This is a genomic window from Dietzia sp. NPDC055343, assembly GCF_053645265.1.
Genome location: NZ_JBSHMJ010000003.1, coordinates 56,741 through 114,411, shown reverse-complemented (window position 1 = coordinate 114,411; position 57,671 = coordinate 56,741). Strand labels below are relative to the sequence as shown.

General features: G+C 70.4%; 44 protein-coding genes (2 of these 44 running past the window's edge). 21 read left to right on the top strand and 23 right to left on the bottom strand.

Annotated features, from left to right (window positions below):
* Positions 1–944, bottom strand: partial view of a glutamate synthase subunit beta gene (locus ACWIE7_RS02485; RefSeq protein WP_454057362.1) — the 5' portion only. The gene continues 529 nt to the left of window position 1, outside the view; only the first 944 of its 1,473 coding nucleotides appear in the window; the start codon lies at positions 942–944; its stop codon lies beyond the left edge, outside the window.
* The gene (gltB, locus tag ACWIE7_RS02480; RefSeq protein ID WP_452099776.1) at positions 937–5,538 is read right to left on the bottom strand and encodes a glutamate synthase large subunit; all 4,602 of its coding nucleotides are present in this window, start codon (positions 5,536–5,538) and stop codon (positions 937–939) included. Before gltB ends, ACWIE7_RS02485 begins: the two co-directional genes overlap by 8 nt.
* A gap of 511 nt (positions 5,539–6,049) precedes the next feature.
* Here gltB and ACWIE7_RS02475 point away from each other — a divergent pair.
* A complete protein-coding gene (locus tag ACWIE7_RS02475) occupies positions 6,050–7,135 on the top strand; it encodes a YihY/virulence factor BrkB family protein (protein ID WP_454068518.1) in 1,086 nt (361 codons plus the stop codon).
* Between the two features lie 45 nt (positions 7,136–7,180).
* On the opposite strand, the gene ACWIE7_RS02470 is transcribed toward ACWIE7_RS02475, so the two are convergent.
* Together ACWIE7_RS02470 and ACWIE7_RS02465 are read right to left on the bottom strand one after the other, a co-directional pair.
* Positions 7,181–7,792 carry a hypothetical protein gene (locus ACWIE7_RS02470; protein WP_454057364.1) on the bottom strand — a complete coding sequence of 204 codons (612 nt, stop codon included), beginning with the start codon at positions 7,790–7,792 and terminating at the stop codon, positions 7,181–7,183.
* Positions 7,793–7,833: 41 nt separating this feature from the next.
* On the bottom strand, positions 7,834–8,361 hold the full coding sequence (locus tag ACWIE7_RS02465; protein WP_454068517.1) for a hypothetical protein: 528 nt from the start codon (positions 8,359–8,361) through the stop codon (positions 7,834–7,836).
* 187 nt (positions 8,362–8,548) lie between these two features.
* Here ACWIE7_RS02465 and ACWIE7_RS02460 point away from each other — a divergent pair, with 187 nt between their 5' ends.
* Positions 8,549–9,712 (top strand): DUF4185 domain-containing protein, encoded by a 1,164-nt coding sequence (locus ACWIE7_RS02460; protein ID WP_454068516.1) that lies wholly within the window; start codon positions 8,549–8,551, stop codon positions 9,710–9,712.
* A 33-nt stretch (positions 9,713–9,745) separates the two neighbouring features.
* Here ACWIE7_RS02460 and ACWIE7_RS02455 read toward each other — a convergent pair whose 3' ends face one another.
* Entirely contained in the window at positions 9,746–11,305 is a 1,560-nt protein-coding gene (locus ACWIE7_RS02455; protein WP_454057366.1) for an AAA family ATPase, read from the bottom strand.
* Between the two features lie 217 nt (positions 11,306–11,522).
* Between ACWIE7_RS02455 and ACWIE7_RS02450 the strand changes: the two genes are divergently transcribed.
* From ACWIE7_RS02450 to ACWIE7_RS02440, 3 genes are all read left to right on the top strand, one after another.
* Positions 11,523–12,137: a hypothetical protein gene (locus ACWIE7_RS02450; protein ID WP_452099770.1), complete on the top strand. Its 615-nt coding sequence runs from the start codon at positions 11,523–11,525 to the stop codon at positions 12,135–12,137.
* A 138-nt stretch (positions 12,138–12,275) separates the two neighbouring features.
* Positions 12,276–13,397 carry a glycerate kinase gene (locus tag ACWIE7_RS02445; protein WP_452099769.1) on the top strand — a complete coding sequence of 374 codons (1,122 nt, stop codon included), beginning with the start codon at positions 12,276–12,278 and terminating at the stop codon, positions 13,395–13,397.
* Positions 13,398–13,494: 97 nt separating this feature from the next.
* On the top strand, positions 13,495–15,060 hold the full coding sequence (locus tag ACWIE7_RS02440; RefSeq protein ID WP_452099768.1) for a glutamate synthase-related protein: 1,566 nt from the start codon (positions 13,495–13,497) through the stop codon (positions 15,058–15,060).
* A gap of 111 nt (positions 15,061–15,171) precedes the next feature.
* On the opposite strand, the gene ACWIE7_RS02435 is transcribed toward ACWIE7_RS02440, so the two are convergent.
* The 3 genes from ACWIE7_RS02435 to exaC form a co-directional block, all read right to left on the bottom strand.
* Entirely contained in the window at positions 15,172–15,804 is a 633-nt protein-coding gene (locus ACWIE7_RS02435; RefSeq protein WP_452099767.1) for an HD domain-containing protein, read from the bottom strand.
* Positions 15,805–15,888: 84 nt separating this feature from the next.
* A complete protein-coding gene (locus tag ACWIE7_RS02430; protein ID WP_454068515.1) occupies positions 15,889–16,434 on the bottom strand; it encodes a DUF779 domain-containing protein in 546 nt (181 codons plus the stop codon).
* A gap of 30 nt (positions 16,435–16,464) precedes the next feature.
* Positions 16,465–17,988, bottom strand: a complete 1,524-nt coding sequence (gene exaC, locus ACWIE7_RS02425) for an acetaldehyde dehydrogenase ExaC (RefSeq protein WP_452099765.1) — start codon at positions 17,986–17,988, stop codon at positions 16,465–16,467.
* A 221-nt stretch (positions 17,989–18,209) separates the two neighbouring features.
* Between exaC and mftM the strand changes: the two genes are divergently transcribed.
* Positions 18,210–19,130, top strand: coding sequence for a mycofactocin oligosaccharide methyltransferase MftM (gene mftM, locus ACWIE7_RS02420; protein ID WP_454068514.1), 921 nt, complete (start codon positions 18,210–18,212; stop codon positions 19,128–19,130).
* Here the strand turns inward: mftM and ACWIE7_RS02415 are convergent.
* From ACWIE7_RS02415 to ACWIE7_RS02385, 7 genes are all read right to left on the bottom strand, one after another.
* A complete protein-coding gene (locus ACWIE7_RS02415; RefSeq protein WP_454057367.1) occupies positions 19,080–19,724 on the bottom strand; it encodes a MadR family response regulator transcription factor in 645 nt (214 codons plus the stop codon). The genes mftM and ACWIE7_RS02415 overlap by 51 nt on opposite strands.
* On the bottom strand, positions 19,721–21,145 hold the full coding sequence (locus tag ACWIE7_RS02410; RefSeq protein ID WP_454068513.1) for a sensor histidine kinase: 1,425 nt from the start codon (positions 21,143–21,145) through the stop codon (positions 19,721–19,723). Before ACWIE7_RS02410 ends, ACWIE7_RS02415 begins: the two co-directional genes overlap by 4 nt.
* A complete protein-coding gene (locus ACWIE7_RS02405) occupies positions 21,142–22,305 on the bottom strand; it encodes an iron-containing alcohol dehydrogenase (RefSeq protein WP_454068512.1) in 1,164 nt (387 codons plus the stop codon). Before ACWIE7_RS02405 ends, ACWIE7_RS02410 begins: the two co-directional genes overlap by 4 nt.
* A gap of 26 nt (positions 22,306–22,331) precedes the next feature.
* On the bottom strand, positions 22,332–23,852 hold the full coding sequence (locus tag ACWIE7_RS02400; RefSeq protein WP_452099825.1) for a VWA domain-containing protein: 1,521 nt from the start codon (positions 23,850–23,852) through the stop codon (positions 22,332–22,334).
* Positions 23,852–24,919 carry a MadB family AAA-type ATPase gene (locus ACWIE7_RS02395; protein WP_454068511.1) on the bottom strand — a complete coding sequence of 356 codons (1,068 nt, stop codon included), beginning with the start codon at positions 24,917–24,919 and terminating at the stop codon, positions 23,852–23,854. Before ACWIE7_RS02395 ends, ACWIE7_RS02400 begins: the two co-directional genes overlap by 1 nt.
* Positions 24,920–25,046: 127 nt before the next feature.
* Positions 25,047–26,318 carry an NDMA-dependent methanol dehydrogenase gene (gene mdo / locus ACWIE7_RS02390; RefSeq protein ID WP_452099759.1) on the bottom strand — a complete coding sequence of 424 codons (1,272 nt, stop codon included), beginning with the start codon at positions 26,316–26,318 and terminating at the stop codon, positions 25,047–25,049.
* Between the two features lie 216 nt (positions 26,319–26,534).
* Positions 26,535–27,716 (bottom strand): GAF domain-containing protein, encoded by a 1,182-nt coding sequence (locus ACWIE7_RS02385; RefSeq protein ID WP_452099758.1) that lies wholly within the window; start codon positions 27,714–27,716, stop codon positions 26,535–26,537.
* Between the two features lie 137 nt (positions 27,717–27,853).
* Here ACWIE7_RS02385 and ACWIE7_RS02380 point away from each other — a divergent pair, with 137 nt between their 5' ends.
* Positions 27,854–29,641 (top strand): AMP-dependent synthetase/ligase, encoded by a 1,788-nt coding sequence (locus ACWIE7_RS02380; protein WP_452099757.1) that lies wholly within the window; start codon positions 27,854–27,856, stop codon positions 29,639–29,641.
* Between the two features lie 63 nt (positions 29,642–29,704).
* Here ACWIE7_RS02380 and ACWIE7_RS02375 read toward each other — a convergent pair whose 3' ends face one another.
* Positions 29,705–31,513 (bottom strand): AMP-dependent synthetase/ligase, encoded by a 1,809-nt coding sequence (locus ACWIE7_RS02375; protein ID WP_454057369.1) that lies wholly within the window; start codon positions 31,511–31,513, stop codon positions 29,705–29,707.
* 174 nt (positions 31,514–31,687) lie between these two features.
* On the opposite strand from ACWIE7_RS02375, the gene cysK reads away from it, so the two are divergent.
* The 4 genes from cysK to fdhD all read left to right on the top strand — a co-directional run bounded on the left by cysK (position 31,688) and on the right by fdhD (position 35,491).
* Entirely contained in the window at positions 31,688–32,623 is a 936-nt protein-coding gene (gene cysK, locus ACWIE7_RS02370) for a cysteine synthase A (protein WP_230930894.1), read from the top strand.
* Positions 32,623–33,231: a serine O-acetyltransferase EpsC gene (gene epsC / locus ACWIE7_RS02365; protein ID WP_452099755.1), complete on the top strand. Its 609-nt coding sequence runs from the start codon at positions 32,623–32,625 to the stop codon at positions 33,229–33,231. Before cysK ends, epsC begins: the two co-directional genes overlap by 1 nt.
* Before the next feature lie 168 nt (positions 33,232–33,399).
* Positions 33,400–34,722 carry a glycosyltransferase 87 family protein gene (locus ACWIE7_RS02360; RefSeq protein ID WP_454068510.1) on the top strand — a complete coding sequence of 441 codons (1,323 nt, stop codon included), beginning with the start codon at positions 33,400–33,402 and terminating at the stop codon, positions 34,720–34,722.
* A complete protein-coding gene (gene fdhD / locus ACWIE7_RS02355) occupies positions 34,670–35,491 on the top strand; it encodes a formate dehydrogenase accessory sulfurtransferase FdhD (RefSeq protein WP_454068509.1) in 822 nt (273 codons plus the stop codon). Before ACWIE7_RS02360 ends, fdhD begins: the two co-directional genes overlap by 53 nt.
* Before the next feature lie 98 nt (positions 35,492–35,589).
* Here the strand turns inward: fdhD and ACWIE7_RS02350 are convergent, their stop codons facing one another.
* Complete coding sequence (locus ACWIE7_RS02350; RefSeq protein WP_452099749.1) at positions 35,590–37,167, bottom strand: MFS transporter; 1,578 nt, start codon at positions 37,165–37,167, stop codon at positions 35,590–35,592.
* A gap of 85 nt (positions 37,168–37,252) precedes the next feature.
* On the opposite strand from ACWIE7_RS02350, the gene ACWIE7_RS02345 reads away from it, so the two are divergent.
* The 10 genes from ACWIE7_RS02345 to ACWIE7_RS02300 all read left to right on the top strand — a co-directional run bounded on the left by ACWIE7_RS02345 (position 37,253) and on the right by ACWIE7_RS02300 (position 50,972).
* A complete protein-coding gene (locus ACWIE7_RS02345) occupies positions 37,253–37,864 on the top strand; it encodes a TetR/AcrR family transcriptional regulator (RefSeq protein WP_454057370.1) in 612 nt (203 codons plus the stop codon).
* On the top strand, positions 37,861–39,615 hold the full coding sequence (locus ACWIE7_RS02340) for an NTP transferase domain-containing protein (RefSeq protein ID WP_454068508.1): 1,755 nt from the start codon (positions 37,861–37,863) through the stop codon (positions 39,613–39,615). The genes ACWIE7_RS02345 and ACWIE7_RS02340 overlap by 4 nt, the downstream gene beginning before the upstream one ends.
* Before the next feature lie 48 nt (positions 39,616–39,663).
* Positions 39,664–40,128 (top strand): RrF2 family transcriptional regulator, encoded by a 465-nt coding sequence (locus ACWIE7_RS02335; RefSeq protein WP_452099746.1) that lies wholly within the window; start codon positions 39,664–39,666, stop codon positions 40,126–40,128.
* 156 nt (positions 40,129–40,284) lie between these two features.
* Positions 40,285–41,547 (top strand): globin domain-containing protein, encoded by a 1,263-nt coding sequence (locus ACWIE7_RS02330; RefSeq protein WP_454068507.1) that lies wholly within the window; start codon positions 40,285–40,287, stop codon positions 41,545–41,547.
* A gap of 178 nt (positions 41,548–41,725) precedes the next feature.
* Positions 41,726–43,003, top strand: coding sequence for an MFS transporter (locus ACWIE7_RS02325; RefSeq protein WP_454057373.1), 1,278 nt, complete (start codon positions 41,726–41,728; stop codon positions 43,001–43,003).
* The gene (locus ACWIE7_RS02320) at positions 43,000–46,743 is read left to right on the top strand and encodes a nitrate reductase subunit alpha (protein WP_454068506.1); all 3,744 of its coding nucleotides are present in this window, start codon (positions 43,000–43,002) and stop codon (positions 46,741–46,743) included. Before ACWIE7_RS02325 ends, ACWIE7_RS02320 begins: the two co-directional genes overlap by 4 nt.
* Positions 46,743–48,398 carry a nitrate reductase subunit beta gene (narH, locus tag ACWIE7_RS02315; protein ID WP_452099742.1) on the top strand — a complete coding sequence of 552 codons (1,656 nt, stop codon included), beginning with the start codon at positions 46,743–46,745 and terminating at the stop codon, positions 48,396–48,398. Before ACWIE7_RS02320 ends, narH begins: the two co-directional genes overlap by 1 nt.
* A gap of 3 nt (positions 48,399–48,401) precedes the next feature.
* A complete protein-coding gene (gene narJ, locus ACWIE7_RS02310; RefSeq protein ID WP_452099741.1) occupies positions 48,402–49,124 on the top strand; it encodes a nitrate reductase molybdenum cofactor assembly chaperone in 723 nt (240 codons plus the stop codon).
* Positions 49,121–49,942, top strand: a complete 822-nt coding sequence (gene narI, locus ACWIE7_RS02305; protein ID WP_230930907.1) for a respiratory nitrate reductase subunit gamma — start codon at positions 49,121–49,123, stop codon at positions 49,940–49,942. The genes narJ and narI overlap by 4 nt, the downstream gene beginning before the upstream one ends.
* Positions 49,926–50,972 carry a tellurite resistance/C4-dicarboxylate transporter family protein gene (locus tag ACWIE7_RS02300; RefSeq protein WP_454068505.1) on the top strand — a complete coding sequence of 349 codons (1,047 nt, stop codon included), beginning with the start codon at positions 49,926–49,928 and terminating at the stop codon, positions 50,970–50,972. The genes narI and ACWIE7_RS02300 overlap by 17 nt, the downstream gene beginning before the upstream one ends.
* A gap of 31 nt (positions 50,973–51,003) precedes the next feature.
* Here ACWIE7_RS02300 and ACWIE7_RS02295 read toward each other — a convergent pair whose 3' ends face one another.
* The 6 genes from ACWIE7_RS02295 to moaA form a co-directional block, all read right to left on the bottom strand.
* Positions 51,004–51,744, bottom strand: coding sequence for a hypothetical protein (locus ACWIE7_RS02295; RefSeq protein WP_454068504.1), 741 nt, complete (start codon positions 51,742–51,744; stop codon positions 51,004–51,006).
* Between the two features lie 127 nt (positions 51,745–51,871).
* On the bottom strand, positions 51,872–52,777 hold the full coding sequence (locus ACWIE7_RS02290) for a VOC family protein (protein ID WP_452099738.1): 906 nt from the start codon (positions 52,775–52,777) through the stop codon (positions 51,872–51,874).
* A gap of 208 nt (positions 52,778–52,985) precedes the next feature.
* Entirely contained in the window at positions 52,986–55,679 is a 2,694-nt protein-coding gene (locus ACWIE7_RS02285; protein WP_454068503.1) for a multicopper oxidase domain-containing protein, read from the bottom strand.
* Positions 55,680–55,712: 33 nt separating this feature from the next.
* Positions 55,713–56,519: a molybdate ABC transporter substrate-binding protein gene (locus ACWIE7_RS02280; protein ID WP_452099736.1), complete on the bottom strand. Its 807-nt coding sequence runs from the start codon at positions 56,517–56,519 to the stop codon at positions 55,713–55,715.
* A gap of 3 nt (positions 56,520–56,522) precedes the next feature.
* Positions 56,523–56,786: a MoaD/ThiS family protein gene (locus ACWIE7_RS02275; protein WP_344992743.1), complete on the bottom strand. Its 264-nt coding sequence runs from the start codon at positions 56,784–56,786 to the stop codon at positions 56,523–56,525.
* A 31-nt stretch (positions 56,787–56,817) separates the two neighbouring features.
* Positions 56,818–57,671 carry the 3' portion of a GTP 3',8-cyclase MoaA gene (gene moaA / locus ACWIE7_RS02270; RefSeq protein ID WP_454068502.1) on the bottom strand. 193 nt of this gene lie beyond the right edge of the window, so 854 of the gene's 1,047 nt are visible here — the last part of the coding sequence; its start codon lies beyond the right edge, outside the window; the stop codon is at positions 56,818–56,820.

The following is a 57,671-nucleotide window of genomic DNA, read 5'->3' as shown; positions in this document are numbered from 1 at the left end:
GACCTCGCGCCCTGCCGGGTCGCGGTGCCGAGGCAGTCCGCGCCGGTGTCGCCGCCGCCGATGATGATCACGTGCTTGTCACGCGCGTGGACCTCCGGCAGCCCGTCCGCGTCCACCACGGGATCCCCCGCGGCGGCCTTGTTGGCCAGCGGCAGGAAGTCCATCGCCTGGTGGATCCCGTCGAGCTCACGGCCGGGCACCGGCAGGTCGCGGCGCAGGGTGGCGCCGCCGCACAGCACGATCGCGTCGAACTGCGCGCGCAACTGGGTGGCGGTGATGTCCTTGCCGACGTTGACGCCGGGGCGGAAGACCGTGCCCTCCGCCTCCATCTGCGCCAGGCGGCGGTCGAGGACCGCCTTCTCCATCTTGAACTCCGGGATCCCGTACCGCATGAGCCCGCCGATGCGGTCGTCCCGCTCGAAGACCGTGACGGCGTGCCCGGCACGGGTGAGCTGCTGGGCGGCGGCCAGCCCGGCCGGGCCGGAGCCCACCACGGCGACGGTCTGCCCGGTACGGAACGACGGCACGACCGGGTCCATGCCGCCCTCGGCCCACGCGGCCTCGGCGATCTCGACCTCGATCTGCTTGATGGTGACCGGCTCCTGGTTGATGCCCAGGACACACGACCCCTCGCACGGCGCCGGGCACAGGCGCCCGGTGAACTCGGGGAAGTTGTTGGTCGCGTGGAGCCTGTCCACCGCCGCGTCCCAGCGTCCGCGGTGCACCAGGTCGTTCCACTCCGGGATGATGTTGCCCAGCGGGCAGCCCTGGTGGCAGAACGGGATGCCGCAACTCATACACCGGGAGGCCTGCGTCCTCAGGTGGTCCTCGGGCAGGGTCGTGGACTCGTAGACCTCCTTCCAGTCCATGATCCGGAGGTCGACCGGCCGGCGCTTCGGCAGCTCGCGCTCGGTGTGCTTGAGAAAGCCCTTCGGGTCAGCCATTTGCGGCCTCCATGATCGCCTCGTCCACGTTGCGTCCGTCCTTCTCCGCCTGCTCGATGGCCAGCAGCACGCGCTTGTAGTCGCGCGGCATGACCTTGGCGAAGTGATTCACGTTCTGGGCCCAGCCGCCCAGGATGTCCCGGCCCCGGGCCGAGTCGGTCTCGGCGACGTGCCGCTCCACGATGTCGTGGAGGAACTGCACGTCGTCGGCGTCGAGCTCCTCGATGTCGACGAGCTCACCGTTGAGGTTCTCGGCCAGTGCGCCGTCGGGGTCGTAGAAGTAGGCCACGCCGCCCGACATGCCGGCGGCGACGTTGCGGCCGGTGGAGCCGAGCACGACGACCTTTCCGCCGGTCATGTACTCGCAGGCGTGGTCGCCCACGCCCTCGACGACCGCGGTGACGCCGGAGTTGCGCACGCAGAACCGCTCGCCCACGATCCCGCGCAGGAACACCTCGCCGGCGGTGGCGCCGTAGCAGATCACGTTGCCGGCGATGATGTTGTTCTCGGCCACGAAGTCGGGGGCGGCGTCGTGCGCCGGGCGGACCACGATCCGGCCGCCGGACAGGCCCTTGCCGACGTAGTCGTTGGCGTCGCCGAGGACCCGGAGCGTGACGCCGGAGGCCAGGAACGCTCCCAGCGAGTTGCCGGCCGAGCCGGTGAAGGTGAGGTCGACAGAGCCGTCGGGGAGCCCGGCGGCGCCGTGCGCCCTGGAGATCTCGTGGCTGAGCATCGTGCCCACCGAGCGGTTGACGTTGGCGATCGGGTAGGCGCCGGTGACGGGCCCGCGCGAGGGGTCGACGACCACGTCGCGGCAGTCGTCGATCAGCGTCCGGTCGAGCACCTTCCCCAGCTTGTGGTCCTGCTTCTTCGTGCAGCGCAGGTCCTGGTGCATGAACGGCGAATCGGCCTGGGCGAAGATCGGTTCCAGATCGAGTCCCGCGATGCGCTTGTTGTGGGCGAACGCCCGGGACTTGTCGAGGCACTCCGAGTGGCCGATCGCCTCGTCGAGGGAGCGGAAGCCCAGCTCGGCGAGGTATTCGCGGACCTCCTCGGCGATGAACTCCATGAAGTTCACGACGTACTCGGCCTTGCCGTTGAACCGCTCGCGCAGCACCGGGTTCTGAGTGGCCACGCCGACGGGGCATGTGTCCAGATGGCAGACGCGCATCATGACGCAGCCGGCCACCACGAGCGGGGCGGTGGCGAAGCCGAACTCCTCCCCGCCGAGCAGGGCCGCGATGATCACGTCGCGCCCGGTCTTGAGCTGCCCGTCGACCTGCACGACGATGCGATCACGCAGGCCGTTGACCAGCAGGGTCTGCTGGGTCTCGGCCAGGCCGAGCTCCCACGGCCCACCGGCGTGCTTCAGGGAGGTCAGTGGGGAGGCCCCGGTGCCGCCGTCGTGACCGGAGATGAGCACCACGTCGGCGTGTGTCTTGGACACGCCCGTGGCCACGGTGCCGACGCCCTGCTCGGCGACCAGCTTCACGTGGACCCGCGCCTGCGGGTTCGCGTTCTTCAGGTCGTAGATGAGCTGCGCCAGGTCCTCGATCGAGTAGATGTCGTGGTGCGGCGGCGGGGAGATGAGCCCGACGCCCGGCGTCGAGCCGCGGACCTCGGCGACCCACGGGTACACCTTGTTCGGCGGGAGCTGACCGCCCTCGCCGGGCTTGGCGCCCTGGGCCATCTTGATCTGGATGTCGGTGCAGTTGGCGAGGTAGTGGCTGGTCACGCCGAACCGGCCGGAGGCGACCTGTTTGATGGCCGAGCGTCGCCAGTCGCCGTTCGCGTCCGGGGTGAAGCGGTCGGTCGACTCGCCGCCCTCGCCGGAATTGGACCGCGCGTGGAGCCGGTTCATGGCGATCGCGAGGGTCTCGTGCGCCTCGGCGGAGATCGAGCCGTAGCTCATCGCACCGGTCGAGAACCGCTTGACGATCTCCGAGACCGGCTCGACCCGGTCGATCGGTATGGGCGGGCGGTCACTGCTGAGTTCGAACAGGCCGCGCAGGGTGGCCAGTCGCTCGGACTGGTCGTCGACCAGACGGGTGTACTCCTTGAAGATCTCGTAGCGGCCGGACCGCGTGGAGTGCTGGAGCTTGAACACCGTGTCCGGGTTGAACAGGTGGTACTCGCCCTCGCGGCGCCACTGGTACTCGCCACCGATCTCGAGCTCCCTGTGCGCGGCCTCCTCGGGCCGCGGCAGGAAGGCGAAGCGGTGACGGCGGGCCACGTCCTCGGCGATCTCGTCCAGGTCGATGCCGTCGATGGGGCTGATCGAGCCGGTGAAGTACTCGTCGCACAGTTCCTGCGACAGACCGGTGACGTCGAACAGTTGGGCGCCGGTGTACGAGGCCAGGGTGGAGATGCCCATCTTGGACATCACCTTGAGCACGCCCTTGGCGGCCGCCTTGCGGTAGTTGGCGTAGGCCACCTCGGTCTCGACGCCGGTCAGGTCGCCGGTCTTGACGAGCTCGTCGATCGACTCGAACGCCATGTACGGGTTGATCGCCTCGGCGCCGTAACCGAAGAGCACGGCCATGTGGTGGACCTCGCGGGCATCGCCGGACTCGATCACCAGGCCGACGCGGGTCCGGGTCTTCTCCCGCACCAGGTGGTGGTGGACGGCCGAGGTCAGCAGCAGCGACGGGATCGGCGCGTTGCGCTCGTCCGACTCGCGATCCGACAGCACGATGATCGACGCGCCGTCTTCGATGGCGCGGGAGACCTCGCGGCGGATCCGGCCGAGCGCGATGCGCAGGCCGCGACCGCCGTGGGCGACGTTGTACAGGCCCCGGACGACGACCGACTGCAGGCCGGGACGGACCCGACCGGCCGCCATGAGCGTGGTGAGGTCGGTGTTGCTGAGGATCGGGTTGTCCAGTCGGACTTGCCGGCACGAGTCCGGCCCCGGGTTGATGAGGTCGCCCTCCGGGCCCAGGGTCACGCCGTAGCTGGTGACCAACTCCTCCCGGATGGCGTCGAGCGGCGGGTTGGTGACCTGGGCGAATCGCTGGGCGAAGAAGTCGAACAGCATCCGCGACCGCTGGGACAGCACCGGCAGCGGGGTGTCGGTACCCATGGATCCGATCGCCTCGGCACCCGTGGCGGCCATCGGAGAGACGAGTATCCGCAGCTCCTCCTCGGTGTAGCCGAAGACCCGCTGGCGCAGCACCACGCGCTCGTGGCTCATGATCTCGTGTCGGACCTCGGGCAGGTCCTCGAGGCGGGTGATGCCCTCGTCGAGCCAGGTGCGGTACGGGTGCTCGGCGGCGAGGGAGGTCTTGATCTCCTCGTCGTCGATGATCCGGCCCTGCTCGGTGTCGACCAGGAACATCCGGCCCGGCCGCAGGCGGGTCTTGGTGACGACCTTGTCCTGCGGGATGTCGAGCACGCCCACCTCGGAGGCCATCACGACGAGGCCGTCGTCGGTCACCCAGATGCGCGAGGGGCGCAGACCGTTGCGGTCGAGCACGGCGCCGATCACGGTGCCGTCGGTGAACGTGATCGAGGCCGGTCCGTCCCAGGCCTCCATGAGCGAGGCGTGGTACTCGTAGAACGCCCGCTTGGCGGGGTCCATGGTCGCGTGCCGCTCCCAGGCCTCGGGGACCATCATGAGCACGGCGTGCGGCAGCGGCCGACCGGCCAGGGTCAGCAACTCGAGCGCCTCGTCGAAGCGGGCGGTGTCCGATCCGCCGGGGGTGCAGATCGGCAGCGCCGCCGACAGGTCCTCGATGTGCTCGCTCGACATGAGCGACTCGCGGGCCCGCATCCAGTTCTCGTTGCCGCGCGCGGTGTTGATCTCGCCGTTGTGCGCGACGTAGCGGAACGGGTGGGCCAGCGGCCACGCCGGGAACGTGTTGGTCGAGAACCGGGAGTGCACGATGCCCAGCGCCGACTCGACGCGCTCGTCCCGGAGGTCGACGTAGAAGTCCGGGAGCTGCTTCTCGGTGAGCATGCCCTTGTAGACCATGGTCCGCGGGCTCAGTGAGGGGAAGTAGACCGTCTCGGAGCCGATGTCTCCGCGGCCGGGACCCTTGCTGCCCAGTTCGTGCTCGCACCGCTTCCGGACGACGAAGCACTTGCGCTCGAGTTCGAGCCCGGTGAGCAGCCGTCCGTCCGGGCCGGCCGCCTTGACGAAGATCTGGTGGATCGTGGGCTGCGCGTCGCGGGCGATCGCGCCGACCGAGGAGTCGTCGACCGGGACCTCGCGCCAACCGATCACGCTGACGCCCTGTTCGGCGCCTATCCGCTCGACCATCCGCATGGCGTCCATGGCCAGCATCCGGGACTGCGGGAGAAAACAAAGGCCGGTTGCATACGCACCGGCCTCGGGAAGTTCTCTGTTCTGCTCCTCACGCAACACCTCGCGGAGGAACCTGTCAGGTATCTGGATCAACAAGCCCGTGCCGTCGCCGGTGTTCACCTCGGCGCCCACGGCGCCGCGGTGCTCGAGGTTCACCAGCGCGGCGATCGCCTTCTCGACGATGTCCCGGGACTGACGTCCGTACATGTCCACCACGAACGCGACACCACAGGCATCGTGCTCGTACTCCGGGCGGTACAGGCCTTGTGGGCCGGGATTCGTCTTCATCACTTCGCCTTCGCTTGTCGACGGGTCGACCCCGTGACTGTCGGAGCACCCGCACACAGAGAACCGAGGCTCTCCGGCTGGAAAATAATATGGGCAGAGGGGGCTACCCACACAAGTCGTGCAAGTCAAACCACTGTCCTTGACGTGGGAAACGATTCCACCTTGTGAGATTTCTCTCAGGGCTGGCACGTACTCCGGGGCCCGACGACCGTCCCCGGCGACCCGGGTCAGCGAAGAATGCCGCGGCGGTCCCGCCCGGGACCCCCACGGACCCGGCCCACGGCGAGGCGGCGAAAAGGAACGGAGGACTTCACCCTCTCAGCCTACTGTTATCCAGATCACAGTTCCAGACCTGTTCGCCGCCGACCGGGGCCGGTGCACGTCAACCGGGCATCGCCGTCGTCGTCGTCCTGCCAGAGTGGGGAGGATCGGGGCCGCCACCCACCGCGGCGCGGAGCCCGATCCCCACGATCAGCAGGCGGTGCCCCGGCACCGGGGAGGCGGGACGACGGTGACCGACGCCAGGGCGGCCGAACTCATCGCAGGCGACGAGACACTGCATCGCCGCGGCATCGGGTATCTGCGGGAGAGGGAGGGGGCGTCCGAGGTCCCGGGCACGCTTGCGCGCCGCGGCGCCGTGTACGCGCTCAGACGCGCCCTGCCGAAATTCAACTCGGACAACTGCATGGACATGGCCTCCGGGCTGACCTACCACGCGGTGCTGTCGCTGCTTCCGACGATGATCGTGCTGGTCTCCCTGCTCGGCGTGTTCGGCCGCGGCGACGAGACGGTCCAGGCGGTGATGCAACTGCTCAACGATTCGGTTCCGCAGGCGACCGTCGAGTTTCTCCGCGGCCCCGTGGAAAGCCTCGTGCGCACGAGGGCCGCCGGCTTAGCGCTGGTGGTCGGCCTGCTCGGCGCGCTCTGGACCGCCTCGAGTTACGTCGGCGCGTTCGGCCGCGCCCTCAACCGCATCTACGGCGTCGGGGAAGGGCGCCCGTTCTGGTGGCGACGACCGGCGTTCGTGCTGCTCACCGCGTTTCTCGTGGCGCTGCTGGCGTGCGCGGCCCTCATCCTCACCCTCACCGGCGGGCTGGCCGAGAGCGTCTTCAGATTCGTCGGGCTGGGTGATCTCGCGCTCACGGTGTGGTCATTCCTCAAGTGGCCGGCGCTGGTGGCCATCGTGGTGCTGGTGATCGGGATCCTCTACCAACTCACCCCGAACGTCCGCCGGCCGCGATTCCGCTACCTGTCCCCCGGCACGATCGTCGCCCTGGTCGTGACCATCGCCGGCGGCTGGGGCTTCACCTTCTACGCATCCCACTTCAGCAACTACAACGCCACCTACGGCTCGCTGGCCGGCGCCATCATCTTCCTGTTCCTGATCTGGATCTCGAACAACGCGCTGCTGTTGGGTGCCGAGATCGATTCCGAGCTCATCCGCGCGCGCCTGCTGCTCGCCGGCGTCGAGGCCGAGGAGGTGATCCCGCTGCCGCTGCGCGACGGGACCTCGGTCATCAAGGCCCACCGCAGGACCGCGGCCCTCGTCACCGACGGGGCCGAGCTGCGTCACGAGGCCGCCGGGCTGGGCGCCTGAGGGGGTCTCCGAACGCCCGCGGGACAGCCCGGCCGGCTGCGCCGATCAGGGCACGGTGACCACGCCGCCGCAGCCGCCGTACGGGTTGCTGCCCGAGCCGGTCGGGATCAGCAGGTCGAGCGAGAAGGTGGGCAGGAACAACCCGTCCTCCGTGGCCGACATCGTCCATTCGATGGTGCCGGGGCCGGTGTCGACGATGGCACCCCACACGTCGTCGCCGTTGAACTCGACCCAGTGGATGTCGTCCTCACCGTGCCCCTCGACCAGGGTCCCGTCCGCGCCGGTGTCGGTGTTGACCCAGTGGACCTCGACGTTCTCGGTGGTGGTGCTGCCCTCGGACGACTTGTTGGTGTCGACCAGGAAGGCGGTCTCGCCCGGGTTCTCGCCCGGAACGGCCCGGGTCTGGTTGTGATCGGCGAACCCGACAGAGCCCATCGCGGAGCACTGACCGGGCAGGGAACCGGCGGCCGCACCGAGGCCCACCTTCTCCGCGACACCGACGGAGGTGCCGCCGACGGAACCGATACTCAGGGAGCCCGAGTCGGTCGGCGCACCGCCGTCCTGCGCGGCGGCGACGGGGGCACCGAGCGCCAGGGCGAGGCCGAGGGAGGCGGTACAGGCCGCAGCGGTCATGGGACGAGGAAGCAAGGTGGTCATACCGACACCCTCGCTCAGAAAGCGAAGGGACACAAGGCTTTTCAGCCCAGACGGGGCGCCCGCCGGGACGGCAGGGAGCGGGCTGCGGTGGCCTCGCGGATCCCGGGGACCGAGGCCGGGATGACGACGGGGCCGCCGACCCGGGGGTCGAGCACCATGGCCGTGGGCGTCTCCTCGGAGCCACGGTTGATGCTGCGACACAGCTCGTAGGCGTCCTCGTCGCGCCAGATGTTCACCCAGTGGACCTCGAGGCCCTCACGGGCGGCCCGGCGGCGCAGCGCCGACGAGTAGGCGCAGCCCGGACGCCAGAGAACCACCACGGCCTTCTCGGAGTCGGAGTCGGCCCGGCTACGGACCGCATCCAGCGGCACGTGCCCGGCCACCCGGAGCGGGGAATTCCACAGCGCCACCGCGGCGATGGCCGCGAAGACCGCGATCGCCAGCGGGACGCCGTGCCCGAACCCCACGACGGTCAGGGCGAGCGCGCACCCGAGGGCCAGCACGGCGGCGGAGCCGAACCAGTGGCCGGGGACGAGTTCCCTCCCGGCCCGCGCGAATGGGTGGGTCACGAGCAAGACCATACGCCTCCGCAATCGACATGTGTGGACTGCACTGAAAATTTCTGTGACCCGACAACGACCGCCCGCCTCCGGCCTCGGAGGTCTCCGCTCCACACCTGCAGCCCCGCCGACCACCCCCGCCGAACCTCGGCCGGAGTCGGTCCCCGTCACGCGCTACCGCGGTAGCGTCTGCTTTATGACGGAGACGCCGCAGGCCCCCGCCGCGCCCTCGACCGCGACCCGCAAGGTCCGTGATCTGAGCGGTCCCGGGATCACCACCCGGTTCGGCATGGAGGGCACAGACCTGGGAATCGTCGCCCGGACCCCCTCCGGGCGACTGCTCGCCGTGTTCGGGGACACCTTCGCCGGTGCGGGGATGGGCGCCCCGCACGTCGGCAAACCGCATCCGGGGATCGCGCAGTGCGTGCCCACGACCGACGACCGGCCCGGGCCCGGCAACCCGGACTGGCGCTCCCCCGTCGGGCTGTTCTCCGACACCGCCGATCCGGCCGCCGGCATCGAGTGGGCGGACGCCGCCGGCCCGGGTCCGCGCGACTACGCGTCGCAGCTCCTCGGCTACGTGCACGGCCGCGGCTGTTCGACCGTCCTGCCGAGCGACGTGCTGACCATCGGCGACACCATGTACCTGCACGTCATGGTCAACGAGGGGCTCGGCACGGTCACCCGCACGCAGATCCACCGCTCCACCGATGACGGCCGCACGTGGGAGCCGACGGGCGCCGAGTTCTCGCCCCGGCTCGAGGGCGGCCACCGCCAGTTGTGGACGTGGGAGCGAGGCGGCGACGGCTGGGTGTACGTCATGTCGACCGGCTTCCAGCGCGACAAGGGCGCCATCCTGATGCGCGTGCGCGAGGAGCACCTCGACGACCCGAGCACCGGGCACTGGCAGACCTACGGTTTCAAGGACGGCCGTTGGGACTGGGGCAACCCCACGACCATCGTGCTGCCGGGCCGCATCGGCGAGATGTATCTGCGGCGCTGCGAGGACTTCTGGACCCTCACGTACTTCAACGCGGAGCACTACCGGATCGACTGCCTGACGTTCTCGCAGATCGGGTCGGACCTGCTGGACCGCTCGGTGACGGCCCACGCCACGCTGCTGCCGGGCAGCGCGTGGGGCGACGAGTCCGACGGCACCGACCCGGCCTCCGGCCCCGCCCGCGTGGCCCAGTTGTACTGCGGCTGCCCGATCCCGGGCTCCACGCCGGAGCAGTGGCACGTCGTGGTGAGCCAGTGGAACACCCACGATTCGGCGGCCGGGCCGGCCGGCTGGCCGTACCGGTCCATGCAGTTCGTGACATCCATCCCCCGCCCGCCCGGTCACATGCCGGCCCCCTGACGACATCGGCGGCAGATCATCTGACCCGGCGGGTCATACCCAGGGCAGCGGGCCCAACTCGCGCTCGGCCCACCGCCGGACCGCGTCGCCGTCGCGGCCGTCCAGCGCGGTGGTGTCCAGCTCGACCGCCTCGGGCCACGGCGCCCTGTCCGCCAGCTGGGCGTCGAGCACCTCGACCGTCGCCTCGGACGGGTCCGTTCCCGCCCGGGCCCGGTCGGTGACCCGCCGCGCCAGCTCGTCGCGGGGTGCGGTGCACGAGATCTCCACGAGCTCGGCATGGGCGTCGGCGGCCACCGTCTCGGCCTCGGCCCGCCGCCGCGGCTCGAGCCACGTGGCATCCAGCACCACGCTGCGTCCCAGCGCGAGGTGGCCGGCCGCGCGGTCGAGCATCTCGGCGTAGACGGCCGCGATCGCCTCCGGCGAATAGCGGCCCTCCCCGCCCTCGCGCCGCGCCACGTCCGATCGCATCGGGTCCGAGCGCACGAGGTCCGAGCGCACCAGCTCGGCGCCCAGCGCGGCCGCCAGGGGCGCGGCGACCGTCGACTTACCGGAGCCGGAGACCCCGCCCACCAGCACCAGCCGCACGCGCGCCCGCAGCAGGCCGTCGACGGCCCGGGCGGCCAACTCCACCGCGAGGCGGGCGTCAGCGCCGCCGGAGTCCGTCTGCGCGGCGCGGATCGCGGCGACCTTGGCGCGCACGAGCGCGCGATACGCCATGTAGTGGTGCACGAGTGACGCCGGCGCGTCGTCGCCGGAGGCCTCGCGATAGGCCTCGAGGACGACGACGGCGAGGTCGGTCGCCCCCGACCGGTCGAGATCCATGGCCAGGAACCCGATGTCCAACACGGCGTCCCCGAAACGGAGCCGGTCGTCGAACTCGAGGCAGTCGATGATCCGCGGTCCGTCGCCGGTCAGGTAGACGTCCGCGGCCAGTAGATCCCCGTGGCCGTCCACGACCCGGCCCTCCTCGATCCGTGCTCGCAGCAGCGGACCGCGGCCACGCAGGTAGGCGCCGGCGAGGTCCGCGATGTCGTCAACGATCCCCGGCGCGTCCTCGCCCACGCTCAGTCCGCGCAGGTGCTCGAGCGACTCCGTCCAGAGACCACCCACCACGCCCGGGTCGCCCGCCGCGTCGATCTCCGGCGTGCGGTGGCTGTCCGCGTGCAGACGCGCGACCTGCCGGGCCACCTCGCCCAGGCCACCCACGATGTCCGTATCGCCGACCCGGGACGCGCCGGCCTCCCGCTCCCGCACCAGCCAGGCGAGGCTCTCCCGCTCCGGGAGTCGGCGCATCTCCACGACGTGGTCGATGATCTCGTCGTCGTTGTCGTCGTCCTGCCCATCGGGCGAGCGGGGCCGGCGCACCTGCAACACACCGAGATACACGTCCGGGGCGAGCCGACGGCCCAGTTCCACCTCCCGTCGGCTCTGCTCCGCGCGCGCCCGCACGGTGCGGTTGTCGAGGAAGCCCAGATCGATCGGTTTGCGTACTTTGTGAGCCTTGTCACCACAGAGGAAGATGAGCGCCCCGTGGGTCTCCACCACGACGGGAGGCCCCCACGACTGGCGGTCCGGACGATCGGAGGTGTCCATGGACCCACCCTAGGCAGGCGCGACGCCTCCCGCCGCCGGTCCGGGCACACGCTGCGGTGCACCACATCACCGAACTGTTACCTGAAGCGCCACTGAACAAATCGGGGGCTGACATGCCCAGATGTCACTTGTAGTGTCGCCGACGCACCCCAGCCACACGGCCGGGATGCCCGCGATGAGACACATCGTGGTCAATGCAGATCGGAGACGTTCAGCAGTGACGAACACCCACCGCAAGACCACCAACCGGACCACCGCGAAGATCGCCGCCGTCGGCGCGTTCGGCATCGGTGCCGCCATCGCATTCCCGGGCCTCGCCGCCGCGCAGGACGCCACCACGCCCGAGGGCCCCACCGCCAGCCTCGAGAACCTCGCCGGCGAGGAGGGCAGCCTGTCCGACCTCACGGGTGAGGACGGCAGCCTTGAGGGCGCCCTCGGCACGGACCTGGCGCTCGACGCGGGCAGCCTGGCCCTCAATGTCAATCTCGACGCCGAGACCCCGAACCCGGGTTCGGTCGAGCTCGGCAGCCTCGGCGTCTCCCCGAACACCGGCAGTGACCTGGTCGACGGTGGCACCGGCTCGGGCTCCGCGGACGAGGACGCCACCGACGACGCCGAGGAGACCGGCTCGCTCGACACCGGCTCGCTGCCGGGCAGCAGCGAGGAGAATGAGGACGTGGCCGCCGCGGCCGAGACCGACACGGACACCGGCTCCGCCGCGTCCTCCGAGGACGACACCACGGCCACCGACGACGAGGCGGAGGAGACCGGTTCGATCGACACCGGCTCGCTCGCCGGCCTGAGCTCCGGCGCCGACGAGGTCGCGGTCTAAGACGACCACCGGCCGGTTCGGCCGACCTCATACCCGCACCTCCCCCGGTGCAGCACGGCCCGGGATCGCGACCACCGCTTTCGGTCACGATCCCGGGCCGTCGTGTGTTCGCCGACACTCATGGGGGATGATGCAGGGGTGACGATCGTCGTGGCCTGCGGGGCCTTCAAGGGCTCACTCACCGCTATCGAGGCCTGCCATCACGCGGCCGAGGGCGCCCGCCGTGCGCACCCCGACACGGACGTGGTCGAACGCCCGGTCGCCGACGGCGGCGGGGGGAGCCTCGAGGTGATGGTCGCCGGTGGGGCACGCCCGGTGCCGGTCACCGCCTCCGGCCCCACCGGCGAACCGGTCGAGACCTCGTTCGCCGCCATCGACCCGGATACCGCGTTCGTGGAGATGGCCGACGCATGCGGGCTGCTCCGACTGCCCGGAGGCGTCCCCCGGCCACTCGAGGCGTCCAGCCGCGGCGTCGGAGAGGTCATGCTGGAGGCCCTGCGCTCCGGCCGTGGCAACATCCACCTGGGCATCGGTGGCAGCGCCTCCACCGACGGCGGCACCGGCATGCTGTCCGCCCTCGGCGTGCGGTTCCTCGACTCAGACGGAAACGAGCTCCCCGACGGCGGCGGCGCGCTCCGGCGGCTTGCGACCGTCGACCTGGACGGCCTCGACCCCGCGGTGCGGGCCGCCCGCGTCCTCGTGGCCTGCGACGTCGACAATCCCCTGCTCGGCCCACTGGGCGCCGCCCGCGTCTACGCGCCACAGAAGGGCGCCTCCCCAGAGGAGGTCGACAGCCTGGAGGCCGGGCTCGCCCGGCTGGTCGAGGTCCTGCGGAACCAGGGCCTGGACGTCGACCCGGACGCCCCCGGCTCCGGCGCCGCAGGCGGGGTGGGGTTCATCGCCCGCGAGCTGCTCGGGGCATCACTCGACCCCGGATTCGAGGTACTCGGCACCCTGACCGGGTTGGAGGACGTGGTCTCGGCCGCGGACCTGGTGGTCACCGGCGAGGGACGACTGGATGACCAGACCATGCACGGCAAGACCCCGCTGGGCGTGGCCTCGCTCTGCCGCACTCACGGCGTCCCCGTGGTGGCCGTGTGTGGCCGCCTGGACCTGGAGGCGGACCGTGTGGCCGCCGCCGGGTTCGTCACCGCCGCCGCGCTCACCGAGAAGGAGCCGGACATCAAGCGCTCCATAGCCAACGCCGGTCCGCTGCTCGATGCCGTCTCCGCCGAGGTCGTCTCCCGCGTCCTACCCTGACGCTCGGCGAGCCGGTCCCGCGAGCCGCCGGACAGGGCCCCTCCGAGTGGGCCAGAATGAGGACTCGTCGTTCCCGGACCCCCTCCAGGAGGCTCCCTTGCGCAAGTGGCTCCTCGGCGCACCGCTGGCCGCGCTGGCCGCGGTCGCGGCCGCAGACCTGCGGCAGACGCGGTATCCGATCCTGCGGACCTTCCCGATCCTGGGCCACGCCCGCATGGCGCTGACCTCGATCGGACCGGAGTTGCGGCAGTACATCGTCGCGGGCAACGACGAGGAGCGCCCGTTCACCCGCAACCAGCGGGACTGGGTCTACGAGTCCGCCGAGGGCCGGGCCACCACGTTCGGATTCGGCACGGACAACGACGTCGAGTTCCTCGAGGGATACCCCCTGGTCAAGCAGCGGACCTTCAGCGACGTCTCGCTGTCCGCCCATATCCACTCCGGCGAGTTCCTGCCCACCCCGCCCGCCAAGATCCTCGGCGGGGCCCGCGGCCGCGCCCGCGCCTTCCGTCCCGACTCCTTCGTGACCATCTCCGGCATGAGCTACGGCGCCCTCTCCGCGCCCGCGGTGGAGGCGCTCAACCGCGGAGCAGCCCTCGCCGGAGCCCTGCACAACACCGGGGAGGGCGGGCTGAGCCCGTACCACCAGAACGGCGCCGACCTCATCTATCAGATCGGCACCGCCTACTTCGGCTGCCGGGACGCCGACGGGCGCTTCGACATCGACAAGCTCGTCGCGGTCACCGAGAAGAATCCCATCCGGGCGATCGAGATCAAGCTCAGCCAGGGCGCCAAGCCGGGTCTCGGCGGGCTGCTGCCGGCGGCGAAGATCACCGAGGAAGTCTCGCAGCTGCGCGGGATCCCCATGGGCGAGGACTGCGCCAGCCCGTCCCGCCACACCGCCTTCCACGACGTGGACTCACTCCTCGATCTGGTGGAGGACATCGCCGACCGCACCGGGCTGCCGGTGGGCATCAAGTCCGCCGTGGGCGACACAGGGTTCTGGGAGGATCTGGCCGATGCGATGATCCCTCGCGAGCGTGGCGTCGACTTCATCACGATCGACGGCGGCGAGGGCGGGACCGGTGCCGGCCCGCTCGTGTTCTCCGACGCCGTGTCACTGCCGTTCCGGCTCGGCTTCCCCCGCGTCTACTCGATCTTCGCCGAGGCCGGGCTCACCGACGACGTGGTGTTCATGGGCTCGGGCAAGCTCGGCATTCCCGAGAATGCCGTGGTCGCGTTCGCGCTCGGCGTCGACATGATCAACGTGGCCCGGGAGCCGATGCTCTCGGTGGGGTGCATCCAGGCCCAGCAGTGTCACACCGGCGGCTGTCCGACCGGCGTGGCCACCCAGAACCCGTGGCTCATCCGGGGCGTCGATCCCACCTCGATGGCCGAGCGCTGCGCCAACTACATCCGTTCCCTGCGCCGTGAGCTGATCAAGGTCTCCGGCGCGGTCGGTGTCCCGCACCCGGCACTGATCGGCCCGACCGATGTGGAACTGGCCCGAGGCACCCGCGATTCGACCTCGCTGGCCGAGATCTACGGCTACGAGGCGGGCTGGGGCCTGCCCGGCGAGGCCGACGTGGAGGCCATCACCGAGATCATGGTCGCCAACGGCGTGGCCGAATACACCGACGCAGCCCGGCCGCCCGGGGTCTGACCGGCGGCCGGGATCCGGCAGCCATTCGTCGCGAAGAGTCTTTCGCACGCGTTTCCCGAGAAGCGAGTGTACGAAACCCTCTTCTCGACGGCAGCCATGCGCGGGCTGGGATCAGTCCTCGCCGAGACCCGCCCGCAGCAGCCCGAGCTCGCGATTGAGGTTGGCGTGCGCCTGGCGCTCCCACGCGTCGCGTCCCGCCCGGGTCAGGTACACCGACCTGCGTTCGAGCAGGCCCTCCAGCGCGGCGATCCGCCCCGCGACGAACCGGTCCCCCGGCACGTGCGCGTACTCGTGCCGCACGTCGTGGGTGTAGGCGTCGTAGGTCTCCGGGTCCGACCCCAGCACCACCAGGTCGGCATCCGACAGGACCGAGCCGTTGGGATCCCCGGCCTCCACGCGGTGCCCGCCCATCAGTCGGACGAGCCGCGCGACCTCCTCGACGGGCGCGGCCGGATCAAGCTTCCGCTCGACCCACACCGCCGACTTCTCGTTGTTCTCCGACTCCGTGGGATCGAACTCCGCTGTGTGGCACCACGCGGCCAGGCGGACCGCGGTCCCGTCGAAGGATTCACCGTCCGCCTCGAGGGCGTCGATCGCCCGGAGCACAGCACGCAGGTGCGTCTCGTTGTGGTAGCGCCGCTGCGGGTCGTTCCAGCGTCGCAGCAGGTCGGAGCGCAGGTCGGCGGTGAGGAACTCGACATCGACGTCGAGCGGGTCGGCAGCGTTCACTCGGTCGGTATCCATGAATGGACTCTACCGCCGGAAGCCGACCGGCCTGGGCGGATCGGCCCGGGCCGGTGCGCTCCCGGCGGCCACGGCACGGCGCTCTCAGTCCTCCAGCTCGCCGCCCAGCTTCGGCGGGAACTCCTCCAGCAGTGCCAGCTCCCGCTCATCGAACGTGCGCGCCCGCGACAGGAACCGCTTGCCGGTCGGGTTCTCGAGACTGAACCCCGAGCCCCTGCCCGGGACCGCGTCCAACACCAGTTGCGTGTGCTTCCAGGTGTCGAACTGTGGGCCCGAGATCCAGACGCGCACCCGGGTCGACGACGACGAGTTCAGGCGCGCCTCGTCGTCGTCGTCCGCCGGTACGTCCCGGGCGCCCTGCGCCAGGTCCACCTCCCCCACGAGGACATCCCGCTGCCCCACGCGGAACTCCCCGTCCGGGTAGCACATGGGCGCCGAACCGTCGCAGCACCCGCCGGACTGGTGGAACATCACCGGCCCGTGGCGCTCGACCAGCTCGCGGATCAGCTGCGCGGCCGGCTCGGTGACCACGACGCGCGCCGGCAGCGCGGCCGGCGCCCCCTCGGGCGGGAGGGCCCGCGCCGCGATCGACACGCTCCCTCCCGAGGGCAATCCGCAGACGTCGTCCATGACCGGTCTCCTCTCAGAAGAAGCGCTGGATCAGAAGAAGCCCTGGGGCTTGCCCGAGTAGCCCACGAGCAGGCACTTGGTCTGCTGGTAGTGGTCGAGCATCATCCGGTGGTTCTCGCGCCCGATGCCGGACTGCTTGTAGCCGCCGAACGCCGCGTGGGCCGGGTACTGGTGATAGGTGTTGGTCCACACCCGGCCGGCCTGGATGGTGCGGCCGGCCCGGTAGGCGGTGGTGCCGTTGCGCGACCACACGCCGGCGCCGAGACCGTAGAGGGTGTCGTTGGCGATCATCATGGCGTCGTCGAAGTCGGTGAACGAGCTCAGGGAGAGCACCGGGCCGAAGATCTCCTCCTGGAACAGGCGCATCTTGTTGTGGCCGCGGAAGACCGTCGGCTCCACGTAGAAGCCGCCGGCGAGATCGCCCTCGAGCTCGGCGCGGCCGCCGCCGGTGAGCACGTCGGCGCCCTCCTGCTTGCCGATGTCGATGTAGGACAGGATCTTCTCGAGCTGGTCGGTCGAGGCCTGGGCGCCCATCATCGTCTCGGTGTCGAGCGGATTTCCGGTCTTGATCTGCCTGACCCGCTCGATCGCGAGGTCGGTGAAGTCATCGATGATCGACTTCTGCACCAGCGCGCGCGAGGGACACGTACACACCTCGCCCTGGTTGAGGCCGAACATCGCGAAGCCCTCGAGCGCGGACTGACGGAAGTCGTCGTCGGCGTCCATGACGTCCTCGAAGAAGATGTTGGGGCTCTTGCCGCCGAGCTCGAGGGTCACCGGGATGAGGTTCTCGGACGCGTACTGCATGATCAGCCGGCCCGTGGTGGTCTCGCCGGTGAAGGCCACCTTGCGGATGCGCGGGTTGGACGCGAGCGGCTTGCCGGCCTCGGTGCCGAAGCCGTTGACCACGTTGATCACGCCCGGCGGCAGCAGGTCGCCGATGACCGACATCAGGAACAGGATCGATGCCGGGGTCTGCTCCGCCGGCTTGAGCACCACGCAGTTGCCGGCGGCCAGGGCCGGGGCCAGCTTCCAGACCGCCATGAGGATCGGGAAGTTCCACGGGATGATCTGGCCGACCACGCCGAGCGGCTCCTGGAAGTGATAGGCGACGGTGTCCCCGTTGATCTCGGAGATGCCGCCCTCCTGGGCGCGGATCGCGCCGGCGAAGTAGCGGAAGTGGTCGATCGCCAGCGGGATGTCGGCCGCCAGGCACTCGCGGATCGCCTTGCCGTTGTCCCACGACTCGGCGAGCGCGATCTTCTCGAGGTTCTCCTCCATGCGATCGGCGATCCGGAGCAGGACCAGCGACCGCTCCGTGGCGGAGCTCGCGCCCCACGCCGGCGCAGCGGCCCAGGCCGCGTCCAGCGCGGCCTCGATGTCCTCCGCGGTACCGCGGCCGACCTCGCAGAAGACCTGTCCGGTCTGCGGGGCGACGTTCTCGAAGTACTCGCCCTTGACCGGCGCGACCCACTCGCCGCCGATGTAGTGGTCGTAGCGGCTCTCGTAGGACATCACCGCGTCGGCGGAACCGGGCTGGGAGAAGACGGGCATGTCGACACCTCTCGCGTTCTTCGGGACGCCGACCCCTGCGGTCGGCGACTGTGAGCCACGACACTATTCCCCCGGACGTTGCACGCACGTTGCATCTGACGCCGACGCCGCGGACCGCCGTGCCGGACCGTCCGAACGGCCAGGTCCGTACCCGGTCGACCTGCCGGAACACAGTCGATTCGACCCGCCGTGCGGCCCGCGCCGACCTAGCGTCCGCGGGCATGGACACCATGCTGACGCCCCGGGCCCCCAGGGAGATCTCCGTGGCGCGGGGCGGCCCGGGCGTCGCCGCCCGGCGACTCGGCGCGTTCCTCGTCCACGCGGACGCCGACCGGGTGTGCCTGGGGCACGACTTCGACAACGACGAGCTCAGCGAGGCGGTGATCCCCACGATGGCGCGCGACCTGCTCCACACGGGCGTCCTGCGCACCGTCGAGGAATTCCACCGGGCCGTGACCGCGCTCGTCACCTCCCGGAGCGGGTCGTGGCAGGAGTGCTGGTCCGCCTACTACCGCTCCTCGATCGCGGCACTGGCCCGCGGGGCGTGCCCGTTCTCCCCCGTCCACGACCGGGCGGTCGGCGAGCAGGCCGGGGACAGTGCCCTGGAGATCGGGTGCTGCTTTGGATTCCTGTCCCTGCGGTTGGCCCGTGAGGGGGTGCGGACCATATCGTGCGATCTGGACCCCTCCGTGCTCCGCCTGCTCCGGACCTGCGCACCCGACGGGGACGCTCCCCGGGCCACGGTCTGCCTGGACGCCCGCGGCACGCCGCTCGCACCCGGGATGGCGGATACCGTCTACCTGGTCCACGTCCTGGAACACCTGGACGAAACCTCGGGGTGGGATGTCATCCGCGAGTCGCTCCGGCTCGCCCGGAGGCGTCTGGTCATCGCCGTCCCGTTCGAGGAGGTCGCCGTCGCCCAGTACGGACATGTCCGGACTTTCGACCTCGCCGCGCTGGAACACCTCGGAGACCGGGTCCGCGCGCTCGACCGGGGTGGCGCCGCGATCCGAACACGTACCGACGAGCACCACGGCGGATGGCTCGTGATCGACCTGGCCCCCGCCGCGCCCTGCGATCGGCCCCCTTGGTCAGAGCAAACCCTGCCGGCTCGCGACATACACGGCCTCGGCGCGGCGTGAGACCTTGAGCTTGCGCAGGATGTTGCTGATGTGGAACTTCGCCGTGGTGGCCGAGATGAACAGCTCGACTCCGATCTCCTTGTTCGATTTACCCTCGGCCAGGAGCCGGAGCACCTCGACCTCGCGACCCGACAGGATCTCGGGCGTGGAACCCCCGCCGCGGAGGGTGTCGACGACCATCGCGGCCGTCCGGGGGTCGAAGGCGCTCTGGCCCCCGGACACCGACCGGATCGCGGTGACCAGCTCGGTGACGTCCACATTCTTCACCACGTACCCACGGGCACCGGCCCGGACAGCGCGTACCACGATCGCCTCGTCGAGGAACGTGGTGAGGACCAGCGGCGCGACGTCGGGAAGCAGATCTCGGACCGCCGCGCACAGCCGGAGCCCGTCGAGTTCCGACCCGGCGCCCAGCTTGAGGTCGATCACCGCGACGTCCGGCCGGGTGCGGCGGAGCACCCCCAGCGCGTCATCCGCGGTCGCCGCCTCGCCGACCACCGTGATGTCGGCCTCCCGTTCGAGCATCAATCTGACGCCCTCGCGCAAGACGGCGTGATCATCGACGAGGACGGTACTGATCGGCCCGGTGCTCATCCCGTCACCCCCCGCCTCGGGGACCCGGCTCCCGTCGACCCCGGTTCGGTACGCACGTGGGGCACGACAACCGCGATCGCCACGCCGCCGAGGGCCGACGCGGTGATCCGGATCCGGCCGCCCACCATCGCCGTCCGCTCCGCCATGTTCACCAGTCCGTGGTGTCCGTGCAGCGACTCGACCCGGGGCCGCTCGAGCAGGCGACGCATCTCGTCAGGGCGTCCCTTTCCGTCGTCTTCCACCGTCAGACCGACATTCCCGTCCCCGAACTCCACGGTCACGATCATCCGGCTCGCATCGGCGTGCCTCGCCGCGTTGGACAGGGCCTCCCCCGCGATACGGACTATCTCGTGTTCGACCTCGGGAGGTGTGGGGACCTCCTCCCCAACGACGACGACCTCGGCCTCGACGTGCGACGGCACATGCAACCTGCACAGATCGTCGATAAGGCGACTCAGTCGGCCGTCCTCGTCATCGATGGTGCGCAGTGCGTAGATGACCGACCGCAACTGCTCGACGGCCTGGGCCGTCAACCGCGCCGCCTGGTCGAGGAACGGACGGGGTGCCTCGTCGGGCGGGGTGACGTCGAGCCCCAGCTGGAGATGCATGCCCGCCCCCAGTACGAGCTGGGACACGCTGTCATGCAGTTCCCGCGCCATCCTCGAACGCTCGACATCGAGGATCCGTTGGCGGTGCGCGGCGTCGAGCTCCCGCTGCGCCAGCTCGAGTTCGGAGTTGCGGCGGGACAGCTCCACGACGTGACCACGGGCCTGCTCGTATGCCTCCTCGGCCCGGGCGAGCAGCATCTCCTTGTCCCGGAACAGCACGGAATTCTGTAGCGCCACCGCCGCCTGCGCGGCGAGGATCCTCAGGACCACGGAGTCGATGTCGTCGGCCTGCCGGCCCGCTCGACCCCAGGACGCCAGTCCCCCGATCACGCCGCCGTGGAGTACCAACGGCACCGTCACCGCGTCCGGCCCGCTGACCTCCGCGAGCTCCACCGAACCGCCCCCGCGCAGTACCGCATTGAGGGCGTTGACGACGTCGCTGGGAACATCGTCCGGCACCGGAGACAACTCCCCGCCCTCGAACGCCACGAACCGTCCCCCTGGATCCATGATGAGATGACGGGGTTCGACCGAGGGCAGCTGCCCGTCTCGAATCGCCATGAGTGCCCAGTGCGAGTCGAGCTGGTCGTAGGCGACCCCCAGGACCGAACGCACCAGTGCCTCCGGCCCCTCAGCGGTCCGCACCAGCGCCCCGGAGACCCGGTCGAGCGCGTGCATGGACCTGCGAAGGCGTGATTCGGCCTCGCGGTACTGGTCGAAGAAGCTGCGCTTGACCGACCGCAGGCCCAGCAGGGTGTCCAGATCGGTGGGCCCCTCGTCCCTCGGCGCGGCACCGGGCCCCGGGGCTGTCATGACGCCTCCCTGTAGAGACCGTCGATGTCCTGGCTGGTGGCCGGTCTCGGGTTGGTGGCCATACAGAGGTCAGCTATCGCGTGCTCGGTGAGGATCGGGATGTCGTCCGCCCGCACCCCGAGATCGGCCAGGCCCCCCGGCAGACCGATGCCGTCGGCGAGGTCCCGGAATCGGTTCGCGATTCTGTCCACCGATATCGTGGGCCGCGCGCTGGCGGGAATGCCGACCGCCCGGACGAGATCCTCGACCCGTCCCGGGGTGAGCGTCTCACCGTTGTGCCGGACCACGTGGGGCAGCAGCACACCGTTGATCCGTCCGTGGGTGGAGTCGTACCGTCCCCCAACGGGGTGACTCATGGCATGGACCGCGCCCAGCACTGCGTTGCTGAACGCCATCCCAGCCTCGAGCGAGGCCAGCGCCATCTGTTCCAGCTGCTCACGACTGTGTGCGTCCCCTCCTGCCAGACGGTCGAGGGCGTGCACGCACAACGCGACGGAACGGAGGGCATGCGAATCGGTCAGCGGGCCCGCGGCACGCGAAAAATAAGCCTCCACCCCGTGCGAGAGCACGTCTATCGCGGCCGCCGCATTGGCGTCGGCGGGAACGGTCGCGTGGGTGGCCGGGTCGATGACCGCGACATCCGGGACCAGGGACCGGCTCGCGATGGTCACCTTGGTCCCCCGGTCCGCGTCGTTGATGACGCAGAACTGGGAGACGTCGGCGCCGCTGCCCGCGGTCGTCGAGACGGCAACTATCGGCGGCAGCGGCAGACGGACCCGGTCGACGCCCTCGTACTCGAGGACGTGCCCGCCGTTGGAGACGACCAGCGCCACCCCCTTGGCGGCGTCGATGACGGAGCCGCCGCCCACCGCCACGATCACGTCGCACCCAGCGGTGCGGTACGTCTCGGCACCGCTGAGCACCTGCGTCGCCCGGGGGTTGGGGCACACGTCCGACCACACCACCGGACGCGCCCCTTGGCTCCGCAGCCCGTCGAGCACCACGTCAGGCCACGGCGTGCGTTGCAGTCCCGGATCGGTCACCACAAGTGGACGACGTGCCCCCAGTCCCAGTGCGACCGTCGCCGCCTCGGGCAGAGCTCCGAAGCCGAAGAGGATCTCCGGCGTGTGGAACTTCGCCACGCGGGCCTCCGAGGTCATGGGCCAACGATAGGCCCGGCGGGTACTCAGCCGAGCGCACTTCCCAACAGACCTGCCCGTTCGGACAGTTCCGCGGGATCCCGGGCTGTCACGATCCCGTCGAGGTGCTGTTCGTATGATCCGAGGCCACAGGTGGCTTGGTTCCAGTACCGCCTGGCCTCCGGGGTTATCCAGGCGACTCGATGTGATCGCCGGCTGATAACGGCCATCTGGTCCGTCCGTGGGTCGAGTCCGTTGCTGCGACCGTCCCCCACGACCAGCACCGAGGTTCGCTTGTCCACCAGATGGCCGTGGCGATCGAGCAGCTCGGTGAACATCCGCCCGTAGTCGCTGCTCGCCTCGAGATCCAGCCCCGGCGCGGCCAGCACGGTGGTCAGCGCGTCGTCGCCGGACGAGGACAGCAGTCGATCGGTGACGTCCACGGGCCGGTCGACAAAGGCGACGACCGAGCACCGGTTCACCTTCCGGTGCAGACTCTGCGCCAGACGCAGCACGAAGCCGGTGACGGGTCGGACGGACAGCGACACGTCGACGAGGATGACCAGCTTCAGCGGCCCGGGCACCCGTGACCGGTTCATGATCGTGAACGCCTCGCCGTCCGTCGCCCACGCCCTGCGCAACGTCGCACGGGAGTCCAACCCCCCGTGGGCGAACGCCCGCGACCGCCGCCGGGGGGCACCGCGGATCCGACGCATCACCTCGTGACTCGCCCGCTCCAGATCGCCGAGGCCCGCCCGGTCCTGCGCGCGCGAGGCCTCCGGATCGTCCGGGCGCCCGTCGCCGGAGGCGTCCGAGACGCTCTCCAGGAACGCGACGACCGCGTCGACGAACATGCCCATCTGTTCGGTGGTCAGCTCCCCGGCGTCCGCACCGTGCTCCGAGTACACCCGGCGCGCGTCGTAGCCGTCGAGAGTTCGGAGGATGTCGAGCGCGTCCGACCACTCCAGCGCTCCGTCGCCCGACACCGAGATCGCCGAGGACCCCATCTCGCCGGCCCGATCGGACGAGGCACGGTCGACCTCGATCTCGTACGTGACCGAGGACTCCCAGCGGTCGGCACCCTCCTGGACGGCGAACTCCTCCTGGCCCGTCGCGGTGGAGAAATCCGAGTCGTCGTAGTGCATGCTCTCGTCCCGCCTCGCCGTCTCCTCCCCCTCGACCAGGTCGCCAATCTCCGCGGGGTCCAGATCCGAGGGGGCGAACGACGAGGGGTCGTCCGCGGACAGTTCGAGCTCGTCGGGCAGCCGCCCCACCTGTCCGGCGGCGCCGGGTCCTTCGCCGTCGTCGTCGGTCCGGGCCGCGTCGACCCCGGCGAAGAAGTGGTCGAACGCCCGGTCGAAGCCCGGGTTCTCCCGCTGGTACTTGACCGCCACGGACCGCAGCGCCGACCGCAGGACGCCGCGGTCGGTGGTCCCGACCACGTCGAGGACCGCCCGCACCTCCAGCACCTCGGCGGGCGAGATCTCCACCCGGCGCTCCCGCAGGAGTCGACCGAACGTCACCGCGACGATGTCGAGGACGTAGGAGGGCGAGACCGGGGTGGACATCACCGGGGCCCGGCTGACCGGCCGGACGCACTGTGGGCGCGCCCGGCGCCGAACACGGCGGAGGTCGACGCCCCGGTCGTGTCGGCGGCGGCCCGCATGTCGCGTCGGTGCTCTGCCAGGCGGTCATCCCCGACACCGAGGTCCTCACGCGCGAGGTCGGCGTCGGATCGGTACTTCAGCAGTGCCGCGACGAGGGCACCGCCCAGCTCCGGACGGTCCTCACCGAGTATCGACGCCACGCGGGCCGCGTCCACCACCTCGGAGATCGACGGCGCCTTGCGCAGCGGCAGGCCGCGCAGTCGGCGTGCCTTCTCCACGACCGCGGCCGCCACGGACGCGGGGACCTCCGGGGCCCTGGACCGGACGATCTCCGTCTCGCGCGCGGTGTCCGGGAAGTCCACGTGGAAGTGGAGGCAGCGACGCTTCAGAGCGCCGGAGAGCTCGCGTGTGTCGTTCGAGGTGAGGATCACCCAGGGCATGGTCCGCGCGCGGAAGGTGCCGAGTTCGGGGATCGTCACCTGCTTCTCCGCCAGCACCTCGAGGAGCATCGCCTCGAGCGACTCCTCGGTCCGGTCGATCTCGTCGATGAGCAGGACCACCGGGTCCTCGGAGGTGATCGCCTCCAACAGCGGCCGGGAGACCAGGAAGTCCTCGCCGTGGATCCCCACGTCCATGCCCGCCAGTGCGGCGGACGCGGCCGCGAGGTCCTCGTACCCCTCGAGCTCACCGGTGATCCGGTCCCGCAGCATCTGGACGTGGAGCAGCTGCTTGGCGTAGTCCCACTCGTACAGGGCGCGGGAGTCGTCGAGCCCCTCGTAGCACTGCAATCGGACCAGTCTGCGACCGAACGCGGCGGCCAGTGACTTGGCCAGTTCGGTCTTGCCCACGCCGGCAGGACCCTCCAGCAGCAGCGGCCGGTCCAGTACGGTCGCCAGGTGCACGACCGTCGCGAGTTCGCGATCGATGATGTACCCGGTCTCGCGGAGGGCCGCCTCCAGCGCCTCGACCTCGATCACGGTCTCCGAGGGGCCCGCCTCGTCGACCTCGGGAACCTTCGTGACGTCCATTGACGGGTCCTTTCAGGTGGCCGTGCGGCCTTGGTGGGGTGTGGGCTCACCGGGGCGGGCGGGGGTCTGCGCTCGCCCGCCCCGGGAGGTTCGTGCGTCCGTGCCGGTCGCGTGAGTACCGGCCGCGTCAGTACGAGCCGGTCATCGCGTGCTCGACCATCGGGATCAGCGACTCGACCGTGGACTCGCGCGGGTTGCCGGGCGTGCACGCGTCTTCCATCATGTGCTCGGCGATCCTGCGGACGCTCTCGGCCGAGGTGTCGATCACCGTGCCCTTGTTCTCGTACTTGCCGGTGCCCATCTGGTTCTTCGCGTACAGACCCGGGGTGATCTGGCTGAAGTTGTCGGGGATGCCGACGTCCTTGGCGAGCCGGATCGCGGCCTCGACCGCCGCGTCGGCGGCCTGGACGGTGCTCATGTTCCGCGTGTCCACGCCCATCTGCGGCGCGAGCTCGGCGTAGCGCTTGTAGCGCGCCGGCAGGTTGTACTCCCATACCCGCGGCAGGGCGATCGCGTTGTTCAGTCCGTGGTGCGTGTCGTAGAACGCGCTGATCGCGTGGGACAGAGAATGGACCATCCCCAGCCCGCCCGAGTTGAACGCCTGCGTCGCGATGTACTGGGCGTTCATCATCCCGGTCCGAGCCTCGAGGTTACGGGGATCGTAAACCGCCGTCGCGAGGTTGTCCGCGACGAGCTTGGTCGCGTAGAGCGCGTTGCCCAGCGACGGGGCGAAGTCGAGCCGGGACACGTACGGCTCCGAGCAGTGCGCGAGGACGTCGAACCCGCAGTAGGCGGTGAAGTGCTGGGGGCAGGAGTAGTAGAGGAGCGGGTCGTCCATGGCCAGTGAGACGAGGCTCGCGTCATCGAACGCGACCCACTTGTGCGGGTTGTCCATGTCCGAGGTGTCCGTGATCACGTACGCCCACGAGGTCTCGGCCCCGGTGCCGGCCGTGGTGGACACCGCGATATGCGGTGGGTTCTCGAAGTTGGTCGACTTCGAGAAGCCCTGGAACTCGTTGATGTTGCGACCGTCGTGTGCGATCACCACTCGAGCGCCCTTGGCGGCGTCGTGGCTGGAGCCGCCACCGACCGAGATGATGCCGTCGCACTTCTCCGAGTTGTACAGCGCGGCGGCGTCCATGACGTTGTAGTCCTTCGGGTTGGACTCCACCTTGTCGAAGACCACCACGTCGAGGCCCTGGTACTCGATCTTTCCCTTGAGCTCCTCGATGATCCCCGAGCCGCGAAGGCCCGTGGTCATGATGAGCACGCGGGTCATGCCCAGCTTCTTGGCCTCCACGCCGAGGATGTCATGCGCCCCGACGCCCAGCAGTGCTTTGGGGAGGGGGTGGAACTCCTTGATCGGCATGTCCCAGATCTGATTCAGTTCGATCGCCATGTGCGCCTCCTGCTCGGCGGGCCCCCGTCGAGCGACGGCGGCAGTGTGTGTGACATGGCTCACTATGCGCAGCCGAACGAGGTGCGGAAACGGGCCTACGACGACTCCCGTCTGGTCAGAGCGCCCCAACCGTCCGAGCGGCGCCGTCGCACCTGCCCGGTCGGACGGGTCCGGCGCCGGATCGCGCCGAGCAAGGCCCCGTGGGCCGCCCGCGCATCACGCTCCCAGACGCCCGTCCAGAACGCGGGTCATCGACGCCGCCGCCGACCTGCTCGCCGGGGGCGTCCCCGGCGCGACGGAGAGGGCCCGCCACGCCTCCGGATCGTCGCGACCCGGCCCGGCCACCCAGTCCCTCAGATCCTCCGTCGACCCGGCCGCGAGCACCGCCGCCCGCACCCGGGCGTGCAGCCCCTCGCGCAGCTCCACCACCCCGGGCGCATCCGAGGCCGGGAGCAGGGGTCCGCGGTAGGCGGCCACCGCGGCCGAGACGTCGCGCCCCAGCAGGTCCTCGACCTCATGGGCATCGGTTCCGAGCAGCCCCGGGTCGAGCCGGTACGGCCGCGAGTCGATCGACGCCGGACCCAGCACGCGACGCAGCCGGGACAGTTCCGCGCGGACACTCACCTCGTCCAACCTGCCCTCCGCGAGCAGTTCCGCGAGCGCCCCACCGGACAATCCCTCGGGGTATGCGGCCAGCAGCAGCAGGATCTCGGCGTGGCGGCCGGTGACGGGCCCGTGGCCCTCCAGCGCGGGCCGGTGGGTGCCCAGCACGGACAGGCGACGCGACGATCCGGACGTACGCCCAGTCCACGTCGACGATCCCGACATCGCGGCCCGCAGCTCCGACTCGACGAGCAGCACGGTCGCCCTGACGAGGGCCAACATCTCGTCCGACGCCGCGGAATCCCGGCCCGTGACATCGATGCCGCCGATCACCCGGCCGGTGATCGGGTCGTGCACCGGCGCCGCCGAACAACTCCACGAATGGGCGGGTGCCAGGTAGTGCTCCTCACCCCGGACCCGCACCGGGACATCGTGACGAAGCGCCAGGCCGGGCGCGTTCGCACCCACGACCTCGTCGCTCCACAGGGCCCCGGGCACGAAGGCCATGCGTTCGGCTCTCGTCCGGACGCCCCGATTGCCGTACAGCCACAGCAGGCGCCCGTCGGCGTCCGCCACGGCCACGAGATGGCCGCTGTCCACGACCCCCGAGACCAGGACCTTCTCGACGATCGGGAGCACCGCCGACATCCGGTTGCCGTCCCGATGCGCGGACAGCGCGGCGCCCTGGAGGTCGACCACCGGGTCCGAGCGCTCCGGATCGATCCCCAGTCGCCTGCTTCGCTCCCATGACCGGGCCACCATCGTGGCGGCCGCGGGCCGTGCACCTGCGGACATGTCGCCAGTGTAACCGTCGTCACAACAACATGATGCGCGCCTCATAAAAGGTTTCCGATAGACCGTGCTCGACACAGATCGTGAGCGGACCTCTACACTTGCCAGTGACACAGGCCACAAAGACCTAAAGGATCGCGATGACGACCGAGTTCGCCAGCCCGCCCCCCGCCAAGCCCTTCCCCGATCAGAACCTCGGCCGAATCGTGTTCACGAACGCCGCGGAGGCACCGAACGACGTCGCCGTGCTGCGGCTGGTCGGCAGTGACTGGAAGGAGGTCACCTGCGCCCAGTACCTGGAGGAGGTCAAGGGCGTCGCCAAGGGCCTCATCGCCAAGGGCGTCAAGACCGGTGATCGCCTCGCCATCATGAGCCACACCCGCTACGAGTGGTCGCTCATCGCCTGGGCCGCGTGGGCCGTCGGTGCCGTCACCGTCCCGATCTACGAGACCTCCTCGTCCGCCCAGTGCAACTGGATCCTCACCGACGCCGGCGTCTCGCTCGCCGTGGTCGAGGACCTCGAACTTCGCGAGGTGCTCACCGCGGAGACCGACTGGAAGGGCGACATCCTCGTCATCGAGAACGACCTGATCGCCCAGCTCAGCGAGGCCGGGGCCGGCGTCTCGGACGAGGAGCTCGAAACGGCCTCGTTGTCCACGGGCCACGAGGACACCTGCGCGATCATCTACACCTCCGGCACCACCGGCAACCCCAAGGGCTGCGAGATCGTGCACGGCGGGTTCGGTGGCGTCGTCGTCTCCGTCGAGGAGCGCCTGCAGGACGCGTTCGTCCCCAACAGCCGCACCCTGATCTTCCTCCCGCTCGCCCACGTGCTGGCCCGCATCCTCGAGGTGGCCTGCTTCTACAAGCGCGTCGCCGTGGCCCACGAGCCCGACACGACCAAGGTCGTCGAGCGCCTGGCCGAGATCCACCCGACGTTTCTGGTCTCGGTCCCGCGCGTGCTCGAGAAGGTCTACAACTCCGCCGCCGCCAAGGCCGAGACCGCGGGCGGCGCCAAGGCCAAGATCTTCAAGGCTGCTGTCCAGACCGCGATCGACTACTCCATGGCCCTCGAGAACGGCGGCAAGCCGTCGACCGGCCTGGCGCTCAAGCAGAAGCTGTTCGCCAAGCTCGTGTACTCGAAGCTGCACGAGGCCCTCGGCGGCGAGTGCAACCGCATCATCTCCGGCGGCGGTCCCCTGGGCGCCCGCCTCGGCCACTTCTACCGCGGTGCGGGCTTCGACCTTCTCGAGGGCTACGGCCTCACCGAGTCCTCGGGCGTGCTCACCGTCAACCCGATCAACGCGGCCAAGATCGGCACCGTCGGCAAGCCGATCCCGGGCGTGACCATCCAGATCGCCGAGGACGGCGAAGTCCTGGCCAAGGCCAAGACCCTGTTCAAGGGCTACTGGCAGAACCCGCAGGCCAACGAGGACGCGTGGACCGGAGACTGGTACCACACCGGCGACATCGGCGAGCTCGACCCGGACGGCTACCTGTCCATCACCGGTCGGAAGAAGGACCTGATCGTCACCGCCGGCGGCAAGAACGTCTCGCCGTCGCAACTCGAGGATCTGCTCTCCTCCGATCCGCTGATCAGCCAGGCCGTCGTCGTGGGCGACAACCGCAGCTACATCGCGGCCCTCGTCACCATCGACCCGGAGACCTTCCCGGGCTGGGCCGAGAAGCACGGCAAGACCGGCTCGGTGTCCGATCTGATCCAGGACGGCGACCTCGTGGGCGCCGTGCAGGACGCCGTGGACAGGGCCAACAAGTCCGTCTCCCGCGCCGAGTCCATCCGCAAGTTCAAGATCCTCGCTGCCGAGTTCTCGGTCGAGAGCGGCGAGCTCACCCCGACGCTGAAGCTCAAGCGCAACGTCGTGCACGAGCGGTTCGCGGGCGATATCGAGAACCTCTACACCACGTAGGACCCCCGAACGCCGGAGCGCCCGGACCCTTCCCAGGGCCCGGGCGCTCTCGCTTTGGTCCGATCAGGCGTACATGCCCTCGATCTGCTCGGCGTAGCGCTCGGCCACCACGTGCCGCTTGACCTTCAGGGTCGCGGTCAGCTCCCCCGACTCCTCGGTGAAGTCCCGGTGCAGGACGGTGAACTTCTTGACGCCCTCGGCCTGCGAGACCTGCCGGTTGGCGTCGTCCACGGCGAACTGGATCTCGGCCTGCAGTGCAGGGTCGGCCACCAGGTCCTCGGCCGGCTTGCCGACGTGTCCGTTCTCCGCGGCCCAGGCCTCGAGCTCGTCCTCGTCAACCGTGATCAGTGCGGACACGAACTTACGGGCCTCGCCGATCACGACGGCGTGACCGACCAGGCGGTGCGCCCGGATCCCGTCCTCGATCGGGCCCGGTGCGACGTTCTTCCCGCCCGCGGTGACGATGATCTCCTTGGCGCGGCCGGTGATCGTCAGGTAGCCGTCCTCGTCGAGCGATCCGAGGTCCCCGGTGCCGAACCAGCCGTCACGGAGGGCTTCCTCGGTGGCCTTCTGGTTGTTCCAGTAGTGGTCGAAGATCAGCGGCCCGGCCAGTTCCACCTGTCCGCTGTCGGTGATCCGGACGCTGGTGCCGGCGACCGGCCGACCGACGGTGCCGATGCGCTGGCAGCCGGGCCCGTTCACGGTGGCGGCGGCGGTGCTCTCGGTGAGGCCGTAGCCCTCGTAGATCGGGACGCCGAGTCCGCGGAAGAAGTGCGAGATCCGGTCCGGCAGGGCGCCGCCTCCGGAGATGGCGTACTCGCACCGGCCCCCGAGCGCCTCACGGACGGCCTTGTAGACCGCCACGTCGAGAGCCTTGTACTGAATGGTGTGCACAAGCGAGGGTCGGCGGGCGTCGCCCAGACCGTCGCCGCCGCGCAGCTCGCTGGCCTCGATGGCGATCGCCTCCGCGCGACCGAAGATCTCCTCCTGCAGTCGGCCCTTCGAACCGGCCTTGGCGGCGATCCCGTCGCGAACTTTCTCGAATACGCGCGGGACACCGAGAATCATGTGCGGCCGGAAGTCGGCGAAGCGCGGCAGGATGGTCGAGGTGTCATCCCAGAACCCGACGGTGGCCTCGCCCAGGAACACGGTGTAGGTCACGGCGCGGGCGAGCACGTGGGCGAGCGGCAGGAACATGAGCGTCTTCTTGCCGTGCTGCGCCATCGAGCCGATGGGGTGGTCGAGCAACGCGTGGCACTCCGACAGGAGGTTGCGGTGGGTGATCACGCAGCCCTTGGGCCGTCCGGTGGTGCCGGAGGTGTAGATGATCGACGCGGGGGCGTCGGGGTCGAGGGTGGCCAACGAGGCCTCGAGGGTCTCGGGTGCGATCGAATCGCCGTCGGCCTCGAGGGCCTCGAGCCCGCCGTCGTCGAGGTAGAGGACACGGGTGCAGGTGGCAGGGACGTCGGAATCGCCGACGACGACGACGTGGGCGTCGGTTTCGGCCACGAGCACCTTCGCCTCGGAATCGGTGAGGATCCACTCGAGCTGCCCGGCCGAGGACGAGGGGTAGATCGGCACGGTGATGGCGCCGGCGGTCCAGACAGCCAGGTCGACGAGCACCCATTCGAGGCGGGTCCCGGCCATGAGCGCGACCCGGTCACCGGGTTCGACACCGGAGGCGACGAGTCCGGCCGCGATGCGGTCCACACGGGCGACGAGCTCCGCGTTGGAAACGGATCGCCACTGGTCGCCGTCGTGATACTCGAACGGGACGGCCCGTGGGTCCGTGGCGGCGCGTCCGCGCGCCACCACCGGGATAAGGTCGGAACCGGTGAAGGTTCGCTGGGTGGGGACGGTGATCTCGCGCATGCCGGTTGCGGCCTTTCGGACGACGTCGAAATGGAGCGCAGTCGATTATCGACCGGACACCGCACCTGTGGCAATCTGTCGGGTTTTCCCGATCGCACCCTCGTGCCTTGTCGTCGCATCACGTAGACTACGCAATAGACAGATCGGTTCATTCTCTGCAGAACGGAACACATCATGGCGCAGATCTACTCCGACATCACCGAGACCATCGGCCGTACCCCGCTGGTCCGTCTCAACTCCCTGACCGAGGGCATCCAGGCCACGGTGCTGGCCAAGCTCGAGTCCGCGAACCCCGCCAGCAGCGTCAAGGACCGCATCGGCGCGGCCATCATCGACGACGCGGTCGCCTCCGGCGGCCTCAAGCCCGGCGGCACGATCGTCGAGGGCACCTCCGGCAACACCGGTATCGCCCTGTCCATGGTCGCGGCCGCCCGCGGCTACAAGGCCGTCATCGTAATGCCGGACACCATGTCCGTCGAGCGCCGCGCCATCATGCGCGCGTACGGTGCCGAGCTCATCCTCACCCCGGGTTCCGAAGGCATGAAGGGCGCCGTCGCCAAGGCCCAAGAAGTCGCCGACAGCCGCGAGAACGCCGTCCTCGCCCGCCAGTTCGCCAACCCGGCCAACGTCGACGTGCACCGTCGCACCACGGGCCCGGAGATCTGGGAGGACACCGCCGGTGAGATCGACCTGTTCGTCGCGGGTATCGGCACCGGCGGCACCATCTCGGGCGCCGGCAACTACCTGAAGTCTCAGAAGTCGGACATCCAGATCGTCGCCGTGGAGCCCAAGGACTCTCCGCTGCTCACCGAGGGCAAGGCCGGCCCACACAAGATCCAGGGACTGGGCGCCAACTTCGTGCCGGAGATCCTCGACCGCGAGGTATACGACGAGGTCATCGACGCCACTCTCGAGGACTCGTTGGAGGTTGCCAGGCGCCTCGGCAAGGAGGAGGGCATCCTTGCCGGCATCTCGTCGGGTGCCAACGTGTGGGCCGCGCTCGAGGTGGCCAAGCGCCCCGAGAACGCGGGCAAGACCATCGTCGTGATCGTGTGTGACTACGGCGAGCGCTATGTCTCGACGATGCTCTTCGAGGACTACCGCGACTGATGTCGGGTTCCTCCGATCGCCCGGTGGGGCTCTTGCGCACTCTGCGTGAGGACCTCACCGCGGCGCGTGCACACGACCCGGCAGCCCGGGGTGACGTCGAGAACGCCGTCGTCTACTCCGGCCTGCACGCCATCTGGATCCACCGCCTGTCCCACCGCATGTGGCACTCCGGCGGGGCCGGCCGCACCGCCGCGCGTGTCCTGTCGCAGTTCGCCCGCTTCCTCACCGGGATCGAGATCCATCCCGGCGCGGTGATCGGCCGGCGGTTCTTCATCGACCACGGCATGGGCGTCGTGATCGGTGAGACCGCGGAGATCGGCGACGACTGCATGATCTACCACGGGGTCACCCTCGGAGGCGTCTCGCTCAAGCAGGTCAAGCGGCATCCCACGCTGGGGGACCGCGTGACCGTCGGCGCCGGGGCCAAGATCCTGGGGCCGGTCGAGATCGGCGCGGACTCGTCGGTCGGAGCCAACGCCGTGGTGGTCAAGGACGCCCCCGCCGACTCGATCGTCGTGGGCATCCCGGGCGTCGCCAAGCCCGCCAGGTCGACCAAGGAGGAGCTGCGCGAGGCGCAGTTCTATATCGACCCGGCCATCTATATCTGAGTCCCGGGCCCCGGCCCGGGAGGGGGGCCGGACCTACACCGTCCGGCCCCGATGAGGCCGTCACGCCGCCGCCACGCGCATCAGCGCGGGCTCCCCGGCGGTGACGGCCTCATTATTCTCTCCGCATTCTCGCGAACCGCTGCCCGTCCGGGTCTAAGCTCAGCCCCGATGCGCTCGTTACCCACCACCGTGTGGCTCCGGGGGCCGCTGGCGATCCTGGCGCTGTCCTCGGTCTTCATGGTGCTTCGCTTCCCGGATGAACGGACGCCGTGGTGGGGCATCTACGGCAACCTGCTCGATGTCAACGTCTACCGGTGGGGCGGGCAGGCGGTCCTCGGGGCGATCCCGCTGTACGAGGGGCTGCTGACCGGCGCCGACTCGGGGCGGTTCTACGCCCCGATGCCGTTCACGTATCCGCCGTTCTCGGCCCTGCTGTTCACCCCGCTGACCCAGGTCACGCCCGGCCTGATGGAAGCCGGCTGGACCGCATTGACGGTGGGGCTCCTCTATCTCGCGATCCGCATGTGCCTGCGCACCCTGGGCTACCGGTCCGACCGCGTGACCGTGCAGGTCGCGGTGTGCCTGACCCTGATCTCGCTCTCGCTGGAGCCGGTGCGCACCACCGTGTGGCTCGGCCAGATCAACGTCCTGCTCCTGGTGCTGGTGCTGGCGGACCAGCTCGCCTCGCGGTCCGGTCGCCGCTGGGCGGGCATCGGCTCGGGGATCGCCGCCGGCATCAAGCTCACCCCGGCGTTCTTCTGGTCTCACTGGGTGCTCACCGGCCGGTGGCGGATGGCCGCGGTCTCCGGGCTCACGTTCCTCGGCACCGTGGCGCTCGGATTTCTGGTCATCCCCCGTGATGCCATCCGATACTGGTCGGGGACCCTGCTCGATTCACAACGGATAGGGCAGGACTGCCTGGTCGCCAACCAGTCTGTGCGCGGGGCCATCGCCCGTCTCGCCGGGCTGGAGATGGCCCCCACCTGGGTCTGGTTGATCGGCGCCGTTCTCGTGGCGGTCGTCGGCCTGACGGTCGCGGCGTTGGCGCATCGCGCCGGGCATCAACTCCTCGGGCTGACGCTGGCGGGGATGACCATGACCATGGTCTCGCCCTTCACCTGGGGTCACCACTGGGTCTGGCTTGTCCCGCTGCTCGTCTTGACGCTGCACTACGCGATCTCGGCCGGTCGCTGGTACGTGTGGCTCCTGCCGCCGCTGGTGTGGGCGGCGGGAGCCAACTGGGTCCAGAGTTTCCCGGACACCAACTTCCCCGACGACCGCTGGGTGGGGATGGGCCTGTTCATGCTCGGCGGCGATATCCCGTCGGTGGTCTTCTCCACGATCACCAACGTGTATCCGCTGATCTGGCTGGTCGCGGTGGCCCTCACGGCGCTATACCTGGGAAAGGGGTCGGCGGTGACGGCTAGGCTGGCCGACTATGGGACGGCGGACGACTCGTCACCCCGCGCTGAGGATCATCGCCGGGGCTGACACCAGGCGAGAGGTGGCGACCCTCGCTGTCGAGGAGCCGCTCGAGATCCGTGTCGGCGGTGCGCCCTTCGTCGTCACGATGCGGACCCCGGGCGACGACATGGATCTGGCCGCCGGCCTCCTGGTCTCCGAGGGCGCCATCTGGGATCGCGAGCACCTGCCCACGATCCAGTACTGCACCACCGTCAGCGGGCGCTCCGAGCAGGACTACAACACGCTCTCGCTGACCGTCTCGCCCGACGTCCCCGAGCCCAGGCCGGCGCGAACCACCACCATGACCAGCGCGTGCGGGGTCTGCGGCGTGGACTCGATCGACGAGGTCCGCCGCACCACGCACTTTCCTCTCGGCCCGGTCGAGCCGCTCGTCGCGGCCGAGGTTCTGTTGTCCCTGCCCCGGCGGCTCCGCGAGCACCAGCGTGTCTTCGACAGGACCGGCGGGGTACACGCGGCCGGACTGTTCACCCCGGACGGGGAGCTGCTCTGCCTACGCGAGGATGTGGGTCGACACAACGCGGTCGACAAGGTGGTCGGCTGGGCCCTCCGAGAGGATCGACTCCCGCTCGGCGACACCGTCCTCCAGGTGTCCGGCCGGGCGTCGTTCGAACTCGTACAGAAGGCGTCGATGGCGGGGATTCCCGTACTGTCCGCGGTCAGCGCGCCCTCGTCGCTCGCGGTGGATCTCGCGGTCGACGCGCGCGTGACGCTCGCCGGCTTCAGCCGCGACGACCGGGCGACCGTCTACGCCCACCCCGAGCGCATCCACGACTGACGACCTCCGCATCTCTCTGACCTGCACCCGCCGGGCGTCGTGAGGCCGCTACTCACGACGCCGATCACCATCGAGAACCCGACCTCCAACAACGCGAACTACAACTGATCCGACGCGGAACCAGCCGCCGCGTCGACACCGGCCCGCCGCACGTCACCCTGCGGCACGTAACCGCGGCCCGGGGCCACGAACAGCAGCAGGACCGCCGCCCCCGCCGCGACCAGCCCCAGCGCGACCAGCGAATCGGAGATGCCGGCGGCGAAGATCTCCGCGGCGGCGTCCACGATCGGCCGGGCGGCGGGCCCGGCTGCGTTGCCGAACTCGATGGCCCCGGCGAACGAGCCCTCCACCGCCGGCCGGCCCGCCTCGGGCACGCCGGGCAGCACCTCCACGATGTCGGAGGCATACCGCCCGGCGAGAATGCTGCCGCCGATCGCGATGCCGATCGCCGCGCCGATCTCCCGCATCGCGTCGTTCACGGCCGCCGCGACACCCTGCTCGTCAGCGGGGATGTCCGAGACGATGGCCGAGGTCGCGGGCGCGGTGGACAGCCCGAGCCCGGCTGCGGCGATGCACAGCGGCCACAGGACATCCCAGTACCCGGAGTCCACGGTGAGCCTCGAGAGCAGGAGCATGCCCACGGCGATCCCGCCGACACCCACCACGGACACCACGCGCAAACCCACGACGTCGGTGATCCTGGGCGCGATGACCGACAGCACCATCACGGGCACCACCATGGGCGCCAGGGCCATCGAGGCGCCGAGCGCGTCGTAGCCCTGTACCAGCTGGAGGAACTGAACGATGAGCAGGAAGAACCCGAAGATCACCAGGAACTGCAGCGCCACCGAGACCGACCCGGTGGAGAAGCCGCGGCGCCGGAAATAGCGCACGTCGAGGAGCGGGTCCGAGGCGCGCAGCTCGACGCCGATGAACGCGACGAGGCTCACCACGGCCACGACGAGGGCCACCACGACGAAGGGCTCGCCGAAGCCGGTCTGCGCGCCCTCGATGAGCCAGAAGACCACACCGCCCACGGCCAGGGCCGAGAAGATCGCGCCCGCGACGTCGGGCCGGCCGTGCCTGGCCGCGACGGACTCCCCGATCGTGAACGCGGCGAGCAACACCAGGAGGCCGATCACGGAATAGACGAGGAAGATCGACTTCCAGGACCACACCTGCAGCATCAGCCCGGAGCCGACGAGACCCACGATGCCGCCGATCCCGGCGAAGCCCGCCCACATGCCGACGGCCATCCCGCGCTGCTCGGGCGGGAAACTGGCCGTGAGCAGCGACAACGTGGACGGCATGACGAACGCGGCGCCCAGCCCGGCGACGCCGCGCAGGACGATGAGCCAGGTGGGCGAGTCGAGCAGGAGTGGCAGCGCGGAGGAGACCGTGAACAGGGCGAGCCCCGCGATGAGGGTGGCGCGGCGCCCGAATCGGTCGCCGAGGGCGCCGGCGGTGAGAACGAGTGCGGCCAGGGCGAGCGTGTAGGAGTCGACGATCCAGGTGAGCTCGGCCTGGGTGGCGCCGATCGCCACCGCGATGTCGGGCAGCGAGGTGTAGAGCGCGGACATCGTGGCCACGACGATCGAGACCGCGACCAGGCTGACGAACAGCAGCCAACGCCGCCGTCCTGCGGACAGTTCGAGCACGGGCCCTCCCGGGGTCATCGCGAGAAACGCTACCAACGGTATCGCTTCCTTCCGGACACCGTAACGCACGAGCCGACCGACGCGGCGGGCCACAATGGACACCATGCCCTCGCCCATCGATCCTCGCCGCGCCCGCTCGCGCGGCAAGTTACTGGACGCCGCCGCGGACCTCCTCGTCTCCGGGGGCGCGGCGGCGGTGACGGTGGAGGCGGTCACGCGCCTGTCGGGCGTGGCGCGGACCACGCTGTACCGCAACTTCCCCTCGACGGACTCGCTCATCGCCGCGGCGTTCCGGCGCCTGCTACCCACCCCGGAGCCGCCGCCGGCGGACCTGTCGGTGCGCGGGCAGCTGGTCCACCTGTGCGCCGCCCTGACCCGGCTCATCCAGACCGTGCCCATGCAGCAGTCGATGCTCGGCTGGCTCGCCATGGGGCGCGGTGCCTCCGACGACGACGAGGTGGGCGAGCTGCGCCGCAGCGTGGTCGAGTCCTACGCCGCGCCCCTCCACGAGGTCCTCTCCGCCGCGGAGGCCGACGGCACGCTCACCCCCGGCGACCGCGACCTCGCCGTGGCTCAACTCGCCGGCCCCGTGGTGCTGGCCCGCATCATCGGCCTGCGCCCGTTCACCGAGACGGATGTCGAGCGACTCGTCGACGACTTTCTGCGCGATCGCCTGGCCACCCCGGAAGAACGGCGACAGGAGAGCCTGCAGTGAGGGGCACCGTCGGCGCGATCATCCTCACCGGCGGCCGGGGCAGCCGGCTCGGCGGGGTGGACAAGGCCCGGCTCCCGGTGGCCGGTCGGCCGATGGTCGAGACCGTGCTCGGCGCCGCCCGGGCCGTCGCGGGGCCGGCCATCACGGTGGGACCGGGTGGTGACGCCCGCGAGGACCCGCCCCATTCCGGACCGGTCGCGGGAATCGCCGCGGGACTGGCGTGCCTTCCGGACGGTGTCGACGTCGTCGTCGTCGTGGCCTGTGACCTTCCCGAACTCGACGCCGGCACCCTCCGCGCGCTCGTCGACGCCGTGCGCACGTCGGGCGCGGCGGCCGCGCTCGGCGTGGACGCCGCCGGTCACGAGCAGTACCTCCTGGCCGCGTGGGACCGCCGCGCGCTCGCCGCGCGCCTGGCGCGACTCGAGGCCACGGTCGGCACGGCCGGACGAGCGGTGCGCGCCCTGTATGACGACGACGATACCGTCGCCACGGGGTTCGTCCACGTGCCCGTCGGCGCCCAGGCACTCGACGTCGACACGTGGGCCGACCTCGCCGGGCGTGGGCCGGTGGCGCTCGCGCACGTCGGCCCGGTCCTGGCCGCGGGCCTGGATGCCGTGCCGGCGGCCCGGCTGGCGCTGCTCGACGCCGTGGGCGCGGTGCTGGCGGCGCCGCTGGTCGCGGCCGATCCGATGCCGCGCGGGCGGGTGTCGGCGATGGACGGGTACGCGCTGGCCGGGCCCGGCGCCTGGCGGCTGACCGGGGCCGCGCGGCGGGCCGGCGACGGTTCCGCGGCGACCCTGGAGCCCGGATGCGCGGCGCCGATCGCGACCGGCGCGCTCGCCCCCGCCGGGACCGACCGGGTGCTGCGCCACGAGTTGGTCGAGGTCTCGCCGCCGGGCGCCGGGCCGGCACTGGTCACCGCCCTGGGCGCGGCCGACGGGATCAACGACCTGCGGCCGGTCGGCGAGGACTGGCCGGTCGGGCACGCCCTCGCGCCGGAGGGCGCCACGCTCGACGCCGCGCTGGCCTCGGCGGCGCTGTCGTCGGGACTGACCGGGGTCGTGGTGCGGGGGCCGGTTCGGGCGACGGTCGTGACCACCGGCGATGAGGTGCTGCCCGCCACCACCCCGCCCCCGCTGCCCGACGGGCGGATCCGCGACACCGTCGGGCCGCTGCTCGGCGCGGTGCTCGCGCGCGCCGGCTTCGGGCCCGCCACCGCCGCGGTGGAACACTGTCCGGACACCGAGGCCGAATTCGAGGCGCTGCTGCAACGGCCGCGCGCGGCCGGGGAGGTGCTGGTGCTCGTCGGGGCCACCGGCCGCGGGGTGGCCGACCACCTGCGCCCGGCACTCGAGCGGGCGGGCGCCCGGATCGTGCTCGACGGGGTGCGGGTCCGACCCGGCGGCTCGCAGATCGTGGCGGCCCTGCCCGGTGGGGGCGTGCTCCTGGGACTGCCGGGCAACCCGCTGGCCGCGGTGTGCGCTGCCGCCAGCACCGGCCGCGCGCTGGTCGACGCCCTCACGGATCGACGGCGGACGCCTGTGCTCGCGCCCGTCCCCGCCCTGGCGGGACTGGCCGCCCCGACCCGATCCCGGATCCTGCCCGCGCGACCCGACGGCTCCGGCGGCTGGTCCGTGGACGAGCGGGTCCGTACCGCGCACCTCGCCGACCTCGCGGGGGCGCCGTCACTGGCCCTGATCCCCGAGGCCGCGGCCGGTTCCGAGCTGGTCGAGCTGATCGACTGGATCTGACGCCCCCGAAATGCGTTGTGCAAATTCGCATTATGGGATCATGGACGGGTGAACATCTCCCGTCACTCCGACCTCGCGCTTCGCACCCTCATGCTGCTCGCGGTGGGCGACCGGGACGGCGAACGGATGACCGCGGGCGCCATCGCCGGTTCGGTCAACGCCTCCCCCAGCCATGTCGCCAAGATCGTCTCGCGCCTGGTGGATCTCGAGGTCATCGCCTCGCGCCGCGGCCGCGGCGGAGGGCTACGGATAACCGACGTCGGGCGGAACCACTCCGTGGGCGCCCTGCTCCGCATCCTCGAGGGCCCCGGCGAGGCGGTCGACTGCGAGGGTGAGCAGCCCTGCCCGCTCGCCGGGAACTGCCGACTGCGCCGGGCCTTCGCCGAGGCCCGCGAGGCCTTCTTCGCCACCCTCGATCCGCTCACCGTCAACGACATCGTCCACTCCCCCACGCGGCAGATCCTGCTCACCCTGGAGCCGAGATTCACTCCGACGGTCGCGGAGCGGCCCTGACGTGCAGTTCCTCTGCACTACGTACGGAGAGCGCAAATATCCAGCTCAAGTGGGTATTCGAACTCACACAGCGTGAATGCGCATATCGATGTCGCATTCTGGCAGGCTCGGATTCAACGCCTCCACACCCGTAGGGGCCGGTCCGGAAAGGCTGCCATGACCACGTCACTGATCTCCCTCGAGTCGATCCTCGCCCGCCCCCGGGCGCTGTCCCCGCACAACGTCCCGGTCATCCGCGAGACGCTGCCGGTCATCGGTGCCCACATCGACGAGATCACGCCGCTGTTCTACACGACGATGTTCGACAACCACCCCGAACTGATCCGCGACACCTTCAACCGCGGCAATCAGAAACTGGGCGCCCAGCAGCGCGCCCTGGCCGCCTCGATCGCCACGTTCGCCACCATGCTCGTGGACGGCAAGAGCCCGGTCGACCTGCTCTCGCGCATCGGACACAAGCACGCGAGCCTGGGCATCACCCCGGAGCAGTACCAGATCGTCCACGACAACCTGTTCGCCGCGATCGCCCGCGTGCTCGGCGACGCCGTCACCCCCGAGGTCGCCGAGGCGTGGGACGAGGTCTACTGGATCATGGCCTCCGTCCTCATCGACTTCGAGAAGGGGCTGTACGCCGAGGCGCAGGTCGAGCCGGGTGACGTGTTCCGGACCGCCACCGTCGTCGCCCGCGAGGACGTCACGGACTCGGTCGCCGTCTTCACCCTCGCCGGGCCTGACGGCGAACGCCTCCCCGACTTCCGCCCCGGCCAGTACACCTCGGTCGGCGTGGTGCTGCCCGACGGCGCCCGCCAGCTGCGCCAGTACTCACTCTCGACCGCCTCCGGCGACGGCACCTGGCGGATCGGCGTACGCCGCGTGGACCCCACCGCCGGCGGCTGTCCCGCCGGCGAGGTCTCCGGCTGGCTGCACGCGACGGCCGAGGTCGGCACCACCCTGCAGGTCACGCTCCCGTTCGGCGACCTGGTCCTGGACCAGGCCGACGCCGGGACCGCCTCCGCCCCGGTGGTGCTGTGCTCAGCCGGCATCGGCATCACGCCGATGCTCGGCATTCTCGCCCAGCTCGCCGCGGAGGAGACCTCGCGTCGCGTGCTCGTCCTGCACGCGGACCGCTCCCCCGGCCAGCACGTCCTGGCGGGCGAGGTCGCCGGCGAGGCCTCCCTGCTCGCCGACGCCGAGGTGCACTCCTGGTACGAGGACGGTGCCGACACCGCGTCCGGCCCGGGCACCGTCCACCACGGGCTCATGGACCTGTCCGCGGTGCCGCTGCCCGCCGACGCGCACGTCTTCCTGTGCGGCTCCGCCGGGTTCCTACAGGCGGTACGGCCGGCCTTCCTGGCGGCCGGCATCCCGGAGGATCGGCTCCACGCCGAGCTGTTCGCGCCCAACGACTGGCTCGTCTGAGCCGCTCACTGTTGACGATGAAAACATTGCTGCGGCGAATATTTGCCCGGTAACGAACCCCGCCACATTCGTCGAACCGCCCACGGCGCGGTGACGGACTGTCGCACACTCGGGATTCGGGCCCGTTCCCCTGTCGTCCGTGCCCGACCCGCGAGACTCTGACGTGAAAGGACCGCCCGTGTCCTCAGGCTCCGACCCCGTGACCTCCGACCCCTCCGCCGCGCCCGCCATCGATCCCACGAAGGCCAACCTCGCCCTGGCACTGTGTTTCGCCGGGTTCCTGCTCACCTTCTGGGCGTGGGCGCTCATGGGCCCCCTCGGCGCCACCTACAAAGAAGACCTGGGGCTCTCCTCGTTCCAGCAGTCCCTGGTGGTGGCGCTGCCCGTGGTGGTGGGATCGCTCGGCCGGATCCCGGTGGGCGCGCTGACCGACCGGCTCGGCGGCCGCACGATGTTCCCGCTCATCGCGGCGTTGACGATCATCCCCACGCTCTTCGTCGGCTTCGTCGACAACAGCCTGATCGTCCTACTCATCGGCGGCTTCTTCCTCGGCATCGGCGGCACCTCCTTCGCGGTGGGCGTCCCCACCGTCAACTCGTGGTTCCCGCCGAACCGGCGCGGCACGGCGATCGGCATCTTCGGCGCCGGCATGGGCGGCACCGCCGTCGCGGCGTTCACCACCCTGCGGCTCCGCGACGCCTTCGGCGACCAGGCCCCGTTCATCCTGGTGGCGGTCCTGCTGGCGATCTACGCCGTGACAGCCCGGATGCTGCTGCAGAACTCACCGGCCTGGGCACCGGCCCAGGGCAACTGGGTGGTCAAGGCCGCCAGGACGCTCGCCCGGCCCGTCACGCTCAAACTGTCGTGGATGTACGCGATGGGCTTCGGCGGGTTCGTGGCGTTCTCGGTGTACCTGCCGACCTACCTGCACAACTTCTACGAACTGGACATCGAGGACGCCGCGCTGCGCACCGCGATCTTCGTGGTGGTCGCCGTGGCGTGCCGCCCCCTCGGCGGTGCGCTGGCGGACCGGTTCGACGGCGGGTGGGTCCTGGTCATCAGCTACGTCGTCACCGGCCTCATGGCCGCGGCCGCGTCCGAGCGCATGCCCCTGATCGGGATCGACGACGGCAGCTTCTACCCGGTGGGCACGGCCGTGTTCCTCGTCATGGCCGCCTCGCTGGGCGTCGCCTCCGGCGCGGTGTTCGCCCTGGTCGCCGAACTGGTCGAGCCGTCCTCGGTCGGGTCGGTCACGGGCATCGTCGGCGCCGTTGGCGGGCTCGGCGGGTTCGTCCCGCCGCTCCTGCTCGGCTACTTCTGGACCGCCGACAGCAACTACCGCACCGGCCTGCTGCTGCTGTTCGCCCTCTCGGTCATCACCGCGGCGCTCACCTGGCTGTGGTTCCTCCGCAACAGTCGCAGCGCGTCCACCGCCACGGAAAGGACTCCGGCATGACCAGCACAGACCCCCGCCTGGACGGCCCCGCCTCCGAGGCCATCCTCAAGGCCGGCCGGTTCTTCCGCCGCGGCACGGCCTCCGACGATCTGCGCACCGTGACGATCGAGGGCGGCCGCGAAGCGGACGTGTTCTACCGCGACCGCTGGAGCCACGACAAGGTGGTCCGCTCCACGCACGGCGTCAACTGCACGGGCTCGTGCTCGTGGAAGGTGTACGTCAAGGAGGGGATCATCACCTGGGAGGCGCAGCAGACCGACTACCCGGACATCGGTGACGACATGCCGGGATACGAGCCCCGCGGCTGCCCGCGCGGTGCCGCCTTCTCCTGGTACACCTACTCGCCCACGCGGGTGCGCTACCCGTACATCCGCGGTCGCCTGCTCGAGCTGTGGCGGGCGGCGCGCGCCGAGCACGCCGACCCGGTGGACGCCTGGGGGTCGATCGTCTCCGACACCGCCAAGACCGCCTGGTACAAGCGTGCCCGCGGCAAGGGCGGCCTGGTCCGCTGCCGCTGGGAGGACGCCGTCGAGATCGCGGCCGCCGCCCACGTGTACACCGCGAAGACCGCCGGCCCGGACCGAGTCGCGGGCTTCTCCCCGATCCCGGCGATGTCCATGGCCTCGTTCGGGGCGGGCTCGCGGTTCATCGAGTTGTTCGGCGGCTCCATGCTCTCGTTCTACGACTGGTACGCCGACCTACCGGTGGCCTCACCGCAGGTCTTCGGCGACCAGACCGACGTCCCCGAGTCCGCCGACTGGTTCAACTCCTCCTACCTCGTGATGTGGGGTTCCAACGTCCCGGTCACCCGCACCCCGGACGCCCACTTCATGACCGAGGCCCGGTACAAGGGCCAGAAGGTCGTGGTGGTCTCGCCCGACTACGCGGACAACACCAAGTTCGCCGACGAGTGGCTGCACCCGCACCCGGGCACCGACGGCGCGCTGGCCATGGCGATGGTCCACGTGGTGCTCACCGAGTTCTACGCCCGCCGGGGCACGCCCGAGTTCGAGCGCTACGCCAAGCAGTACACGGACCTGCCGTTCCTGGTCACGCTGCGCACGCGCTCCGACGGGTCGGTTCTGCCGCACAAGTTCGTCACCGCGGACATGGTCGGTGCGGGCGTGCTCGCGGAGGATCCGGGCGAGAACGCGGCCAACAAGACCGTCCTGCTCGACGCGGTCACGGGTCGGCCGGTCGTCCCGAACGGCACGCTGGGCCACCGGTTCGGCGAGCAGGGCGCGGGCGACTGGAACCTGGATCTCGGCGAGGTCGACCCGGCACTGTCCCTGCTGGACACGCTCGAGGGAACCGCCGAGGTCACGTTGCCGCGCTTCGACACCACGCGCGGCGACGCCGGCACCATCACCCGTGGGGTGCCCTACCGGACCATCAGGGGCCGCGACGACGACGACAACCCCACGGACCTTCGCGTCACGACCGTCCTCGATCTGATGATGGCGCAGTTCGGCGTGGGCCGGGAGGGGCTGCCGGGCGATTGGCCGACCGGGTACGACGACCCGCAGCCGTACACACCGGCCTGGCAGGAGGAGCACACCGGCGTCCCGGCCGCGCAGGCCGAGCGGATCGGGCGGGAGTTCGCCCGCAACGCGCTGGAGTCCGGTGGGCGCTCGATGATCCTCATGGGGGCGGGTACCAACCACTGGTTCCACTCCGACCTCATCTACCGGGCGTTCCTCGCGCTGACGATCCTCACGGGCACGCAGGGCGTCAACGGCGGCGGCTGGGCGCACTACGTGGGCCAGGAGAAGGTCCGCCCGCTGACCGGGTTCCAGCAGGTGGCGATGGGTCTGGACTGGTCCCGGCCACCGCGGCAGATGATCGCCACCGCGTTCTTCTACCTGCACACCGGGCAGTGGAAGTACGACGCGTACGGCGCGGACACCCTCGCCTCCGCGACCGGCGAGAACCGCTTCGCCGGGATGAGCACCCCGGATCTGGTGGCGATGTCGGCGCGACTGGGCTGGATGCCCTCCTTCCCGACCTTCTCGGCCAACCCGCTCGACCTGGGGGACGAGGTCGCCGAGGCGGGCGTGTCCGCGGCCGAGCACGTGGTGGGCCGGATCAAGGACGGGTCGATGCGCTTCGCCGCCGAGGACCCGGACGGCCCCGGCAACTCCCCCAAGGTCCTCACCGTGTGGCGCTCGAACCTGCTCGGTTCGTCGGCCAAGGGTGACGAGTACTTCCTCCAGCACCTGCTGGGCACCGACTCGTCACTGCGCGCCGACCAGGCCCCGGAGGGGCACCGGGGTCGGGACATGGTGTGGCGCGAGGACGCGGAGGACGGCAAGCTCGACCTGCTCGCCACGCTCGACTTCCGGATGACCTCCACCACGCTTTTCTCAGACCTCGTGTTCCCGGCGGCCACCTGGTATGAGAAGCACGACCTGTCCTCGACTGACATGCACCCGTTCGTGCACTCGTTCAACGCCGCCATCGACCCGCCGTGGGAGACCCGGACGGACTTCGACACCTTCCGGCTGCTCGCCGAGAAGGTGTCGGAGTTGAGCCACGGGCACCTCGACACCCGCACCGACGTCGTGGCGGTCCCGTTGGCACACGACACCCCGGACGCCCTGGCCAACCCGGGCGGCACGGTGTCCGACTGGAAGGACGGCTCGTGTGAGCCGGTGCCGGGGCGGAACTTCCCCAAGATCGTCACTGTCGAACGCGACTACCGGCTGATCGGCGAGAAGTTCGGCTCCCTCGGGCCGCTCGCCGAGAAGGCGGGGATGCCGGTCAAGGGATTGCTGCTCAAGCCGGACGAGGAGATCGGCGTCCTGCTCAAGGCCAACGGCGAGACCCGCACGGGCGCCGGCCGGGGCCGCCCGCGCCTGGACACCGACATCCGCATGTGCGAGGCCATCCTCACCCTGTCCGGTACCACCAACGGGCGACTCGCGACCCAGGGTTTCGAGCAGCTCGAGGCACGCACCGGCCGGGAGCTCGCCGATCTGTCCCGCGGTGAGTCCGGCAAGCGCATCACCTTCGCCGACACCCAGTCCCGACCGCAGCCGGTCATCACCTCCCCGGAGTGGTCCGGCTCGGAGCACGGCGGCCGCCGATACAGCGCGTTCGTCATCAATGTCGAGCGGCTCAAGCCGTGGCACACGCTCACCGGCCGCATGCAGTTCTTCATGGACCACGACTGGATGGCCGAGGTGGGCGAGCAGCTCCCCGTCTACCGCCCGCCGCTCAACATGCACGAGCTGTACGGCGAGCCGGTGCTCGGCAGCACCGACGGATCCGGTGGCGCCGGCGCCGCACTGACGGTCCGCTACCTCACCCCGCACAACAAGTGGTCCATCCACTCGGAGTACCAGGACAACCTCCTCATGCTCAGCCTGTCCCGCGGTGGGCCGACCATCTGGATGAGCAGGGAGGACGCCGAGCTGATCGGGGTGGTCGACAACGACTGGGTGGAGGCGGTCAACCGTAACGGCGTCGTCGTCGCCCGCGCCGTCGTCTCCCACCGGATGCCGTCCGGCACCGTCTACATGCACCACGCCCAGGACCGCACGGTCGACGTGCCGATCGCGGAGGCCTCCGGTAAGCGCGGCGGCATCCACAACTCGGCCACGCGGATCCTCATCAAACCCAGCCATCTCATCGGCGGGTACGCCCACTTCAACTACGCGTGGAACTACATCGGCCCCACCGGAAACCAGCGCGACGAGGTGACGGTCATCCGCCGTCGCTCGCAGGAGGTGCAGTACTGATGCGCGTCATGGCCCAGATGTCCATGGTGATGAACCTGGACAAATGCATCGGGTGCCACACGTGTTCGGTGACCTGTAAGCAGGCCTGGACCAACCGGTCCGGCACCGAGTACGTGTGGTGGAACAACGTCGAGACCCGCCCCGGTCTCGGCTATCCGCGGACGTACGAGGACCAGGAGCGGTGGAAGGGCGGCTGGGAGCTGGGCCGGGGCGGCAGGCTGCGCCTCAAGGCCGGCGGGCGGATGAAGAAGCTGCTGGAGATCTTCTCGAGCCCCACCATGCCGTCGCTGGACGACTACTACGAGCCGTGGACCTACGACTACGACATGCTGGTCTCGTCCCCGCTCCAGGAGCACACCCCGGTCGCGCGACCCTACTCGCTCATCAGCGGCGAGCCGATGAAGATCTCGTGGTCGGCCAACTGGGACGACGACCTGGGCGGGTCGCCGACCCACATGAAGGACGACCCGATCCTGGCCAAGGTGGGCGAGGACATCAAGGCCGAGTTCGAAGAGACCTTCATGTTCTACCTGCCGCGGATCTGCGAGCACTGCCTCAACCCGTCGTGCGTGTCCTCCTGCCCGTCCGGCGCGATGTACAAGCGCGTCGAGGACGGCATCGTGCTGGTGGACCAGGACCGCTGCCGCGGCTGGCGCCAGTGCGTGACCGGCTGCCCGTACAAGAAGGTGTACTTCAACCACCGCACGGGCAAGGCCGAGAAATGTACGTTCTGCTTCCCGCGCGTCGAGGTGGGCATCCCCACCGTGTGCTCGGAGACCTGCGTCGGCCGGCTGCGCTACATCGGCCTGGTTCTCTACGACGCGGACAGGGTGCTCGCGGCGGCGTCGGTGCCGGACGAGCACGACCTGCTGGCCGCCCAGCGCGAGTGCTTCCTCGACCCGAACGACCCCGAGGTCATCGAGGCCGCCCGCGAGGCGGGCATCCCGGAGGACTGGATCGAGGGCGCGCAGCGCTCACCGATCTGGCAGCTCATCTCGCGGTTCGAGGTGGCCCTGCCGCTGCATCCGGAGTACCGGACCATGCCGATGGTCTGGTACGTCCCGCCGCTGTCGCCCATCGTCGACCGCGTCGCCGCGGACGGCGGCGACGGGGAGGACTCCGACACGCTGTTCGGCGCGATCGACACGATGCGAATTCCCATGGAGTACCTCGCCGAGCTGTTCACCGCCGGGGACGTCGACACCATCCAGACGGTGCTCAACCGACTCGCCGCGATGCGCACCTACATGCGCGACATCAACCTCGGCCGCGAGCCGCGGGGCGAGATCTGTGAGGCCGTGGGCATGAGCGAGGAGGACGTGTACGACATGTACCGCCTCCTGGCCCTGGCCCACTACGACGAGCGGTACGTCATCCCCACCGCCCACCAGGAGCAGGCGCATTCCCTCGAGGAGCTGGTCACCGACTGCAGCCTCGACTACGACGGCGGCCCCGGGATGATGGGCGATTCCGGCCCGTTCGGTGAGGGCTCGGGCGACCAGGCGCTGCCCATCGCGGTGGAGAGTTTCCACGCGTTGAAGCAACGCCAGACCTCGGACACCATCGCCTCCCCCGCGGACAAGGGTCGGCGGGTCAACCTGCTCAACTGGGACGGCCTCGGTACCGGCGGCCTCTTCCCGGGAAGGAAGGGCTGAGCCGTGGCGTCGCAGTTCCTCGCCGGTACCGGCTTCGGTACCGATCTGTTCTCCCGGGTCCGCAGGGCGGTGATGCCCGGCTCCTCCCCGGCCGTCGGCCGCGGGGCGCCGGAGGACCGCTCGCTCTATCAGGCTGTCTCGCTCCTGTTGGACTACCCGACCCCCGAGCTCCTCGAGCGGCTGCCGCTCATCCGCGAACTGGTCGACGACCGGGGGGACGTCGCACGGCCGCTGCTCGGCCTGGTCGACCACCTCGAGTCGACGCCGCTGGGTGAGACGCAGGAGGAGTACGTCGAGACGTTCGACCTGCGTCGTCGCTGCTGCCTGTACCTGACCTACTTCCGCTACGGCGACACCCGCAAGCGCGGCACGGCGCTGGTGGAGTTCGTCGAGGCCTACAAGTCGGCCGGCGCCCGGTTGGACGCCGCGGAACTGCCCGACCACCTGGGCGTGCTCCTCGAGTTCGGGGCCCAGCACGATCTCGACCGGTGCCGGGCTCTGCTCGTCCAGCACCGCCCCGGTCTGGAGTTGCTCCGGATCTCCCTGACCGACCGGGGGTCCGCCTGGGCCGGCGCCCTCGAGGCGGTCTCGGGCACGCTCCCGCCGATCGGCGGCGACGACCGCGATGCCGTCCGCCGACTCGTCGCCCAGGGGCCGCCCGACGAAGAGGTCGGGCTCGAAGCGTTCACCTCCTCGTCCTACCTGGAAAGCGGGGCCCGGCCATGACCGAGACGACCACAGTCGACGCGACGATCCTGGACATCGTCCTGTGGGTGGTCCTGCCGTACGTGTGCCTGGCGATCTTCGTGGTCGGCCACTGGTGGCGGTACCGCTACGACAAGTTCGGGTGGACAACCCGCTCGAGCCAGCTCTATGAGTCCCGCCTGTTGCGGTGGGGGAGCCCCCTGTTCCACTTCGGCATCCTGGCCGTGGTCGCGGGCCACTTCATCGGGCTGGTGATCCCGGAATCGTGGACGCACGCGATCGGCATCACCGAGACCGGCTACCACTGGATGGCGGTGTCGCTGGGGGTCGTCGCCGGGTTCTGCACGCTCGTCGGACTGGCGATCCTCATCTACCGTCGTCGCACGGTGGGGCCCGTCTTCTCCGCGACCACCGCCAACGACAAGCTGATGTACTTCTTCCTCACCGTGACGATCCTCTTCGGACTGGCCAACACGGTCGTCGGCAACATTCTCAGCAGCTACAACTACCGCGCCGACCTGGCCGTCTGGTTCCGCGGCATCTTCTGGCTGCACCCGGACCCCGTACTCATGACCGACGCGCCCTTCACGTTCAAGGCCCACGCGATCCTGGCGTTCCTACTGTTCGCGATCTGGCCGTTCACCCGTCTGGTGCACGTGTTCTCCGCGCCCGTCGGGTACCTGTGGCGGCCCTATGTCGTGTACCGCTCGCGTCCGTCGGGCCAGTTCGGCAACCGCCCCTACCGCCGCGGCTGGATGCGCGAGGACGTCGGCGACGTGAGCCGACAGGTCGGCGAGGGCCGTGCCCGGTCGGGTTCGAGCCGTGCCGCACGCCACTAGGACATCGCCCGGCCGCCGCCTCCCGACCCCCGAGCGGCTGTCCCCCGGCTACTTCGCGCTGGTCATGGCGACGGGCATCGTCGCGATCGGGGCGGATCTGCGCGGGTGGCACACCCTGTCCCTGATCCTGCTCGTCCTCACGGCGGTCGAGTACGTCGTCCTCGTCGTACTCAATCTGTGGCGGTTGCTCGCCTATCGCACCGAGGTCGCGGCCGACCTCCACGACTCCCGCCAGGCCTTCCTGTTCTTCACCTTCGTGGCCGGGACCAACGTCCTGGCGGCGGGGCTCGCCGGCCACGGTCTCTACGTTGTGGCGGCGGTCCTGCTGGTCGTCGCCACCCTCGCCTGGCTGATCCTCGGCTACTCCGTCCCCTGGGTCGCCGTCCTGGCCCGCACGGAGCGGTCCGTGCTGACGGAGGCGAACGGCACCTGGTTCATCTGGGTGGTGGCCGCCCAGTCCGTGGCGGTCGGCGCGGCCACCCTGGAACCCCACTTCGAGGCCGGCCGCGACGCGCTCGCGATCCTCGCGGTAGCCGCGTGGTCGGTCGGCGTCGTCCTCTACGTGGCCTGCGCTGTCTACGTGTCGCTGCGGCTCATGGTCTACCCGTTCGACCCGGGGGAACTCGACCCGCCGTACTGGGTGTCGATGGGCGCGGTGGCCATCACCGTGGTCGCGGGGGCACGCATCGTGGAGATGTCCAGCGCGCCGATGGTCGACGCCGTACGCGGCCTGGTCGCCGGCCTCGTGGTGGTCTTCTGGTGCTTCGCCACCTGGCTCATCCCCGTCCTCGTGGCGGTCGGCTACTGGCGGCACCGCGTGCGCGGCGTGCCATTTCGCTTCGAGCCCACCTGGTGGTCGATCGTCTTCCCGCTGGGCATGTACGCAGTGGCGGGAATGTACCTCGGTCGCGCCGATCAGCTGCCCATCGTCGCCTGGATCGGTCAGGCCTGGATGTGGGTCGCGGTCACGGCGTGGACCGGCACGTTCGCCTGGATGATCCGGTCAGTGGCGTCGCGCCTGCGCCGCTGACCGTCGGCCACGCCCGGTCACCACCCCGCGGTCACGACTCGGCCGTGCACCCGCCGTCCAGCGAGGCCGAGCCGGTGGACCCGGCCGCGCTGCCGGCCATGCTGCCGGTCGACTCGCCGCCCGTACTGCCCGCGGCACTGAACAGGCCGCTCACGGGGATCCCGCCTTCGCACTCGCCGGGCTCCGGCTCCGGCTCGGGCTGCGGCTCCGGCACGGTGAGCCGCCACTCGATGGCCGTCTGGACACGCGCCCCCTGGGTCTCCCTGCCCGCATCGGGATGCAGCCCCACGCTGTCGACGATCCGCACCTGCTCCCGCGGTGCCAGTTCCACCGAGTTCAGCACGGTGCCCACCTCGACCGCCGGGCCGTAGGCGTGCTCGAGGAAGTCCTCCCCGTAGTACGTGTAGCGCACGCCGACATCGTCCCCGAAGTCCGACTGGACGGTGAACAGCGAGTTGGCGGACGAGGACCAGTCACCGATGAATGTCTCGAACGTCCCGGGCACCGAGTCGGCGTTGCGGACGTAGTAGTGGCGTTCAACCACCGCGCCCGGGGAGAGGTTCCCCCCGCTGAACGGCGGCAGCACGGCGCTCGGATCCTCAGACCACGTGATCCCGTCGGCGGAGAACTCGAATATGCCCGGTGTGGGAGCCGGCTCCCCCGTCTCCTGCGCCGAGGCGGTCCCCGCCCCGGACAGCAGCATGGACAGCGCGAGCGCGAGGGTGCTCACGATCGCCGCGAGCACCACCGTCACCCGTGTTCTGCCACTCACGATTACCCCGACACCACGTCGCTGGCTGTTCACCCGACATCACCTCTCTGCGCCGCCGACCGGCCGGGCGCCGGGTCAGTCCTCCCTGAAGCTAGGTCAGAACGCCCGCCCCGGGGCCGGTTCGAGATCAGGCACCCGCGGGGGCGACCTGGATGAGGGTGCCCCACGGGTCGTCGAAACGCAGTGTGCGACCGTCGTGCCGCACCTCGATTCGATGATCGACCAGTCGCTGCTGCAGCGCGGCGACGTCGTCGTCATCGGGCAGGTCGATGTTCACCTGCCCCAGACCCAGGGCGGCGGCGCGGGGCCCGGCTCCCGCGGTGCCCCAGGTATTGACGGCAACATGGTGGTGGTACCCGCCGGCCGCGATGAACAGCGCAGTCCCGAGGTCACTCATGACCTCGAACCCGAGGGCGTCCACGTAGAAGTCGCGGGCCACGCCGATGTCACCGACCTGCAGGTGGACGTGCCCGAGCGTGGCCGGCGGCGGCGCGACCGGCCGTTGCGGGAGATGGGCGCGCAGAAACGCGTTGGGGTCCAGGGCGTTGGTCGCGGTCTGGAGCAGGCCGTTGCCGTCGCGCTGCCAGGTCTCCCGGGGGCGGTCCACGTACAGCTCGACGCCGTTGCCCTCGGGGTCGTCGAAGTAGAAGGCCTCACTGTAGAGATGGTCGGAACTACCGGTGAACGACTGCGGTGCGAGTCGTGCCACCGACGCCGCGGCGAACGCGAGCGACTGACGGTCCTCGAAGAGCACGGCGGTGTGGAACAGCCCCGCCTCCCCGGGTCGCCGCGGCGGCAGATCGCGGACGCGGCGCAGGCGCACGAGCGGCTGTCCGCCCCGGCCGAGCTCCGCGGTCTCACCCGACTGCTCGAGCACGTCCAGGGTCACGCCGCGGGAGTAGAAGGCGATCATCGCGTCGAGGTCGCGGACCAGGAGTTCCACGGCGCCCATGCGCGCATCGGCGGGCAACAGTCGGTCGGCGGGGCGTTCGACGAGGCTGCGCGGATCGGGGTTCTGGACGAAGACGGGCATGACAACTCCTGCGTTACGGACGACTGCGATTTTTGATGATGTATCACCTACATTAACCGATGGATCTGCCCGCTTATTCCCCGCGCACGAGACTCCCGGGTCACCCATCGCGCAGAGACTTCCGCACGCATTGCCCGAGTGCCGACGTGCGAAACCCACTTATCGATGCTGCCGCCGCGCAGTCGCGAGCGCGGATGCCGCTGTCGGGTCAGCCGGTGACGTCGATGAAGCCCGTCGCACCCTTCTCGGCGTCGGCGAACGAATGGTCGACGAACGTGTACCGGCCCGGCTCGACGAAGGTCATCTCCACGAACCCGCCCTGCGCGGGCGAGAGGTCCAGCGCCTGCGCCCCGCCGCTGCCGCCGCCGAACGCGTCGCGGCCCTCACGCAGCAGGTAACCGCCCTCTTTGTAGACGGTGTCGAACTGCGAGCCCACCACGTGGAAGCTCGTGCCGTCGCTCGGCCCGGCCACCACCACCCAGATCCGCACCGTCTCGCCGACGCGCGCGGTGAGCGGGTCACGGCGGTACTGGGTGGCGTGCCCGTTGAACATCACCAGATCCGGTTGCCGGGCGGCGATCTTGTCCATGTCGAACGGCTCGTCCGGCCCGCCGAGGTACGACTCGGACTGCACCAGCACGTACTCACGGTCGACCGGCGGCAGATCCGGCGGGTCCACGATGAGCGCGCCGAACAGCCCCGCGGCGACGTGTCCGGTCATCGGCATGCTGGCGCAGTGGTAGAGCCAGGCACCGGCGCGGTTGACGGTGAACCGGTACTCGAGTTCCTCCCCGGGCGGGATCGTGCGCATCACCTCGTCGGGCTTCACGTCGCCGGCGTGGAAGTCGATCGAGTGCCCCATCGTGCCCTCGTTGCGCAGCGTCACCACGAACTCGTCGCCGACCCTGCCCCGCAGCGTCGGCGCCGGTAGCCCGCCGTTGTAGGTCCACACGGGACGCACCACCCCGGGGGCGAGCTCGTCGGTCGTCTCCTCGACGGTGAGCGTGACGCGGTGGACGCGCCCGGGCGGCGCGGCGGCCAGCACGGGGTCGCGGGTCGCGAAGTCGTCCGACGGCGGCGCCATCACGTCGATCGCCGAGGTCGGGGCGCCGCCGTGCGTGGTGCGGTCACCGGGGACGGAGCCGGGCCACGAGGGGGCGCCGAAATCTTCGAGGGTGCCGGAGCCAGCGCCAGAGCCGCCTTCGACCAGCACGCTGAAGGTCATACCCATCGCCTTGTGCCCGGCGATCGTGCACCAGCCCTCGAGCGAGCGGCCGATCACCCCGGCGTCGAACGTGACGGTCTCGCCCGGGCCGACCCGGCCCGAGTCGGCGCCGTTGGTCAGGTATAGGTCGTGGATGTTGGTCTCGTCGCGGTTGGTGAGGGTGATCTCCAGCCGGTCCCCGGCGGGGATCGTCACGGTGTCGGGGAAGAACCGCATGCCGTCCGCGGCGACCTCGACGGACGTGGTGTTGCCGGTGGGGGTCACGGCGACGGCCTCGCCGCCGCGGCGCAGCGGCGAGGAGGGGTCGACGGCGAGGGCGGCCCCCGTGGCGAGCACCACGACCAGGACCGCGGCCAACGCGCCGGTCAAATTGCGCTGCTTCCCCGGCGCGATCGGCGGCCGGGGCGTGTCCGCGCTGACCCGGGCGGGCTTCTCCCCCGCCTCGCGCGCCGCCGCGGTCTCGCGGATGACCCGCAACTGGGCGCGGACCGCGCGGATCATCACCGGGAGGAACAGGACGAAGCCCAGGAACGTCAGGGACGAGCCCACGACCCGGGTCCAGCTCGTTCCGCCGGGGGCGAGGAACACGAGCAGGCCGGCGTTGACCAGCACCAGCCGGAACACGGCCAGGCGGTTCATCTCGATCATGCCGGCCCGCACCGCGGCGGGACCGCCTCGCATCACGGTGGGCATGAGGAAGCTCATCGCCCCGAACAGGATCTGGGCGGCCGCCCCGGCCAGGAGTGGCACGGTCACGGCGCCGAGGTCCTCGACACGGTCCGCCGCGACCAGCAGGGCCGCCCAGCCCACCGCGACCGGGAACCAGATCAGGCCGCAGCCGATGCTCATCGACGCGAACTCCCGCGGCGGCGTCCGGCGCGCCATGCGGGCGAGATAGTAGAGGTGCCAGAGGACGGCCCCCAGGTACACGACCATCGCCGCGGCCGTGACGATCCACGCGCCGGCCAACGAGGCCGCGGCCACCGCGACGACGGAGACCGACAGCACGACGAGCGACTGCGTGGCCGCCGTGTCCTGCCCCTCCGCCATCGGCGCCCGCAGGACGGTCGCCCAGAAGGTCACCAGGGTGGTGAGCACGGTGATGCCGACGAAGCCCAGCACATTGACCGCGAGGTGGAACGCGTGCAGCCGGACGGACCACTCCGCGGGGACGCCGACCCCCATGAACGCGCCGGCCACCGCTCCCGCGGGAAGGAACGCCGCCGCGATGGCGTAGTAATTCACGATGGGCCGGAAGCGGGACGGGGCGGCGGCCCGGATCTGCCGGACCAGGCCCACGATGTACCAGCACACCGCCCCGCCGACGACAGCCGCGCCCGCGATGATCGCCACCGGGAACGCGGCGATCATGCCCACCACCAGCACCACGACACCGGCGTTGAGCACCATGATCCGGCGCACCTGCACACCTCGGGCACTCTCCGGGGATCGCCGGTGCAGCAGTGTCTCGGTGAAGTGTTGCCCCCACACGAGGATCGAGTTGGTGATCAGCCCCAGCGTGAACATGTGGACGAGCACCCATGTGGAGGCCGGAACCCAGCGGTGGACCATGCCCAGGATCACCAGGGCGATCATCCACAACTGGACCGGCCGGGTCGCCCGCCGGTGCCACGATCCCCTACGCCGAGACCCGGCCTGCGGTTCAGCGGTGCTCATGGGCCCCCAGTCTAAGTTCTCGTTGATACCGGCTCAGCCGGAGACCGCCTCAAGCCCCGAGTTGAGGAGCGCGCTGCGTCCGCGGCTGGAGAGCACCAACTCGACGAATCTGTCCGACGCGGCCGCCTTCGCCTCGGAGGACGGGCCGTCCTCGCCGCCGGGCACCCGGGCCAGAACATAGCTGGTCGTGCCGGAGGCCTGCTGGAGTTCGCGGTCCCGCGGGTCGACGTCCACCTCCTCGACCCAACCGTGCGAGCTGGCCACGTCGGTCCGGTAGATGATCCCCACGTCGGCGTCGTTGTCCGCGAGCTGGGCGGCGAGCGCCCGGGACCCGGCGATCCGTTCGACGTCGACCGGGTCCTCCCCCGCCGCCGTCAATAGGGTGTCGGCGGCCTGGCCACAGGGCACCTCCACATCGCAGAGCCCCACCCGCAGGCCCTCCCGGTCGAGATCCTCCAGGCCGGAGACGTCCTTGGGGTTGCCCGACGGCACCGCCAACACCACGTGATTGCGTGCGAAGACGCGCGGGTCCACCGCCGCCCCCTCCGCCACGACCCTCTGCATCGCCTCCTCGCTCGCGGAGGCGAACACGTTGATGTCCGACCGCGAGCCGAGGCTCTTCGCGATCTCGCCTGACTTGCCCAGCTCGATGCTGACCCGCACCCCGGGATTGTCGGCCTCGAAGACGCTGATGATCTCCGTGAACGCCGCCGACAGCGACGGTGCGGCCGCCACGCCTATGGTGACGGCCTCCTCCTCGACTTCCTCACTCGCACAGGCCGCGGCCCCCGAGCAGGCGAGAACTGCGGTCAGGACGGCGAGGACCGGGCGCTGGCGCACGAGTCAGCCCCCGGCGAACGGCGGCAGTACGTCGACCTCCGAGACACCGGCGATCGAGGCGTGCGGGTCCCGGGTGGTCTCCTCGCCGACCAGGAAGGAGGACACGGTGACGATGCTCGCCAACGGCTCGCCGTGGCGCTCGCAGACCTCGCGGGCCAGCTCACCGACGGTGGCGGCGTGCGTGTGCAGCCGTTCGCGGGCCGTGCCCGCCGCGTCTTCCGCCGCGGCGTAGTAGCCCACGGTGATCACCCTCGGATTACTGCTCACATCGCCGATGTTATCGCCTGACTCTGACACGTCACCCACCGATGGCTCCCATCGACCGCCGCGGCCGGTGGAACGCCGTGCCGCCGATCCCGTGGCCGGCTTGCTTGCCCCACATCGCACCGCGCCACGCGTCGGCGACCTCGCGGTCCGGCGCCCCGGAGCGCAGGACCCCGAGCACGTCCGTCTCGTCGTCGCTGAACAGGCACGACCGGACCGTGCCCTCGGCGGTGAGGCGCGTGCGGTCGCAGGCGGCGCAGAAGTTCCGGGTGACCGTGGCGATCACACCGACCGTCGCGGGCCGCCCACCCGCAGTGTGCCCGGCCACCTCCCACAGTTCGGCCGGCGCCGACGGGTCGTCGCGACCCGCGGGGATCAGCTCGTACCGGGTCGACAGCGAGTCGAGCACCTCCTGAGCGGTGACCATCTCCACCCGCGACCAGGTGTTGTCCGCGTCGAGCGGCATCTCCTCGATGAAGCGCAGTTGGACACCCTCGGCGAGCGCCCACTCCAGCAGGTCGGGCGCCCCGTGCAGCGTGGCCCGCATGGGCACGGCGTTGACCTTGACCGGGTCGAGGCCCGCGGCCACCGCCGCGCGCACGCCGCGCAACACCGACGGCAGCCTGTCGCGCCGGGTCAGCTCGGCGAACTCGGCCCGGTTGACGGTGTCCAGCGAGATGTTGATGCGGTCCAGCCCGGCGTCGACGAGCCCGTCGATGCGGTGTTCGAGACCCACCCCGTTGCTGGTCATGGCGATCGGCAGGTCCGGGCACTCGGCGCGCGTGCCGGCAATGATCCGCTCGAGGTCCTGCCGCATGAGCGGCTCGCCGCCGGTGAACCGCACCTCGTGGACGCCCAGCTCGCGGTGCGCCAGGGCCACCAACCGGA

Excerpts from the sequence above, each read along its gene's own strand:
- ACWIE7_RS02320 (WP_454068506.1), top strand. The coding sequence starts at position 43,000 with ATGACCAGCACAGACCCCCGCCTGGACGGCCCCGCCTCCGAGGCCATC.
- ACWIE7_RS02290 (WP_452099738.1), bottom strand. The coding sequence starts at position 52,777 with ATGCCCGTCTTCGTCCAGAACCCCGATCCGCGCAGCCTCGTCGAACGC.
- ACWIE7_RS02350 (WP_452099749.1), bottom strand. The coding sequence starts at position 37,167 with ATGACCCCGGGAGGGCCCGTGCTCGAACTGTCCGCAGGACGGCGGCGT.
- ACWIE7_RS02415 (WP_454057367.1), bottom strand. The coding sequence starts at position 19,724 with ATGAGCACCGGGCCGATCAGTACCGTCCTCGTCGATGATCACGCCGTC.
- fdhD (WP_454068509.1), top strand. The coding sequence starts at position 34,670 with ATGGGACGGCGGACGACTCGTCACCCCGCGCTGAGGATCATCGCCGGG.
- mdo (WP_452099759.1), bottom strand. The coding sequence starts at position 26,318 with ATGGCGATCGAACTGAATCAGATCTGGGACATGCCGATCAAGGAGTTC.
- ACWIE7_RS02405 (WP_454068512.1), bottom strand. The coding sequence starts at position 22,305 with ATGACCTCGGAGGCCCGCGTGGCGAAGTTCCACACGCCGGAGATCCTC.
- ACWIE7_RS02385 (WP_452099758.1), bottom strand. The coding sequence starts at position 27,716 with ATGTCCGCAGGTGCACGGCCCGCGGCCGCCACGATGGTGGCCCGGTCA.
- gltB (WP_452099776.1), bottom strand. The coding sequence starts at position 5,538 with ATGAAGACGAATCCCGGCCCACAAGGCCTGTACCGCCCGGAGTACGAG.
- ACWIE7_RS02285 (WP_454068503.1), bottom strand. The coding sequence starts at position 55,679 with ATGAGCACCGCTGAACCGCAGGCCGGGTCTCGGCGTAGGGGATCGTGG.
- epsC (WP_452099755.1), top strand. The coding sequence starts at position 32,623 with ATGTCGGGTTCCTCCGATCGCCCGGTGGGGCTCTTGCGCACTCTGCGT.
- ACWIE7_RS02460 (WP_454068516.1), top strand. The coding sequence starts at position 8,549 with ATGACGGAGACGCCGCAGGCCCCCGCCGCGCCCTCGACCGCGACCCGC.
- ACWIE7_RS02435 (WP_452099767.1), bottom strand. The coding sequence starts at position 15,804 with ATGGATACCGACCGAGTGAACGCTGCCGACCCGCTCGACGTCGATGTC.
- ACWIE7_RS02330 (WP_454068507.1), top strand. The coding sequence starts at position 40,285 with ATGACCACGTCACTGATCTCCCTCGAGTCGATCCTCGCCCGCCCCCGG.
- ACWIE7_RS02360 (WP_454068510.1), top strand. The coding sequence starts at position 33,400 with ATGCGCTCGTTACCCACCACCGTGTGGCTCCGGGGGCCGCTGGCGATC.
- narH (WP_452099742.1), top strand. The coding sequence starts at position 46,743 with ATGCGCGTCATGGCCCAGATGTCCATGGTGATGAACCTGGACAAATGC.
- cysK (WP_230930894.1), top strand. The coding sequence starts at position 31,688 with ATGGCGCAGATCTACTCCGACATCACCGAGACCATCGGCCGTACCCCG.
- ACWIE7_RS02470 (WP_454057364.1), bottom strand. The coding sequence starts at position 7,792 with ATGACCACCTTGCTTCCTCGTCCCATGACCGCTGCGGCCTGTACCGCC.
- ACWIE7_RS02345 (WP_454057370.1), top strand. The coding sequence starts at position 37,253 with ATGCCCTCGCCCATCGATCCTCGCCGCGCCCGCTCGCGCGGCAAGTTA.
- ACWIE7_RS02380 (WP_452099757.1), top strand. The coding sequence starts at position 27,854 with ATGACGACCGAGTTCGCCAGCCCGCCCCCCGCCAAGCCCTTCCCCGAT.
- ACWIE7_RS02410 (WP_454068513.1), bottom strand. The coding sequence starts at position 21,145 with ATGACAGCCCCGGGGCCCGGTGCCGCGCCGAGGGACGAGGGGCCCACC.
- exaC (WP_452099765.1), bottom strand. The coding sequence starts at position 17,988 with ATGCCCGTCTTCTCCCAGCCCGGTTCCGCCGACGCGGTGATGTCCTAC.
- ACWIE7_RS02430 (WP_454068515.1), bottom strand. The coding sequence starts at position 16,434 with ATGGACGACGTCTGCGGATTGCCCTCGGGAGGGAGCGTGTCGATCGCG.
- ACWIE7_RS02395 (WP_454068511.1), bottom strand. The coding sequence starts at position 24,919 with ATGGACGTCACGAAGGTTCCCGAGGTCGACGAGGCGGGCCCCTCGGAG.
- ACWIE7_RS02375 (WP_454057369.1), bottom strand. The coding sequence starts at position 31,513 with ATGCGCGAGATCACCGTCCCCACCCAGCGAACCTTCACCGGTTCCGAC.
- ACWIE7_RS02400 (WP_452099825.1), bottom strand. The coding sequence starts at position 23,852 with ATGTCCACCCCGGTCTCGCCCTCCTACGTCCTCGACATCGTCGCGGTG.
- ACWIE7_RS02455 (WP_454057366.1), bottom strand. The coding sequence starts at position 11,305 with ATGGACACCTCCGATCGTCCGGACCGCCAGTCGTGGGGGCCTCCCGTC.
- narI (WP_230930907.1), top strand. The coding sequence starts at position 49,121 with ATGACCGAGACGACCACAGTCGACGCGACGATCCTGGACATCGTCCTG.
- mftM (WP_454068514.1), top strand. The coding sequence starts at position 18,210 with ATGGACACCATGCTGACGCCCCGGGCCCCCAGGGAGATCTCCGTGGCG.